This is a genomic window from Streptomyces sp. NPDC054961, from assembly GCF_053609145.1.
In genome coordinates this window covers 19,660-76,628 of sequence record NZ_JBSGWY010000034.1, presented here as the reverse complement: position 1 = coordinate 76,628, position 56,969 = coordinate 19,660, and the positions used below count along the sequence as shown (strand labels likewise).

Annotated in this window: 49 protein-coding genes (1 of these 49 running past the window's edge); 30 read left to right on the top strand and 19 right to left on the bottom strand. The window is 72.2% G+C overall.

Annotation, left to right across the window (positions count from 1 at the left end):
* From ACWF9Z_RS26805 to ACWF9Z_RS26790, 4 genes are all read right to left on the bottom strand, one after another.
* Nucleotides 1-754, bottom strand: the 5' portion of a protein-coding gene (locus ACWF9Z_RS26805; RefSeq protein WP_453605951.1) for an amidohydrolase family protein. Its footprint begins 473 nt before the window's first position; 754 of the gene's 1,227 nt are visible here — the first part of the coding sequence; its start codon is at nt 752-754; its stop codon lies off the left edge, out of view.
* Complete coding sequence (locus ACWF9Z_RS26800; RefSeq protein ID WP_453605949.1) at nt 751-1,686, bottom strand: ABC transporter permease; 936 nt, start codon at nt 1,684-1,686, stop codon at nt 751-753. Before ACWF9Z_RS26800 ends, ACWF9Z_RS26805 begins: the two co-directional genes overlap by 4 nt.
* Nucleotides 1,683-3,383 carry an ABC transporter substrate-binding protein gene (locus ACWF9Z_RS26795; protein ID WP_453605947.1) on the bottom strand — a complete coding sequence of 567 codons (1,701 nt, stop codon included), beginning with the start codon at nt 3,381-3,383 and terminating at the stop codon, nt 1,683-1,685. The genes ACWF9Z_RS26800 and ACWF9Z_RS26795 overlap by 4 nt, the downstream gene beginning before the upstream one ends.
* 257 nt (nt 3,384-3,640) lie before the next feature.
* Complete coding sequence (locus ACWF9Z_RS26790) at nt 3,641-6,526, bottom strand: ATP-binding protein (protein WP_453605945.1); 2,886 nt, start codon at nt 6,524-6,526, stop codon at nt 3,641-3,643.
* A gap of 491 nt (nt 6,527-7,017) precedes the next feature.
* On the opposite strand from ACWF9Z_RS26790, the gene ACWF9Z_RS26785 reads away from it, so the two are divergent.
* From ACWF9Z_RS26785 to ACWF9Z_RS26755, 7 genes are all read left to right on the top strand, one after another.
* The gene (locus ACWF9Z_RS26785; RefSeq protein ID WP_453605944.1) at nt 7,018-7,164 is read left to right on the top strand and encodes a DUF6059 family protein; all 147 of its coding nucleotides are present in this window, start codon (nt 7,018-7,020) and stop codon (nt 7,162-7,164) included.
* Between the two features lie 37 nt (nt 7,165-7,201).
* Nucleotides 7,202-8,344, top strand: coding sequence for an NAD(P)/FAD-dependent oxidoreductase (locus tag ACWF9Z_RS26780; protein ID WP_453605942.1), 1,143 nt, complete (start codon nt 7,202-7,204; stop codon nt 8,342-8,344).
* A 187-nt stretch (nt 8,345-8,531) separates the two neighbouring features.
* A complete protein-coding gene (locus ACWF9Z_RS26775; RefSeq protein WP_453605940.1) occupies nt 8,532-9,245 on the top strand; it encodes a 4'-phosphopantetheinyl transferase family protein in 714 nt (237 codons plus the stop codon).
* Between the two features lie 3 nt (nt 9,246-9,248).
* Nucleotides 9,249-10,832, top strand: a complete 1,584-nt coding sequence (locus ACWF9Z_RS26770) for an acyl-CoA carboxylase subunit beta (RefSeq protein WP_453605938.1) — start codon at nt 9,249-9,251, stop codon at nt 10,830-10,832.
* Between the two features lie 56 nt (nt 10,833-10,888).
* Entirely contained in the window at nt 10,889-11,089 is a 201-nt protein-coding gene (locus ACWF9Z_RS26765; protein WP_453605936.1) for an acyl-CoA carboxylase subunit epsilon, read from the top strand.
* A 403-nt stretch (nt 11,090-11,492) separates the two neighbouring features.
* A complete protein-coding gene (locus tag ACWF9Z_RS26760; RefSeq protein ID WP_453605935.1) occupies nt 11,493-12,905 on the top strand; it encodes a sulfatase family protein in 1,413 nt (470 codons plus the stop codon).
* Between the two features lie 81 nt (nt 12,906-12,986).
* Nucleotides 12,987-13,886: a formylglycine-generating enzyme family protein gene (locus tag ACWF9Z_RS26755; protein ID WP_453605933.1), complete on the top strand. Its 900-nt coding sequence runs from the start codon at nt 12,987-12,989 to the stop codon at nt 13,884-13,886.
* Between the two features lie 36 nt (nt 13,887-13,922).
* On the opposite strand, the gene ACWF9Z_RS26750 is transcribed toward ACWF9Z_RS26755, so the two are convergent.
* Nucleotides 13,923-16,163 carry a sulfatase-like hydrolase/transferase gene (locus tag ACWF9Z_RS26750; protein WP_453605932.1) on the bottom strand — a complete coding sequence of 747 codons (2,241 nt, stop codon included), beginning with the start codon at nt 16,161-16,163 and terminating at the stop codon, nt 13,923-13,925.
* Between the two features lie 387 nt (nt 16,164-16,550).
* Here ACWF9Z_RS26750 and ACWF9Z_RS26745 point away from each other — a divergent pair, with 387 nt between their 5' ends.
* The 9 genes from ACWF9Z_RS26745 (at nt 16,551) to ACWF9Z_RS26705 (ending at nt 25,616) form a co-directional block, all read left to right on the top strand.
* Entirely contained in the window at nt 16,551-17,099 is a 549-nt protein-coding gene (locus ACWF9Z_RS26745) for a rhodanese-like domain-containing protein (RefSeq protein ID WP_453605930.1), read from the top strand.
* 82 nt (nt 17,100-17,181) lie between these two features.
* Entirely contained in the window at nt 17,182-18,177 is a 996-nt protein-coding gene (locus tag ACWF9Z_RS26740) for an amino acid ABC transporter permease (RefSeq protein WP_453605929.1), read from the top strand.
* Complete coding sequence (locus ACWF9Z_RS26735) at nt 18,174-18,959, top strand: amino acid ABC transporter ATP-binding protein (RefSeq protein WP_453605927.1); 786 nt, start codon at nt 18,174-18,176, stop codon at nt 18,957-18,959. The genes ACWF9Z_RS26740 and ACWF9Z_RS26735 overlap by 4 nt, the downstream gene beginning before the upstream one ends.
* Before the next feature lie 52 nt (nt 18,960-19,011).
* Entirely contained in the window at nt 19,012-20,037 is a 1,026-nt protein-coding gene (locus ACWF9Z_RS26730; protein ID WP_453605926.1) for an ABC transporter substrate-binding protein, read from the top strand.
* Nucleotides 20,038-20,044: 7 nt separating this feature from the next.
* Entirely contained in the window at nt 20,045-20,755 is a 711-nt protein-coding gene (locus tag ACWF9Z_RS26725) for a GNAT family N-acetyltransferase (RefSeq protein WP_453605925.1), read from the top strand.
* 128 nt (nt 20,756-20,883) lie between these two features.
* Complete coding sequence (locus ACWF9Z_RS26720; protein WP_453605923.1) at nt 20,884-22,029, top strand: LLM class flavin-dependent oxidoreductase; 1,146 nt, start codon at nt 20,884-20,886, stop codon at nt 22,027-22,029.
* Between the two features lie 27 nt (nt 22,030-22,056).
* Entirely contained in the window at nt 22,057-23,442 is a 1,386-nt protein-coding gene (locus ACWF9Z_RS26715; RefSeq protein ID WP_453605922.1) for an NtaA/DmoA family FMN-dependent monooxygenase, read from the top strand.
* A complete protein-coding gene (locus ACWF9Z_RS26710; protein WP_453605920.1) occupies nt 23,439-24,485 on the top strand; it encodes an LLM class flavin-dependent oxidoreductase in 1,047 nt (348 codons plus the stop codon). Before ACWF9Z_RS26715 ends, ACWF9Z_RS26710 begins: the two co-directional genes overlap by 4 nt.
* A 12-nt stretch (nt 24,486-24,497) precedes the next feature.
* Nucleotides 24,498-25,616 (top strand): LLM class flavin-dependent oxidoreductase, encoded by a 1,119-nt coding sequence (locus ACWF9Z_RS26705; RefSeq protein ID WP_453605919.1) that lies wholly within the window; start codon nt 24,498-24,500, stop codon nt 25,614-25,616.
* A 190-nt stretch (nt 25,617-25,806) separates the two neighbouring features.
* Here the strand turns inward: ACWF9Z_RS26705 and ACWF9Z_RS26700 are convergent, their stop codons facing one another.
* From ACWF9Z_RS26700 to ACWF9Z_RS26665, 8 genes are all read right to left on the bottom strand, one after another.
* Entirely contained in the window at nt 25,807-27,261 is a 1,455-nt protein-coding gene (locus tag ACWF9Z_RS26700) for an RNB domain-containing ribonuclease (RefSeq protein ID WP_453605918.1), read from the bottom strand.
* Nucleotides 27,262-27,408: 147 nt separating this feature from the next.
* Nucleotides 27,409-28,383: a Gfo/Idh/MocA family oxidoreductase gene (locus ACWF9Z_RS26695; RefSeq protein ID WP_453605917.1), complete on the bottom strand. Its 975-nt coding sequence runs from the start codon at nt 28,381-28,383 to the stop codon at nt 27,409-27,411.
* A gap of 1 nt (nt 28,384) precedes the next feature.
* Nucleotides 28,385-29,692, bottom strand: coding sequence for a protocatechuate 4,5-dioxygenase subunit alpha (ligA, locus tag ACWF9Z_RS26690; protein WP_453605915.1), 1,308 nt, complete (start codon nt 29,690-29,692; stop codon nt 28,385-28,387).
* A 24-nt stretch (nt 29,693-29,716) separates the two neighbouring features.
* Entirely contained in the window at nt 29,717-30,637 is a 921-nt protein-coding gene (locus tag ACWF9Z_RS26685) for an amidohydrolase family protein (RefSeq protein ID WP_453605913.1), read from the bottom strand.
* A 2-nt stretch (nt 30,638-30,639) separates the two neighbouring features.
* Nucleotides 30,640-31,329, bottom strand: a complete 690-nt coding sequence (gene ligK, locus ACWF9Z_RS26680; protein WP_453605911.1) for a 4-carboxy-4-hydroxy-2-oxoadipate aldolase/oxaloacetate decarboxylase — start codon at nt 31,327-31,329, stop codon at nt 30,640-30,642.
* Entirely contained in the window at nt 31,305-32,372 is a 1,068-nt protein-coding gene (locus ACWF9Z_RS26675; RefSeq protein ID WP_453605909.1) for an amidohydrolase family protein, read from the bottom strand. The genes ligK and ACWF9Z_RS26675 overlap by 25 nt, the downstream gene beginning before the upstream one ends.
* Nucleotides 32,373-32,399: 27 nt before the next feature.
* Nucleotides 32,400-33,611, bottom strand: a complete 1,212-nt coding sequence (locus ACWF9Z_RS26670; protein ID WP_453605907.1) for a 4-hydroxybenzoate 3-monooxygenase — start codon at nt 33,609-33,611, stop codon at nt 32,400-32,402.
* 105 nt (nt 33,612-33,716) lie between these two features.
* Entirely contained in the window at nt 33,717-34,484 is a 768-nt protein-coding gene (locus ACWF9Z_RS26665; protein WP_453605905.1) for an IclR family transcriptional regulator, read from the bottom strand.
* 95 nt (nt 34,485-34,579) lie between these two features.
* Between ACWF9Z_RS26665 and ACWF9Z_RS26660 the strand changes: the two genes are divergently transcribed.
* Complete coding sequence (locus ACWF9Z_RS26660) at nt 34,580-35,281, top strand: substrate-binding domain-containing protein (protein WP_453605903.1); 702 nt, start codon at nt 34,580-34,582, stop codon at nt 35,279-35,281.
* A gap of 12 nt (nt 35,282-35,293) precedes the next feature.
* On the opposite strand, the gene ACWF9Z_RS26655 is transcribed toward ACWF9Z_RS26660, so the two are convergent.
* Both ACWF9Z_RS26655 and ACWF9Z_RS26650 read right to left on the bottom strand, forming a co-directional pair.
* Complete coding sequence (locus tag ACWF9Z_RS26655) at nt 35,294-36,682, bottom strand: NAD(P)/FAD-dependent oxidoreductase (protein WP_453605901.1); 1,389 nt, start codon at nt 36,680-36,682, stop codon at nt 35,294-35,296.
* 145 nt (nt 36,683-36,827) lie between these two features.
* Nucleotides 36,828-37,535, bottom strand: coding sequence for a helix-turn-helix domain-containing protein (locus ACWF9Z_RS26650; protein ID WP_453605900.1), 708 nt, complete (start codon nt 37,533-37,535; stop codon nt 36,828-36,830).
* Nucleotides 37,536-37,692: 157 nt separating this feature from the next.
* Here ACWF9Z_RS26650 and ACWF9Z_RS26645 point away from each other — a divergent pair, with 157 nt between their 5' ends.
* A complete protein-coding gene (locus tag ACWF9Z_RS26645; RefSeq protein ID WP_453605899.1) occupies nt 37,693-39,327 on the top strand; it encodes an amidohydrolase in 1,635 nt (544 codons plus the stop codon).
* Here ACWF9Z_RS26645 and ACWF9Z_RS26640 read toward each other — a convergent pair.
* Nucleotides 39,294-40,364 (bottom strand): LacI family DNA-binding transcriptional regulator, encoded by a 1,071-nt coding sequence (locus ACWF9Z_RS26640; protein WP_453605897.1) that lies wholly within the window; start codon nt 40,362-40,364, stop codon nt 39,294-39,296. The two genes, ACWF9Z_RS26645 and ACWF9Z_RS26640, sit on opposite strands and share 34 nt — an antisense overlap.
* Nucleotides 40,365-40,505: 141 nt before the next feature.
* On the opposite strand from ACWF9Z_RS26640, the gene ACWF9Z_RS26635 reads away from it, so the two are divergent.
* From ACWF9Z_RS26635 to ACWF9Z_RS26615, 5 genes are read left to right on the top strand one after another with little or no spacing between them, the layout of a single operon-like run.
* On the top strand, nt 40,506-42,146 hold the full coding sequence (locus ACWF9Z_RS26635) for an ABC transporter substrate-binding protein (RefSeq protein ID WP_453605895.1): 1,641 nt from the start codon (nt 40,506-40,508) through the stop codon (nt 42,144-42,146).
* Nucleotides 42,143-43,096, top strand: coding sequence for an ABC transporter permease (locus ACWF9Z_RS26630; protein WP_453605894.1), 954 nt, complete (start codon nt 42,143-42,145; stop codon nt 43,094-43,096). The genes ACWF9Z_RS26635 and ACWF9Z_RS26630 overlap by 4 nt, the downstream gene beginning before the upstream one ends.
* Nucleotides 43,093-43,962, top strand: a complete 870-nt coding sequence (locus ACWF9Z_RS26625; RefSeq protein ID WP_453605893.1) for an ABC transporter permease — start codon at nt 43,093-43,095, stop codon at nt 43,960-43,962. Before ACWF9Z_RS26630 ends, ACWF9Z_RS26625 begins: the two co-directional genes overlap by 4 nt.
* A gap of 5 nt (nt 43,963-43,967) precedes the next feature.
* Entirely contained in the window at nt 43,968-44,951 is a 984-nt protein-coding gene (locus ACWF9Z_RS26620) for an ABC transporter ATP-binding protein (RefSeq protein WP_453605892.1), read from the top strand.
* Nucleotides 44,948-45,730: an ABC transporter ATP-binding protein gene (locus ACWF9Z_RS26615; RefSeq protein WP_453605890.1), complete on the top strand. Its 783-nt coding sequence runs from the start codon at nt 44,948-44,950 to the stop codon at nt 45,728-45,730. The genes ACWF9Z_RS26620 and ACWF9Z_RS26615 overlap by 4 nt, the downstream gene beginning before the upstream one ends.
* A 45-nt stretch (nt 45,731-45,775) precedes the next feature.
* On the opposite strand, the gene ACWF9Z_RS26610 is transcribed toward ACWF9Z_RS26615, so the two are convergent.
* Nucleotides 45,776-46,189, bottom strand: a complete 414-nt coding sequence (locus ACWF9Z_RS26610; protein WP_453605889.1) for a MarR family winged helix-turn-helix transcriptional regulator — start codon at nt 46,187-46,189, stop codon at nt 45,776-45,778.
* A 172-nt stretch (nt 46,190-46,361) separates the two neighbouring features.
* Here ACWF9Z_RS26610 and ACWF9Z_RS26605 point away from each other — a divergent pair, with 172 nt between their 5' ends.
* The 5 genes from ACWF9Z_RS26605 to ACWF9Z_RS26585 all read left to right on the top strand — a co-directional run bounded on the left by ACWF9Z_RS26605 (nt 46,362) and on the right by ACWF9Z_RS26585 (nt 51,171).
* Nucleotides 46,362-47,273, top strand: coding sequence for an SDR family oxidoreductase (locus tag ACWF9Z_RS26605; protein ID WP_453605887.1), 912 nt, complete (start codon nt 46,362-46,364; stop codon nt 47,271-47,273).
* Nucleotide 47,274: 1 nt separating this feature from the next.
* Entirely contained in the window at nt 47,275-48,174 is a 900-nt protein-coding gene (locus ACWF9Z_RS26600) for an amidohydrolase family protein (protein ID WP_453605886.1), read from the top strand.
* A gap of 10 nt (nt 48,175-48,184) precedes the next feature.
* Nucleotides 48,185-49,708, top strand: a complete 1,524-nt coding sequence (locus ACWF9Z_RS26595; protein WP_453605884.1) for an acyl-CoA synthetase — start codon at nt 48,185-48,187, stop codon at nt 49,706-49,708.
* 107 nt (nt 49,709-49,815) lie between these two features.
* A complete protein-coding gene (locus tag ACWF9Z_RS26590; RefSeq protein ID WP_453605883.1) occupies nt 49,816-50,274 on the top strand; it encodes a MaoC family dehydratase in 459 nt (152 codons plus the stop codon).
* Nucleotides 50,275-50,385: 111 nt separating this feature from the next.
* Nucleotides 50,386-51,171, top strand: coding sequence for a class I SAM-dependent methyltransferase (locus tag ACWF9Z_RS26585; protein ID WP_453605881.1), 786 nt, complete (start codon nt 50,386-50,388; stop codon nt 51,169-51,171).
* A 61-nt stretch (nt 51,172-51,232) separates the two neighbouring features.
* Here ACWF9Z_RS26585 and ACWF9Z_RS26580 read toward each other — a convergent pair whose 3' ends face one another.
* Nucleotides 51,233-52,333: a sulfite oxidase gene (locus ACWF9Z_RS26580; protein ID WP_453605880.1), complete on the bottom strand. Its 1,101-nt coding sequence runs from the start codon at nt 52,331-52,333 to the stop codon at nt 51,233-51,235.
* 123 nt (nt 52,334-52,456) lie between these two features.
* Complete coding sequence (locus ACWF9Z_RS26575; protein WP_453605878.1) at nt 52,457-53,344, bottom strand: DUF4436 family protein; 888 nt, start codon at nt 53,342-53,344, stop codon at nt 52,457-52,459.
* Between the two features lie 300 nt (nt 53,345-53,644).
* On the opposite strand from ACWF9Z_RS26575, the gene ACWF9Z_RS26570 reads away from it, so the two are divergent.
* Both ACWF9Z_RS26570 and ACWF9Z_RS26565 read left to right on the top strand, forming a co-directional pair.
* Nucleotides 53,645-55,234 (top strand): alpha/beta fold hydrolase, encoded by a 1,590-nt coding sequence (locus tag ACWF9Z_RS26570; protein ID WP_453605876.1) that lies wholly within the window; start codon nt 53,645-53,647, stop codon nt 55,232-55,234.
* A 12-nt stretch (nt 55,235-55,246) separates the two neighbouring features.
* A complete protein-coding gene (locus tag ACWF9Z_RS26565; protein WP_453605874.1) occupies nt 55,247-56,821 on the top strand; it encodes an alpha/beta fold hydrolase in 1,575 nt (524 codons plus the stop codon).
* The last annotated feature ends 148 nt before the right edge of the window (nt 56,822-56,969 follow it).

Genomic DNA, 56,969 nt, shown 5'->3' with positions numbered 1-56,969 from the left:
GGTCTGCCCCCGGCGGTGGGATGAAAGTGCAGTGCTCCAGGGTGTCGACACCGGCGGCGAGGGCGATCCTGACCCCGTCGGTGCCGTGCACGTGGGCGGCGACCGTGCGCCCGAACCGGTGCGCCTCCTCGACGGCCACCCGGACCTCCTCCTCGGTGAACTGCGCCACCCACGGCGCGGGCCCGTCCGGGGTGAGGCCGCCGCCCGTCGCCATCACCTTGATGACGTCCGCACCGTTCTGCACGTTGCGCCGGACCACCGCCCGGATCTCCTCCGGCCCGTCGGCCTGCCCGCCGAGGAACCAACAGTGCCCGCCGGTGACGGTGACGGGCGAGCAGGCGGCCAGGATGCGAGGCCCGGACAGCTCGCCGCGGGCGATCGCGTCGCGCAGGGTGACCGAGTGGCCGTCGCGGTCGCCGAGGTCGCGCACCGTGGTCACCCCGGCGTCCAGCAGCTCATGGGCGCGCCCGGCCATGGCCAGCAGCAGGTTCCGGTCGTCGGCGGCGTCCAGCCGGGCCACCGCGTCGCCAGTGCCGCTGAGCGCCAGGTGGACGTGGCAGTCGATCAGCCCGGGCAGGATCGTCGCTCCGGGGAAGTCGTGCACCGGCGTCTGCGGCGATGCCTGCCGGTGCACCTCCGTGTACGTCCCGACGAGCTCGATCCTGCCGTCGGCCACCAGTACCGCGCCGTCGACTATGGCCTGGTCCTCCGGGTCGGGCAGCACCAGATCCGCGTGGAGGATGCGAGCGGTCACGGGTGCGCCTCTTTCAGTCGGGGGTCGACTACTTGGTACAGCCAGTCCACGATGACGTTGATCAGTACGAAGGCCAGGGCCGAGACGACGACCACCCCGGTCACCACGGGAAGGTCCCGGCCGGTGATGGCCGAGGCCATCACCCGGCCGAGCCCCTGCCGGGTGAACACGGTCTCGATCACCACCGCGCCGCTGAGCAGCGTGCCGACGGCCCATCCGGAGAGCGTCACCAGCGGGATCAGCGCGTGCCGCAGCGCGTGCCGGGTCAGGACCGCCGACCGGTCGGTGCCCCGGGCCAGCGCGCTGAGCGCGAACGGCTCGCGGAGCACGTTCTCCATGCCCTCGCGCAGCACCTGGGTGAACGGCCCGACCATGCCGACTGCCAGCGTGACCGCGGGCAGCACCAGGCCGTCCAGTCCCTCGCCGCCTGTCGCCGGGAACACCTGCCACCGGAAGGAGAAGATCGTCAGCAGCAGGATCCCGATCCAGAAGCTCGGGCTGGAGCTGAGCACCAGCTCGACGGTGGAGGAGAGGAACCGCAGCCGCGGGCGCCGCCCCGCCGTCGACAGGGCCAGCACCAGAGCCACGCCCAGAGCGAGCACGAAGCCGGTCAGCGCCAGCTGCACCGTCGGCCACAGCTGATCCAGGATCACGTCCGATACATCGGCGTTGAGCTGGAAGGAGTGGCCGAGATCTCCGCGCACCAGGTGGCCGAGGAAGTCGCCGTACCGGACGGCCAGCGGGTCGTCCAGGCTCAGATCGGCCCGGACCTGGGCGACGGCCTCCGGCGTGGCGGCCGTACCCCCCAGGACGATCTGGACCGGGTCGCCGGGCGCCAGCTGAAGGGCGCCGAACGAGACGGTGGCGGCGCCCAGCAGTACCAGGACGGACAGCGCCAGCCGGCGCGCCAGCCACCCGAGAGTGCCTGTCACGCGCCCTTGCCCTTCGACACGTCGTAGAAGAGCGGGTAGCCGGTGGGCTCGAAGCTCAGGCCGCGCACGTTCTTCGCCGCTCCGAGCAGGTAGGTGGGGGTGTACACCGGCATGACCAGGGCTCGCTCGACCAGGTACTTCTGGACCTGGACGTATTCGGCGTCGCGGGCTTCCCCGTTGGGGGCCGCGGCGGCGTGGCGCAGCCACTCGTCGAGCTGCGGGTCGCTCACATTGAGGACGTTCATGCCGCCCTTGGCCGGCCCCTGGCCGGACTCGAAAAGGGTGCGCAGGATGTCGGGCTCGGCCCGGACGGTGCTCGCGTCCCAGATGTCGGCGTCGGCGGCCATCACGCGCTTGGTGTAGCTGCCGGTGTCCAGGCCCTCCCGCTTGATCTCGATGCCGGCCTTCTTCGCGTCGGCGACGACGCCCTGGCCGAGGGTGTCACGCTGCTCGCGCAGCAGCTGTGCGCCGAACGGCCAGGTGAGGGTCAGCCGCTTTCCGTCCTTCACCCGGTAGCCGTCCGCGTCCTTCGCGCTCCACCCGGCCTCGTTCAGCAGCCGGTCGGCCAGCTCCGGGTCGTAGGTCCAGCTCTTCTCGAGGTTCTTGGCGTAGCCGGGGGTGGTCGGGCTGAGGGGGCTCCAGGCGCGGTCGTACTGGGTGAAGTAGACGCTGGAGACGAGCTGGTCCAGGTTCACCGAGCGCTGCAGGGCGGTGCGCACCTGCTGGTCGGCGAGTGGCCCGCGGTTGTTGTTCAGGTGCAGGGCGTACACGCCGCCGGGAGCCTCGGCCTTCAGGAACTGGAGCTTGCTGTCGGACTTCAGGCCCGCGACGCGGGAGGGCGAGAGCCCGCCGACGGCATCGATCTGATGACTGGTCAGCGAGCCGATGCGGACGGAGTCCTCCTGGATGAACTGGATGCTGATGCCGTCCAGGTAGGCCGCGCCGGTGTGCTTCGCGGACGAGGGCCCCCACGCGTAGTCGGGGTTCTTGGTGAGGTCGATCCGCTGCTTCTTCGTCCAGCCCGCGAAGCTGAACGGGCCCGAGCCGACCGGGTTGGCGCACACCTCGGTGTTGTCGCGTTTGAGCGAGGCGGGGGACTGGATGCCCAGGTAGGCGGTGCTGAGCGCCTGGAGGATCGGCGTGTACGGGCGGGAGAGGCGCACCCGCACGGTCGAGGCGTCGATGACGTCCGCCCCCACGAACGGGCCGAGCAGGCCGACCGCATACTGCGACTTGGTCTTCGGGTCCACCGCGTGGTCGAGCGTCGCCTTGACGGCGGCGGCGTCCAGTGCCGTGCCGTCGTGGAAGGTGACCCCGGACCTGAGGTGAAAGGTGTACGCCGTGCGGTCCTCGGAGGGTTCCCAACGCTCGGCCAGCCAGGGTTTGATGGTCCCGTCCGGGGCCAGCTCGACCAGGGAGTCGAAGATGTTGCGGTCGATCAGGGCGGCTACGTCCAGCGGGCTCACCTGGGGGTCGATGCAGGCCGGCTCGGTCTCGACGGCGAACTTGAGGGTGCCGCCCGCGACGGCGGGGCCGGAGTCCGCGGTCGGCTCCGAGCTGCAGGCCACCGCGGCGGGGCCGAACAGCAGCACGGTCGCGGAAAACAGTGCCGCGGACCGCAGTCCGCTGCGCGGGCGGCGGCCGGCGGCCCGCGCAGCCGCGGGGGTGGACGCGGCCGGATCGTTCGGGGTCTGCAAGGTTCCGTCTCCTCGTGCGCATGGCCGGTTCGTGAGAGCGGCGCGGCAGAGTCGTCCCGACGGTGCCGGCCGGCCGTGGTCGAACTCTGGCCGTCGTTTCTAAATCGGCCCTTAACGAACGACTTGACGAACGGGCGGGGAGGGGCCGAGGGGACCGGCCGGAGGGGGTGGGAGCGCAGACGCCGGGCTCCGGGAAGGAGAACGGACGCCGGGGCCGGGCACGACGACGTCGTCACCCGGCCCTCGACGCCGACGGGTCAGCTCCTCTCCGCCATCAGGCGGACCAGCGCACTGCGCGAGGTGATGTTGAGCTTGCGGTAGATCCGGTTCAGATGGACGTCGACCGTCCGGGGGCTCAGGTGCAGCCGCTCCGCGACCTCACGGCTGCGCAGACCGGCACCAGCGATCGTCGCGACCTCGCGCTCCCGGTCGGTCAGCACCGACAGCGGCACCCGGTCCCGGCCGGCCGGACGCGTCGGTGCGCCGCCCTCCCGGTGGGGCGGCGACGTGACCCGTAGCCGCGGCACGGTGAACGCCTCCGGGCTGACCGCGCGACCGGTGATCGCCTCGGCCCTCGCCCGCAGCCGCTCGACCCGCCCGGGCGCGTCCGACCCCACCAGGCAGGCGGCGGCGTTCGCCAGGGCCCAGCCCTGGGCCCAAAGGGCCTCGGTCGACTCCAGCAGGCGGGCAGCCTCCTCGTAGAGGGCGGCGGCCCGCCCGGACGCTCCGTTCTGCCGGGCCCGGTGGGCCTCGGCGGTGAGCGCGAACGCCCGGTGGTGCGCCGGCCCCGAGGTGGCCGAGGCGGTGGCCTGCATGGCCCAGGCGGAGGCCGACTGTCCGCGGAACGCCGAGGCGCTGGCGAGCAGTTCGTGGGCGCGGGGCCGCACCGGCGGCGGCAGCTGCGGCAGGGCCGGGTCCGTCGCCACCGGGCTGAGCAATTCCAGGCAGAGCTGGTGGTCACCGGCGAGCTGGGCCGCTTCGGCCAGCCAGAGGCGGGCCAGTGTGCTCCAGTGGCCGCTCTGGCAGACGAGCCGGGCGGCCGGGCCACCGCGCTCGTCCGTCAGAGCGGTCAGTATGCCGCTGACAGAGGCCACCGTATGGGCCAGGCCGCCCTGCAGGCCCGACTCGGCGACGGCGGCCGCGGCGGCGGCCGCGGTGTCGCGCGCATCGTCGAGCCTGGCCAGCCCGATCCGGCTGAAGGTCAGGCCGAGGAGGAAGACGGGCCGCAGGTAGCTCTGGCCGCCGGCCCTCAGCGCGGCCTCGCCGCGTGCCAGGTGCCGCTCGGCGGAGGCCGGGCGCCCGACGAGCAGTTCGCTCCAGCCGACGGCTGCCAGGTGCTCGGGGTGGCCCACGGCGCCGGCGCTCAGGCGGTCGACGGCCTCGCCGGCGAGGTCGGTCGCGGCGGCGGCCCGCGACGCGTCGCCGGTCAGCGCCGCGTGCAGGGCGTCCATGGTGTACGCGCCGGCCACGTTCGCCGGGTCGGCCGTCCGAGGGGCCAGGCGCAGCGCCTCGTCGACCTCCGCGCGGCCCGGCGGCCGGCCGGCCAGCAGGTCGATGAACCCCTGGAGCAGCAGGACGGCGACGTGCTCGCCGCCGTCGCCGGCGGACGCGTGGAGCGGGTCGGTGGTCGTTCCCGCGGCGAGAAGGGACCGGGCCTCGACGTAGTGGCCGAGGGCCGCCCTGATCCGGGCGCCCAGCCCGACGGCGGCGCTGCGGACGCCGGCCGGGGCGGCGCGCTCCACGTCGAGCAGTTGGAGGAGGATCTCGTCGCTCTCGCCCAGCGCGCCCGCCGAGGCCAGCGCGGTGGCCAGGGTCAGCAGGACCTGGCCGCGCTCGGGGCCGGTCGGCAGGCCCCGCAGGGCGAGCCGCAGCCAGTGGATGGCGGCCGCCGGCTCGGCGGCCAGTACCTGCTGCGCCGCGCGGTGGAGGAGCGCGGCTTCTTCCGGCAGCGGCTGGGTGGCGAAGCGTTCGATGTCCCTGGCCACCTTGTGGTCCGGGGCGCCCAGAGCGGCCCGCGCGGTGGCGGCCCGGCGGTGGGCTTTGCTCCGTGAGCAGGGGGCGAGGTCCTCGTACACCGCGCGTTGGAGCAGGGGGTGACGGAAGACCAAGTCAGGTGAGTCCTCCGCGGTGCGCAGCAGGTCCCTGGCGTTCAGCGCGTCGAGGGCCTCGCAGATCCGCTGGTCGTGAAGGCCCGTGACCTGCGAGACCACCCGGATGTCGACCGGGCTGCCGACGACCGCGCAGGCCTGGAGGACGAGCAGTTCGGTGGGGGTGAGGGAGCCGGTCTCGCCGAGCAGCCGGGTGGCGAGTTCTCCGGGTACGGACGTCATGGGGAAGGCACCGTCGGGCCCGGACCCCGCGGTGAGGCCCTCCTGGGCCGCGGCCCGGGCGAGCGCGTTGAGGTAGAGCGGGACCCCGTCGCTCTCCCGGTGCAGCCGGTGCAGCAGCGGGGCGTCCGGCTCCAGTCCGATCAGGGCGGCGGACTCCCGCGCGGTCAGCGGCGTGAGCTCGATCCGCTGGACGGTGCGGTGCTCCACCCCCTGGGCGAGCGTGCCGCGCAGCCGGGGAGCGGCCTGCCGGGGGCGCTGGGCGACCACGAGGTACAGCGGGATGGTGATCCGCTGGCGCAGGAGGTAGTCGATGATCTCCAGGGAGTCGAGGTCGGCCCAGTGCACGTCGTCGATGACCAGCAGCAGGCCGTCCTGGGACCAGTCCCGCAGCAGGGCGTTCATGGCCCGCAGGAACTCGCAGCGCTGGTCGGTCCTGGGGGCGGCGGCGATGTCCGGGCCGTTGAACGGCCCGTAGGCGAGGAGGCGGACCAGGGCCGCGGGGTCGACCGTCGAGGGCGGCCCGGACCGGTCGCCCAGGGGATTGGCGAGGGCGTCAGCGATGACCTGGTACGGGCTGGCGGACTGGTACTCGGCCGCGCAGCCCCTGAGTACTCTGATGCCTCTGCGCTGGGCCTCTTCGGCGAGCGCGGACAGCAGCCAGGTCTTCCCGGAGCCGGGGTCGCCTCGGAGCTCTGCGGCGGTGCCCGAGCCGGTGTCGAGCGCGTCGAGGCCGGCGAGGAGTGCCTGGAAGGCGCGGGAGTGGACTTCGGACGACCGCCGCGCGTAGGCAGCGGAGCCTAATGTTGCCGACACGGCTTCCGATCTCCTCTGTTATGGCGGACATGCCCGGAAATTGAGACGCGTGCCAGGATGGCCGAAATACGATGGCCCGTATCTTAGTTCGCCCAGCATGCCTGGAGCGGTTCTCGAGCGAGAGTTACACGAAGTTCATGGTTCCGGTCATTGCGCGGTGTCTTGACTGTCGCTGAAGTGGTCTCTGTGGCCTGCTTATTTCCTCGATGAACCGGGTGAGTGCGGCAGGTTCGCACGGATTTCATTGCTTCGCGCTGCGTACCCGGCCTCTCCACATCGCGGGACGTCGCCCGCCGGGGAGCCGGGATCCGGGCCGCTCGGTCGGTCGCCTAATACGAGCTTAAGAACGATGCGCCATCGTGTCGTGGACGGCGGAGGGAAGCACCGAAGGCGGAGGAAAAGTGCTGCGCAGGAAATTCTGGACGGGCATCGGGCGAAGAATCAAGCGAGTAATACCGGGCTGGGTCGATCTCGGAGTCTGCTGGGGGGCCATGGGCCTCGGAGTGGTGGTATTCCCCCCTTCAGAGGACTATGCGGAGTCGGCCCCCGGGGGCCCGCCACCGGGTCATCCGGAACGACTGGACCCCTCCGTCCCCCTGGACGACGAGGAGCGTGCGCTGTGGTCGCAGCTGGTCTGACGCCGGAGGCCGGGCGCACCGTGGCGGAGGTCGCGCCATGAGGCGGATCGTCGTCGTCGGCGGGTCGATCGCCGCGCTCACCGCTGCCGAGAGCTTGCGGGCCGAGGGCTTCGACGGTTCGCTCGTCCTCCTGTCGGAGGAGGCCCACCGGCCCTACTCCCGGGTGCCGCTGTCCAAGGGGCTGCGCTCGGGCGACGCGCTGCGGGACGCGGTGCTGCTGCCGGAGCCCGGCGACGGCATCGACCTGCGCACCGCGAGCCGGGCGTGCTCCCTCGACACGTCACGCCGGGTCGTGACCCTCGCCGACGGCGAGGGGGTCCCGTACGACGGCCTGGTCATCGCCACCGGCGCCCGCGCCCGCCGGCTCGGCGCCGAACGGGAACTGGTCGTTCGCACGCTGGACGACATCGAGGCGCTGACCTCGCGGCTGGCCGGGGCGCGCAGCGTCGCCGTGGTGGGCGCCGGATTTCTCGGCATGGAGCTCGCCTCGACCTGCCGCGGCCTCGGCCTCGACGTCACCGTGATCGACCGCGAGCCGCCGCTCACCCGACTGCTGGGCGACTGGCTCGCCGGCTTCATGGTCGCTGCGGCGCGCGACCAGGGGGTGGCCTTCCGGCCCGCCCCCGAGGGCGCCGTCCCGGTCGGCCCGAACGCCGTGCGCCTCGGTCGGGAGACCGTGGAGGCCGACGTGATCGTCACGGCGATCGGCGAACTCCCCAACACCGAATGGCTCGCCGGGTCCGGCCTGCCCCTGGACGGCGGTGTGGTGGCCGACGAGCGCTGCCTGGTGGCCCCCGGGATCGTGACCGCGGGCGACGTCGTGGCCCGCCGCACCCCCGACGGCCGCACCCGCAGGACCCCGCACTGGACCAACGCGGTGGAACAGGGCCGGGCCGCCGCAGCCACCCTGCTGCACGGCGGCGCGGCGCGGCCCTACCGGCCCGACCCGTACTTCTGGACGGAGCAGTTCGGCCTGGACGTCAAGATCAGCGGCAGGCTCGCCCCGGCCGGGGCACCCGAGGTGCTCGCCGGCTCGCTCGAGGAGCGCGGTGCCCTGCTGCGCTGGCGGCACGCCGACGGGGCGACGGCGGTCACCGTGAACCACCGCATGCCGATCCCCCGACTTCGGCTGCTCGGCGCCCAGGCGCCGGCGGAGGAGGCCGCCGACAGGCCGGCCTGAGACGTTCGGGCGAGGCGGGCCTGTCGGCCCGGCCGGCCGGGGCGCGGCAGGGGGTCTCGGTCGTCAGCTCGTCGCGGGAGTGGCCGTGCGGAAGGTTATTCGGCCACCGCCGCGAGTGGCGCCGCCGCCCCACCGCGCCCGGTGGCCCGGTACGCATCCTGCCCAGCACCCCCAGACCGGAGGAATCGTGATCGAGGAACTGCTCCCCGCGGCCGTCGTGGCCCGGGAGACCTTCGGCGACCTGCCCGACTCCCTGCTCTACGAGGAGGAGCGTGTCCTGGTCGCCGACTCGGTGGACCAGCGTCGACGGGAATTCGCGACCGTACGCGGGTGCGCCCGTCAGGCGCTGGAGAGTCTCGGGGTCCCGTCGGCGCCGATCTTGCCGGGGCCGCGAGGCGCACCGGGCTGGCCGGACGGGATCGTCGGCAGCATGACCCACTGCGCCGGTTACCGCGCTGCCGCGGTCGCCCGCTCCGCGGACGTCGCTTCGATCGGCATCGACGCGGAACCCAATGAGCCCATGGCCATGCCCGGCATGGTCGCCCTGGTCACCCTGCCCGAGGAACGGCGCTGGATCTCCTCACTGACTCGCCTGTGCCCCGAAGTGTCCTGGGACCGGCTGGTGTTCAGCGCCAAGGAGAGCGTTTACAAGCTCTGGTACCCCCTCACCGGCCTCTTCCTGGATTTCGATGATGCCGTGATCAGCGTCGACCCCAACGCAGGCACGTTCTCCGCGCGCTTGCTGGTGCCCGGCCTCACGGTGAACGGCGAGCCGGTGAACCGGCTCGGCGGCAGATGGGCGACAGCCCGCGGCCTGCTGATCACTGTGATCACCCTGCCGGCCGTTCGTGCGACGACCGCCGACACCAACGCTGCACACGTTCTAGCGAGGAGTACGTGACACATGGCTGTTCTTGATCGCATCCCCCACGCTCCGGCCGATGCGCGTGGCCGGGTGGCCGAGCTGCACTCCCTGCGCGAGCAGGTCCGTCGCGGACCGAGCGAGAAGGCGACCGAGGCGCAGCACGCCAAGGGCAAGCTGACGGCGCGTGAGCGGATCGAACTGCTGCTGGACGAGGGTTCGTTCCACGAGGTGGAGCCGCTGCGCAGGCACCGCGCGACTGGTTTCGGCCTGGAGGCGAAGAGGCCGCACACCGATGGTGTGATCGTCGGCTGGGGCACCGTGCACGGCCGGACCGTCTTCACCTACGCGCACGACTTCCGGATCTTCGGCGGTGCGCTGGGCGAGGCCCATGGGCAGAAGATCCACAAGATCATGGACATGGCCATCGCGGCCGGTGCCCCGCTGGTCTCCCTGAACGACGGGGCCGGTGCCCGGATCCAGGAGGGTGTCACCGCTCTCGCCGGCTACGGCGGCATCTTCCAGCGCAACACCAGGGCCTCGGGCGTGATCCCGCAGATCAGCGTGATGCTCGGCCCGTGCGCGGGCGGTGCGGCGTACTCCCCGGCGCTGACCGACTTCATCTTCATGGTCCGCGGGAGCTCGCAGATGTTCATCACCGGCCCGGACGTGGTCGGCGCGGTGACCGGCGAGAAGATCAGCCAGAACGGTCTCGGCGGTGCCGACGTCCACTCGGGCGTCTCGGGCGTGTCGCACTTCGCCTACGACGACGAGCAGTCCTGCATCGAAGAGGTCCGCTACCTGCTCTCGCTGCTCCCGCAGAACAACCGCGAGACGCCCCCGGCGCAGCCCAATGACGACCCCGTCGAGCGGCGCAACGAGTCCCTGCTCGACCTGGTGCCGGCCGACGGCAACCGCCCGTACGACATGCGCAAGGTGATCGAGGAGATCGTCGACCACCACGAGTACCTCGAGATCCACGAGCGTTGGGCCACCAACGTGCTGTGCGTGCTGGCCCGGATCGACGGCCACGTCACCGGCATCGTCGCCAACCAGCCGCAGTCGCTGGCCGGCGTGCTGGACATCAACGCGAGCGACAAGGCCGCGCGCTTCGTCCAGATGTGCGATGCGTTCAACATCCCGCTGGTGACGATGGTCGACGTCCCCGGCTTCCTGCCGGGCGTCGACCAGGAACACGACGGCATCATCCGGCACGGCGCCAAGCTGCTGTACGCGTACTGCAACGCCACCGTGCCGCGCATCCAGTTGATCCTGCGCAAGGCGTACGGCGGCGCGTACATCGTGATGGACTCCCGCTCCATCGGCGCCGACCTGTCGTTCGCCTGGCCCACCAACGAGATCGCCGTGATGGGCGCTGAGGGCGCCGCCAACGTCATCTTCCGCCGCGACATCAACGGGGCCGAGGACCCGGAGGCGATGCGGGCACAGAAGATCGAGGAGTACAAGAGCGAGCTGATGCACCCGTACTACGCGGCCGAGCGCGGCCTCGTGGACGACGTCATCGGCCCCGCCGAGACCCGCGCCGTACTGGCATCCGCGCTCGCCATGCTCCGCACCAAGCATGCCGACCTGCCCAGCCGCAAGCATGGCAACCCGCCCATGTGACACGTGCTCAGGTCGTCCGGAACCACGCAGACTTCAGCTCGGGGGGAACAAAGGCCATGAGCGATTCTCTTGTCCGTATCGTCCGCGGCTCGCTGAACGACGAGGAGCTGGCCGCCCTCACCGCCGTCCTGACCGCCCGCTCCGCCGCCCAGCAGGCCGCGGCCGCCGCCCCGGGCGTCGAACCGATCGCCCGGTGGCAGCGCCTGGAGCGCCGCCCGGCCTACTGTTCCCCTGTCAGCTGGCAGGAGGCCACGTAATACCCCAGCGGCGGTTCGCCGTGGTCGCTGTGGGCTCGGGCCCTTGACCAGCCGCCCTACGCTTCGTGAACGGTGCCGGTCGCACCGGCCCGCCGCCGGCGTGGCACGGCCCGTTTCCCATTTCATATGCCGTACATGGAAACGCGGTTCCGGTTCACCTAGTGTCATCGCCATGGCAGCAGGAATCCTCACTGCGCGCCGCCACGTCGACCACGGGCGCCTGGCGAGCGCCCTGTGTACGGTCGCCCCGGCGCGCTGAACGCGCCCTTCTCTCCCACGGGATCCCCACCTGGCGCCCCCGCCTGACTCCCGTCTCTTTCCCTTCCGCACCGCAGTGGGCGGCTTCCGGCCGCCAGCCCTGCCGTGCCTCCATGCGCCGACGCACCCAGGAGGAATGGACATCATGAGCGAGAACAGTGAGAACAGACGATCTCCGGTGAGCCGCCGCGGCTTTCTCGGCGGCGCCGCCGCCGTGGCGGCCGCCACCGCCGTACCCGCCCTCGCGCAGGTCGCCGGAGCCGGCCCCGCCGCTGCCGCCGGCCGCCCGAACATCCTGCTGATCGTCACCGACGACCAGCCCAAGCACACCGAGTGGGCCCTGCCCAAGACCGTCGCCTGGCTCGCCGACCAGGGCGTGAAGTTCACCAACGGCCACGTCACCACCCCGCTGTGCGCGCCGTCCCGGTCCAGCGTCTTCTCGGGCCGCCACGCCCACAACCACGGAGTCCGCAACAACGGCGCCTCCCACGCCCTCGACCAGAGCACCACCGTGCAGAAGTACCTCAAGCAGGCGGGCTACCGCACCGGCCTGTTCGGGAAGTACCTCAACTCCTGGACCCTGGCGGACAACCCGCCGCACTTCGAGGAGTTCGCCCTCCTCCAGCCCGGCTACGTCGACGCCCAGTGGAACGTCAACGGCACCGTCCAGACGATCAACGGCTACACCACGAACATCATCAAGAACCGCACGCTGGGCTTCCTCGACAAGGCCGCCACCGACACCCGGCCCTGGTTCGCCTACGTCACCCCGTACGCCTCGCACGGCCCGCGCACCCCCGAGGCGAAGTACGCGGGCACCCCCGTACCGGACTGGAACGGCCGTCCCTCGGTACCCGAGGCCGACCGCAGCGACAAGCCCGGCTACATCAAGAACGCCACCGGCACCCTGGCCGACGGCCAGGCCATCCGCGCCGAGCAGCTGCGCACGCTGCTCTCCGTCGATGACGCGGTGCAGGCCTTCAAGGACAAGCTCCAGGCCCTGGGCCAGCTCGACAACACCCTCGTCATCTACATCGGCGACAACGGCTTCAGCTGGGGCGACCACGGCTGGACCGCCAAGTCGGTGCCGTACCGCCCCGCGCACGAGGTGCCGTTCTACCTCTCCTGGCCGGCAGGCGGCCGAGGGGCGGGGACCACGGACAACCGGATCGTCGCGAACATCGACATCGCGCCGACCATCCTCGACGCGGCGGGCATCACGTCCGCCGCACCCCAGGACGGCCGCTCCCTGCTCTCCTCCTACAGCCGCGACCACCTGCTGGTGGAGTGGTGGAAGCAGGGCGCCGGCGCCGGCGGGGCACCGACCTGGTCCTCGTACGTGGCCAAGGACAAGCAGTACACCGAGTACTACGACCTGACCACCGACGCGAACGGCACCGTGTCCGGTACCGGCCAGGTGAAGTTCCGCGAGTACTACGACCTGGCGGGCGACCCGTACCAGCTGGCCAACAAGCTCTACCAGGCCACCCCTGCCGAGGAGCAGGCCCTCGGCATCCCCGCCTTGGCCGCCCAGCTCGCCGCCGACCGCGCGGCCTGACCCGTACACCCGCACCGCCGGCCGGGCGCCCGTACCGCGAGGCACGGGCGCCCGGCCGCCCACCGTCCCGACGGAGCCGTCATGCCCGCATGCTGCACCCCCGGCCACGCCCACGCCCCGACGCTCACCCTCGCCCCACCGCCTCCCGCACCACCGCTCTCCCGCGTGGCCCGGCAGCTGCTCAGCCTGCCCGGCGGCAGCTTCCTCATGGGCACGGACGACCCGGAGGGCTTCCCCGGGGACGCCGAGGGGCCGGTCCGCGAGGTGGCCGTGGAGTCCTTCCGCATCGCGGCCACGGCCGTGACCAATGCCCAGTTCGCCACCTTCGTCAAGGCCACCGGTCACACCACCGAGGCCGAGCGCTTCGGTTTTTCCTTCACCTTCGGGGCGTTCCTCGCCGAGGAGGTCGCGGCGGTCTCCCCGCCCGTGGAGGCCGTCCCGTGGTGGCGGGCGGTGGAAGGGGCCAGCTGGCGCCACCCCGAAGGCCCCGGCTCGCACGTCACCGACCGGCAGAACCACCCGGTCGTCCACGTGTCCTGGCGCGACGCCCAGGCCTACTGCGCCTGGTCCGGGACCCGCCTGCCCACCGAGGCCGAGTGGGAGTACGCGGCACGCGGCGGCCTGGAGCAGTGCCGTTACCCGTGGGGAGACGAGCTCATGCCCGACGGCCGCCGCATGTGCAACATCTGGCAGGGCGACTTCCCGGTGCTCAACACCGCCGCCGACGGCCATGCGGGCACCGCCCCGGTGAAGTCCTTCCGGCCCAACGGCTTCGGGCTCTACAACACCGTCGGCAATGTCTGGGAGTGGTGCGCGGACTGGTTCACACCGGGCGAGGAGACCGCACGGGCGATGCGCGGCGGTTCGTACTTGTGCCACGACTCCTACTGCAACCGATACCGGGTGGCCGCGCGCAGCTCCAACACGCCCGACAGTTCGACCGGCAACATCGGATTCCGGGTGGCCGCCCACCCCGCGTAAACCGGTCCGACGGTCCCGGCATGTGGGCTGGAAGATTCACTCCACCGCGACGTGGGCCAGCGCCCAGGAGGTGTGGTCGAAGGACGTGCGGTTGTTGGCGTCCTCGACCACGAGGCGCAGGACACGTACCCCGCGGACGTCCAGGTCGATGCGGACAGGGCCGGTGGCCGCGGTGAGCGTGGGGGTGGTCAGCAGCAGGCGGTCGTCGCCGTAGACCTTGGCGCGGGTCGCACCGGCGCTGCTCTGCTTGGCGGAGAAGTCGTCGATGCCGACCAGAGAGGTGAACCGGACGGCAGTGGCGCCGAGGTGGTAGGCGATGTCGCTGGGCGCGTGGACGCCCAGGCCCTTGGCGTACGTCGTACCGCCGAAGGAGATCAGCGGGCCGTCGCCGGCGGCGTTCTTGCCGTTGGAGGTGTCGCGTTCCACCGGCCCCCAGCCGTTGGTGGCGCTGATCCAGGTGAGGTCGGAGAGGTACGAGTCGCGGACGGGAGCCGCCGGCGGGGTCGGGACGGTCCCCGCTGCCGGGTAGCGGACCGGCCCGGACGGAGTGTCGGCGGTGCCTTCCGCGGTGAGCGCCCACGCGGTCGCCGGGGTGGCGTTCGCTGGCGGGGTCACCTGCCAGGAGGTGGTGAGGCGACCGCCCGCGGCGAGCTGGTCCGCCGTGGCCGGGGAGGCGGGGACCACGGTCCAGCCGCCGGGGGCGCGCAGGGCGAGCGCGGCGTTGGTCCAGGGCCGTGCGGAGCCGTTGTCCAGCGTGGCGGTCACGGTGAACGCCTCACCGGGGACGGCCAGCCCGGGCAAGGTCAGCTGGGCGCCGAAGGGGTTGCGGGGATAGGTGTCCTGCCAGGAGGAGCGCATCAGCGCCACGAGTTCGCCGGCCTTGGCCGACTGCTTGTCGATGACGTTACGGGTCTCGCCGGGATCGGTGGCCAGGTCGTACAGCTCCACCTGCCACTTGTCGTCGGGGAGGTTGTGGTCCCGCTCGGGGGCGAAGCGCACGGCCTTCCAGTTGTCCCGGCGGACCGCCTCGGCCAGCCACGTGGCACGCTTGTCGTCCTGCGCGTTGGCCCGGCTGGTGACGCCCCACTCGTCGCGGAACCAGTACAGGTGTCCGTGGCGGGCCGAGTCGGCGCTGCCGGCGAGCAGGGGAGCGGCGGACAGACCGTCCACGTCGGTGGGGGAGGGGGCGCCGCCGAGCTCGGCCAGGGTGGGGAGCACGTCGGTCAGCGGGGTCGGACGGTCGCTGGTGCCCGGCCTGACGCGGCCGGGGCCCCAGGCGATGAGCGGGATCCGTACGCCGCCCTCGTAGAGATTGCGCTTGTAGCCGCGCAGCGGGCCGTTCGCGTCGAACAGGTCGGGGTTGACCCCGCCCTCCTCGTGGGGGCCGTTGTCACTGGTGACGAGCACAACGGTGTCCTGCTCCAGCCCACGGGCGCGCAGCCGGTCGACCACCTTGCCGACGAGTGCGTCGAAGTAGCTGACCTGGGCCGCGTGCCCCTTGCTCGCGGCCGTCCAGCCGCGGTCGGCGTACGCGCTGGTGTCGGGTACGTCGCTGGGTGCGTGCGGGACGTTCGGGGTGAGCAGCAGGAGAAACGGCTCGTCCGCGTGGGCGTCGATGAACTCCAGGGCGTGCTGCTCCAGCAGGTCCGGGGCGTACACGGCCTTGACACCGCCGGCGTTGGCGGCGATGGGTTCCTTGGCGTCGTTGTGCCACAGGTACTCGGGGTAGTACTCGTGGGCGTGGCCGTGGGTGATGTAGCCGTAGAACTCCTCGAACCCGCGGTCGGCCGGATGGCTCTCCTGGCCGGCCGTCTCCGGTCCGAAGCCCCACTTGCCGATCACAGCGGTCCGGTAGCCGCGGGCCCGGAGCACCTGGGCGAACGTGATGTCGGCGGCGGTGAGCGAACCCTGGCCTCCGGACGAAGGGTTGGCACGCACGGTGGAGTGGCCGGTGTGCAGTCCGGTCAGCAGGGAGCAGCGGGAGGGTGCGCACACGGCGGCGGTGGAGTACGCGTCGGTGAAGCGCAGTCCCTCGGCCGCGAGCTGGTCCAGGCGGGGAGTGGTGATCAGCTTCTGTCCGTAGGTGCCGAGTTCGCCGTAGCCGAGGTCGTCCGCAAGGACGACGACGAGGTTCGGCGGCCTGCTGACCGGGCCGTCCCCCGTCTCCGGGACCGCCACCGAGGCCGCCGCCTGCTCCGACCCGGCAACGGTGGCAGCGACGGTGGTCAAACCGAGCACGGCGGACGAACCGGCCAGGAAGGTACGGCGGCTGGACATGAGTGGCTGCTCCTCGATGGCGGCTGCGGGTGGTCAGCCGATCATGGTCGGCGAACCAAACCTGTTCCATGCACAGGGCATGAAGAACATGTGTCGGCGCCCTGCGCCGCGGAGCCGCTTCCTTCGCCCGCCGCTGGCGCACCCGTCGTCGAGCCGGACACCCGCCACCGTCCCCATGCCCTGCTGGTATCCCACGGCATCGACGATGAACGCCCCATGGAGACATCCGGGCGAGCCCCGGTTGTTGCCGCTGCATGGCGACCTCATGGCAGTCGTGCGGCCTCCCGTCCGGGCGGCCCGGAAGTGCCTAACATCCCCGGCACGGCCTGGGCCCCGTGGACCTCGTAGGCCGTGCCCGTTCCGACTCAGCCAAGGACCAGTTCCGCCATGAGCGTTTCCCCCACCCTCAGCGTCGGCGAAGCGAAGGCCCGCCTGCCCCAGCTGACCGTCGTTGACGTCCGGACCCCCGGCGAATTCACCTCCGGTCATCTGCCGGACTCCGTCAACGTCCCCCTCGACCGGATCGAGCGGAGTCTGCCCGAGCTCCGGCAGGCCGCCGGGAGGGGCGCCCTGTTGCTGGTGTGCGCCTCCGGAGCCCGCTCCGGGAAGGCCGCTGCGGCCCTCGCCGCGCACGGGGTCCCCGCCGCCAGCCTCACCGGCGGCACCAGCGCCTGGACGGCCGCCGGCCACGGCCTCCTTTCCCCGGACGGCCCGGCCCGGGCCGTGTGGGGGATGGAACGCCAGGTCCGCTTCACCGCGGGCGCCGTCGTGCTGCTCGGCCTGCTCCTCGGGCTGTTCGTGCACCCGGTCTTCCAGCTGCTGTCCGCGGCCATCGCCGCGGGCTTGGTGTTCTCCGCGCTCACCGACACCTGCGGTATGGCGGTGGTCCTCGGCCGACTGCCGTTCAACCGCCGCGGCAGTGAGGCCCGCCCGTGACCATTCCGGCGAAGGCATTGTGTGTCCCGCCCGTGAATTCCCCGGTACGGCCGGCCGGATACCCGTTCCCGGAATTCCGAATATGACCGAGCCTGCGGGAGTGTCCATGACCGAATCGATTCTCCTGACCGCGCAGTCCGGCCCTTCCGGACGGTCCGGTCCGCCCGCTCCGGCAGAGCGGGTGCTGCCGCTGCGGCGGCCCGGGCGGTGGGCCGCCACCGTCGTCGTGCTGGTGCTGGCCTCCCAGGCCGCGCACGGGCTGCTGACCAACCCCTTCTACCAGTGGGACCGGTTCGCGTACTGGGTCACCCGGCCGGTGATCCTGGACGGTCTGCTCGTCACACTGCAGGTGGCCGCGTACAGCGCGGTCCTGGGGCTGCTGGGCGGCATCCTGCTGGCCCTCGGCAGGCTGTCGGCCAGCCCGGTACTGCGGACGGTGAGCTGGACGTACATCTGGCTGCTGCGCTCCGTGCCGATGATCGTCGTCCTGCTCTTCCTCTACAACCTCAGCGCCCTGTACCCCACGCTGAGCCTCGGGGTGCCCTTCGGTCCGGCCCTCGTCACCTTCGACGAGTCGAAGCTGGCGACCGACATGGCCGTGGCGGTCGTGGGACTGAGCCTTATCGAAGCGGCGTACGCCGCCGAGGTGGTCCGGGCCGGGCTGCTCTCCGTGGACCAGGGCCAGCACGAGGCCGCCGCCGCGCTCGGACTGCCCCAGCGCTACCAGTTCGCCCGGATCGTGTTCCCGCAGGCCCTGCGCTCCATCGTGCCCAGCTACGTCAACCAGCTGATCGGGCTCGTCAAGGCCACCTCGCTGGTGTTCTACGTGTCACTGCTGGACCTGTTCGGCTCGGTGCAGAGCCTGGGCGCCACCTACCCCGGGGACGTGGTGCCGCTGCTGCTGGTCGCCACCGCCTGGTACGTGGCCTTGACCAGCGTCGTGTCCGTCGTGCAGTTCTACGTCGAGCGGTACTACGCGCGCGGGGCACTGCGGACCATGCCGCCCACCCCCCTGCAGCGGGCCCGCGCGGGCCTGCGCGAGCTGCGGGCACGCTTCCGGAAGGAGACCGCGCGATGACCACCACCGCCACGACGGGCCCGCCCGCCGCCATCGAGGTGCACGACGTGCACAAGTGGTACGGCGACCGGCGGGTCCTGGACGGGGTGAGCCTGAACGTCCCGCCGGGCACGGTCACCGCGGTGATCGGCCGCTCCGGCTCCGGCAAGTCGACCCTGCTGCGGGTCGTCAACCACTTGGAGAAGCCCGAGGCCGGTCAGGTCAGCGTGGGCGGCGAGCTGGTCGGCGTACGGCGGCACGGGACACGGCTCAAGGAGCTGAGCGAACGCGCGATCCTCGCCCAGCGCGGGCGGATCGGCTTCGTCTTCCAGAACTTCAACCTCTTCCCCCACCTCACCGTGCTCGACAACGTGGCCGCGGCGCCGGTGGCGACCGGACGGCTGTCCAAGCCGGAGGCCCGGGCGCTCGCCCGTGAGCTGCTGGAACGGGTCGGTCTCGGCAGCCGGGCCGACGCCTACCCGCGGCAGCTTTCGGGAGGGCAGCAGCAGCGGGTGGCCATCGCCCGCGCGCTCGCGCTGCGGCCCGGCGTCATCCTCTTCGACGAGCCGACCTCCGCGCTCGACCCGGAACTGGTCGGCGAGGTGCTGGCCGTCATCAAGGACCTGGCGAGCGGCGGGACCACCCTCCTGATCGTCACGCACGAGATCGGCTTCGCCCGCGAAGTGGCCGACGAGATCGTCTTCCTGGACGACGGCCGGATCGTCGAGCAGGGCCCGCCCGAGCAGGTCCTGGACCACCCGGTCCACCCCCGGACCCGGGAGTACCTGAGCAGAGTGCTCTGACCGCGTACCCCCCCCGTACCCCCTGTCCCGCGAGTCGAAGGAACGTCACCCCATGCACCACCTGAAGCCATTCCGCAGAGCCCTCGCCACCGCGGCCGCCGCCGCGACCCTCGTCACCGGGCTCACCGCCTGCGGCGGCAAGAGCGCAGCCACCGGAGCCGGCGGGACCGGTGCCCCGGCGGGCACGGCGACGGTCACCGTCGGCGCCCTGTCCAACGGCGCCGCGCAGCAGACCGACCTCACCGTCCCGGTGGAGGAATCCCTCCGGGCGAAACTGCCCGAGGCCGTCCGTGAACGGGGTGAACTGGTCATCGGGGTGGGCGCGCTGCCCGCCGGGTTCCCGCCGCTGGCGTACGTCGGCACCGACCAGAAGACCCTGACCGGCGCGGAGCCGGACCTCGGACGGCTGGTGGCCGCAACGCTCGGGCTGAAGCCGGTGGTGAAGAACTCCACCTGGGAGAACCTGTTCGTCGGCATCGACAGCGGCAAGGTCGACGTGGGCTTCACCAACGTCACCGTCACCGAGGAGCGGAAGAAGAAGTACGAGTTCGCCTCGTACCGGCAGGACAACCTGGCCTTCGAGGTGCTGAAGGACAACCCCTGGAACTTCGGGGGTGACTACCGCAACCTCGCGGGCAAGACGGTCGCGGTCGCCCGGGGCACCAACCAGGAGAAGATCCTCCTGGAGTGGCAGGCGAGACTGCGGTCCGAGGGCAAGGACATCGACGTCAAGTACTTCCCGGACAGCAGCAGCACCTACCTGGCGCTCAGCGGCAAGAAGATCGACATCACCTTCGTGCCGAACCCGTCCAGCGCGTACCACATCACCCAGACGGCCAACAGCGGCACGCCGACCCGGAACGCGGGACAGTTCTCCGGCGCGGGGGAGACCCTCCAGGGGCTGATCGCGGCGACCGCCAAGAAGGACAGCGGGCTGGCCGAGCCCGTCGCGGCCACGATCAACCACCTGATCCAGAACGGCCAGTACGCGAAGCTGCTCGCGGCCTGGAACCTGTCCGAAGAGGCCGTGAAGACCTCCGAGGTCAACCCGCCCGGCCTGCCCCTGACCAACTCCTGAGCCACCGATGCCACCCCACATCCTGGACAATCCCGCCTGGGCCTCGCTCTGCGGCCCGCACGCCCCGTTCGCCGTGCCGGCCCCGGACGGCGGCGGCCGCGCCGCCCGCTACCGCGACGACGTCTCCCCCTTCGCCGCCCTCGCCGACCCCGGCGACCTCCGCTCCTGGCACGATTTGCAGGCCATGACCGGTCCCGGTGAGGTCGTCGGGCTCACCGGCCTGCTGGACCCGCCCGAGGGCTGGGAGACCGTGGGCTCGGTCCAGGGCGTACAACTGGTCGACACCGGACTGCGCGCCGAACCGGCGCCCGAGGCGGTGCGGCTCGGTCCGGCCGACGTACCGGAGATGCTCGGCCTCGTCGCCCTCACCCAGCCGGGCCCGTTCCTGCCCCGGACCGTGGAACTGGGCCGGTACCTCGGGATCCGCCACGAGGGCCGGCTGATCGCGATGGCAGGGGAGCGGCTCCGGCCACCCGGCTGGACGGAGATCAGCGCGGTGTGCACCCACCCCGGCCACCGGGGCCGGGGGCTGGCGACCCGGCTGGTGCGCGCGGTGGCCGCCGGCATACGGGAACGCGGGGAGGTGCCGTTCCTGCACACCGGGGCGTCCAACACCGCGGCGATCCGGCTGTACGAGTCGATCGGCTTCACGCCGCGGAGGCGGCCGCTGTTCCTCGCGGTCCGGACGCCGGGCAACAATGCTGCCAAATTCCCTTAATACTGCGGTCATTGTGCCGCCGTTCCGTACGACGTAGCGTTTTTTCGGGGCGGTCCGGAAGATTTCCCGGACCCCTTTCCCCACTGCCCCTTCTTTTCCTTTCTTCATCACGGCCGATCAGAAAGGCGTTGTTCAACGTGTCCGAACTGCACCTCGCCGTCGCGCTCGACGGCGCCGGCTGGCACCCGGCTGCCTGGCGGGAGCCGGGCGCCCGGCCCGCTGAACTGTTCACGGCCCGGTACTGGGCCGACGTCGTCGCCGAGGCGGAGGCCGGGCTGCTGGACTTCGTCACCTTCGAGGACGGCCTGGCCCTCCAGTCGTCCGCGGCGGCGGAACCCGACGCGCGCACGGACCGGGTGCGCGGGCGGCTGGACGCGGTGCTGACCGCCGCCCGGATCGCGCCGCTGACCCGGCACGTCGGTCTGGTCCCGAGCGTGACGGCCACGCACACCGAGCCCTTCCACATCTCGAAGGCGATCGCCACGCTCGACTACGTCAGCCGGGGCCGGGCGGGCCTGCACGTACAGACCTCCGGACTGCCGTACGAGGCACGGCACTTCGGGCGCCGCGAGTTCCCCGCGCCGGTGGGCGAGCTGGCTGAGGAGGCCGCCGACCACGTGGAGGTGGTGCGCCGGCTGTGGGACAGCTGGGAGGACGACGCGGAGATCCGGGACGTGGCCACCGGCCGGTTCGTCGACCGCGACAAGCTGCACTACATCAACTTCGAGGGACCGCACTTCAGCGTCCGGGGGCCGTCCATCACCCCGCGTCCGCCGCAGGGCCAGCCCCTGGTCACGGCCCCGGCCGGCGCGACAGCCCCCCGGACCGGTCTGGTCGACCTCGTGTACGTCACCCCGCGCGACCTGGACGAGGCACGGGCCGCGGCCGCCGTGCTGCCCCCGCCGCCCGGCCCCCGGCACGTCTTCGCCGACCTCACCGTGTTCCTGGACGAGGACGGCCCGGCGGCCGCCGCCCGCCGCGACCGGCTCGACCGGGTCGCGGGCGCCCCGGCCCCCACCGACGCCGCCACGTTCAGCGGGACCCCCGCCGAGCTCGCGGACCTGCTTCAGGAGTGGCGGGAGACGGGCCTGACCGGTTTCCGGCTGCGTCCCGGCGTCATCGCCCACGACCTGCCCGCCATCACCCGCCGACTGGTGCCCGAGCTCCAGCGGCGCGGCGTGTTCCGCAGAGAGTACGAGGCATCCTCGCTGCGCGGGCTGCTGGGTCTGGAACACCCCGCCAACCGCAACGCCGCCGCAGCCCTCACGGCCTGACCTCGGATCCGGAACCGGAAGGACACCATGAGCACCAAGCCGCTCAAGCAGATCCACCTCGCGGCCCACTTCCCCGGGGTCAACAACACCACGGTGTGGAGCGACCCCGCGTCCGGCAGCCACATCGAGTTCGACTCCTTCGTCCGCTTCGCGCAGACCGCCGAACGCGCCAAGTTCGACTTCCTCTTCCTCGCCGAAGGGCTCCGCCTGCGCGAACAAGGCGGGGAGATATATGACTTGGACGTGGTCGGCAGGCCGGACACCTTCACCGTGCTCGCCGCGCTGGCCGCCGTCACCGAGCACCTCGGCCTGACCGGCACCATCAACTCCACCTTCAACGAGCCCTACGAAGTGGCCCGCCAGTTCGCCTCCCTGGACCACCTTTCCGGGGGCCGGGCCGCCTGGAACGTGGTCACCTCCTGGGACGCCTTCACCGGGGAGAACTTCCGCCGCGGCGGATTCCTGCCCCGTGACGACCGCTACACCCGGGCCCGGGAGTTCCTGGCCACCGCGACCGAGCTGTTCGACTCCTGGGACGGCACCGAGGTCACCGCCGACCCCGTCTCCGGCACCTTCCTGCGCAACGCACGCGCCGGGGCCTTCGCCCACCAGGGCCGCCACTTCGACATCGAGGGCCGCTTCAACGTGCCGCGCAGCCCCCAGGGCCGCCCGGTGGTCTTCCAGGCCGGCGACTCCGACGAAGGCCGCGAGTTCGCCGCCGCATCCGCCGACGCCATCTTCGGCCGGTACGCAACCCTGGAGGAAGGCCGGGAGTTCTACGCCGACGTCAAGGGACGCCTGCCCCGGTACGGCCGCCGCCCGGAGGAGCTGCTGATCCTGCCGGCCGCCACCTTCGCCCTGGCCGACACCGACGCCCAGGCTCGCGAACTCGCCCACGAGGTACGGCGCTCCCAGGTCAGCGGGGCCACCGCGATCAAATACCTGGAACACGTCTGGAACCGCGACCTGTCCGGCTACGACCCGGACGGGCCGCTCCCGGACGTCGACCCCGACCCCGGCGAGAACACCATCGCCCTCGGACGCGCGAGCGTACGGCAGTTCCGCGACCCGCTGGCCACCGCGCGTCAGTGGCGCGAGCTCGCCGAGGCGAAGAACCTCTCCATCCGCGAGCTGGTGATCGCCACCACGGCCAAGCAGACCTTCGTCGGCTCTCCCGCGACCGTCGCCGAGTCCATCAACCGCCTGGTGCAGGCGGACGCCGCCGACGGCTTCATCCTGGTCCCGCACATCACCCCGGACGGACTGGAGGGCTTCGCCGACACCGTCGTCCCCCTCCTTCAGGAACGCGGTGTCTTCCGCACCGAGTACACCGGCACCACCCTGCGCGACCACCTCGGGCTCGACGTGCCGGCGGTCCGGCCGGCCGGCGCGCGGCAGGCGACGGCCTCGTGAAGTTCCTGGCCATCACGCTGATCGTGCACGCCCCGGACCCGGTCACGGGCCGGGTGAACCCCGTCCGCGAGCGGTTCCGCGAGGTCGTCGACAGTGCGCTGGTGGCGGAGGAGCTCGGCTTCGACGGTTTCGGGGTCGGCGAGCGGCACGAGCGGCCGTTCCTGTCGTCCTCGCCGCCGGTGGTGCTCTCCCACATCGCCGCGCTGACCCGCCGGATCCGGCTCTTCACCGCCGTCACCACGCTGAGCCTCCTCGACCCCGTCCGGGCGTACGAGGACTACGCGACGCTGGACCACCTGTCCGGCGGCCGGCTGGAGCTGATGATCGGCAAGGGCAACGGCACGGCCCAGCGGGAGCTGTTCCACGTCACGCCCGAGGACCAGTGGGAGCGCAACAGCGAGGGTTACGAGCTGCTGCTGCGGCTCTGGCGCGAGGACCGGGTGACGGCGCAGCCCCGGTTCCGGCCGGCGCTGGAGGAGGCCGAGGTGCTGCCCCGCCCCGGTGGGCCGCCCCCGCGGGTGTGGCACGGCAGCGCGACCAGCCGGGAGTCCGTGGACCTCGCCGCCCGCTACGGCGATCCGCTGTTCTCCGCGAACGTCACCCATCCGATCGGCCCGTACGCCGAGCTGATCCGCCACTACCGGGAGCGCTGGGAGCACTACGGGCACGACCCGGCGCTCGCCGTGGTGGGCGCGGGTACGGCCGGCTTCCACGCGGCACGCACCTCGCAGCAGGCGGTGGCTGCGTACCGGCCGGCCTTCGAGCAGTACCTCGCCTTCCACCAACAGGCCGGCGCGGAACCGGTGTTCCCGCACCTGGACGACTTCGTGGAGCGCAGCTCCGCGCTGATCGGCAGCCCCCAGCAGATCGTCGAGAAGGTGCACCGCTACCACGAGCAGTTCGGCCACACCGTCCTGCACCTGCAGGCCGAGCCGGGCGGTCTCCCGCCGGCCGCCCACCGCGCCTCGCTGGAGCTGTTCCAGTCCGAGATCGCGCCGGTGCTGCGCCGCGAGATCCCCGATCCCCCCTTCGCCGATCTGTAAGGAGACCTGGCCATGTCCGGCATCCCGCTCGGGGTCCTCGACCTCATCCCGATCCCCTCCGGCTCCACCGCCGCCGACGCCCTGCACCACAGCATCGATCTGGCCCGGCAGACGGAACGACTCGGCTACGCCCGCTACTGGTTCGCCGAGCACCACCTCAATCCCGGTGTCGCCGGGACCTCCCCGGCGGTGGTGCTGGCCCTGACCGCCTCCGCCACCTCCACGATCCGGATCGGCTCCGGGGCCGTACAGCTCGGCCATCGCACGGCGCTGTCCACGGTCGAGGAGTTCGGCCTGATCGACGCCCTGCACCCGGGCCGGCTCGACCTGGGCCTGGGCCGCTCGGCGGGCCGGCCTCCGCAGCGGGCCGGGGAGGCGGAGCCCTTCGTCGGACACACCCCGAACGGGCTGCGCATTCCGGAGCGCTTCTCCTTCGCGCACGTGGCGGGCCATCCCCGGTTCGCGCTCCAGCAGAGGCTGCTGAACCTGCCCGGTGCCCAGCCGCAGGACTACGGCGAGCAGGTCGACGACGTCCTCGCGCTGCTGCGCGGCGAATACCGGTCCGGTGAGGGCATCGAGGCGCACGCCGTCCCCGGCGAGGGGGCCGAGGTACAGGTGTGGATCCTGGGCAGCAGCGGCGGCCAGAGTGCCGAGACGGCGGGCCGCAACGGCCTGCGGTTCGCCGCGAACTACCACGTCAGCCCGGCGAGCGTGCTGGAGGCGGCCGAGGGCTACCGGGCCGCGTTCAAACCCTCCGCCGAACTGGACCGCCCGTACGTCACCGTGTCCGCCGACGTGGTCGTGGCCGAGGACGACGCCACGGCCCGCGAACTGGCCGCCGGATACGCGCCCTGGGTACGCAGCATCCGCACGGCCGAAGGCGCCATCCCCTTCCCGTCCCCGGCAGAGGCGCGGGCGCTGACAGGCCCCTGGACGGACGCAGACCGGAAGGTGGTGGCCGACCGGGTGGAGACACAGTTCGTCGGCTCACCGCGGACCGTCGCCGATCACCTCGAACGGCTCCAGGAGGCCACCCGCGCCGACGAGCTGCTGATCACCACGATCACGCACGACCACGCCGACAGGGTCCGCTCCTACCGCCTCCTGGCCGAGGAATGGCGCCGCCGCTGACGTGCCCGCCGTGCGCTGCTGGTACCGGCGCTCAAGACGGCCCGCCACGCGGCGCCGGTCAGGACGACGACCTCACCAGTTCCGGAACTCGCCGGCCCGGTCCGGTCGGTGACCACGTCGACGACGTCGACGACAGCCACCGGCGCGACCCGCGACTCCCGGCTCGGCGCATACCGCGGGTGACGGGGCGCTACACCGTTCTGAAGAGGACCTTCTGCCTGCCGGCGAAGAACGGGTCGGCGCGCTTGAGCTCGGCGCGGACGCTCGCGCCCAGCTCGAGGGGCGAGTCGGACGTGATCTTGCCCATGACGGCGGGCTGCGCCAGGTGCGCCGTGCCATCCTTCGGACTGCCGTTCTCCTTTTCGGTGTTGATGATCGTGACGTCGAAGACCTCGCCCACGCGGTTCTTCAACACCGCGGCCTCCGCCAGGTCCACCGAGTCGCGGTCGGCCACCTTGCCCTTCCCCCGCTCCATGTCGCAGGGCAGGCAGTACAGGGCCTCCAGCACCCAGTCGGGCGGCGCCTTCCCGGCGCACGCGGCCACGCACAGTTCACCGGCGTACCGGTCGACCAGGCGCCGGAGCGGAGCCGTGCAGTGCGCATACGGGGCCGCGATGGCCGCGTGCTTCTTGTCGTCCGGGATGTGGTGGTCGCGGAAGACGGTGTACTTGGCCTTGAGCAGCATCGCCGTGGCTTCGCTGAGGAAGGCCATGTGCTTGTGGTCGTTCGGATCCAGCTTGCGCACCAGTTCGGCGTACGTGAGGCCGGGCTGCCAGTCGATGCCCAGTGACGTGGCGATGTCGTGCACGCGCTGGATCACGTTCTGATCGGACGTCTCCTTCTGCGTCCGCAGGATGCCGGTACCGCTGTCCAGCATGATCTGGGCCGCCGCCATCCCGGTCATGAGGGAGATCTGCTCGTTCCAGCCCTCCACGGGCAGCGTGGCCGCGTAGCTCAGCTGGAACGTTCCGTCCTTGAGGGTGACGACCTCCTGGTCCGGCAGGTTCACCGAGATCCCGCCGCGGTCGGCCTCGACGGCCTCCCGCAGCTTGCCGATCTCGCGCAGCAGCATGATGGAATCCCGGGCCGTTCCGGCGTCGATGTCCTGCTGGACGCCCTGGTAGTTGAGCTTCGCCTGGCTGCAGACCTTCGCGCGGCTCACGGACGAGGCGGTGACCTTGCCGTAGGCGTCGAGGTCGTGCTGCCACAGCAGCGCCGGAACGACCTGGCCGGGCAGCAGGCTCGCCGGTCCCTCGGAGAGGGCCTGCGGGTACAGGGGGACCTTGAGGTCGGGGAAGTACAGCGTTTCGATCCGGTCGTGGGCCTCGGCGTCCACCGGCCTGCCGGCCTCGACGAAAGCGGCCACGTCGGCGATGGCGTAGTGCACGCGGTAACCGCCGCCGGGCCGCCGCTCCAGGTGCATGGCCTGGTCGAGGTCCTTGGACGCCGGCGGGTCGATCGTGAACAGCGGCAGGTCGGTGCGGTCCTCGGCGGGCGGCTGCGGTCTGGCCGCGGCCTCGTCGGCCGCCGCGAGCACGCGCTGGGGGAAGTGCGTGGGGATCTTCAGTTCCGTCCGGAGTTCCTGCAGCGCGGACAGCAGGGCGGCCTGGGCCTCGTCGGACATGTGCATCTGGCGGCGTCGCATGCCCCGAGCGTAGGTCTGGGGCCGCGGGCGGGCACGGTGAGCGTGTCCGGTCGGGGGAGGCCCTGCAGCCACGAGCGACGTCGGGGCAGGTCAAGGGGCCGTTCCAGAGACATCCGAAACGGCCCCTTGATCGTTTTCGGGCCTCGGCTACGAGGCGGGGGCGGCGTCGAGCTGTTCCTCGAGGGCGGCCAGCGTCCGGTAGCAGGCCATCACCTGGGCGATGGAGGAGTTCGGCTCGCGGCCCTCGCGGATGGCGGCGACGAACTCGCGGTCCTGCAGTTCGATGCCGTCCATCGAGACGTCGATTCCGCTCACGTCGATCGGCTCGTCCTTGCCGGTGGACAGGTCGTCGTAGCGCGCGATGTAGGTGCCGGTGTCGCCGATGTAGCGGAAGACCGTGCCGAGCGGCCCGTCGTTGTTGAACGACAGCGACAGAGTGCAGAGGGCGCCGTTCTCCGCGAGCAGCTGGATGGACATGTCCATGGCGATGCCGAGCTCGGGGTGGACCGGGCCCTGGATCGCGTGGGCCCGCACGATCGGTGAGCCGGTCTGGTGGGCGAAGAGGTCGACGGTGTGCGCGGCGTGGTGCCACAGCAGGTGGTCGGTCCAAGAGCGCGGCCGGCCGAGGGCGTTGAGGTTGGTGCGTCGGAAGAAGTAGGTCTGCACGTCCATCTGCTGGATGCGGTACTCCCCGGCCTGGATCTGCCGACGCACCCACTGGTGGCTCGGGTTGAAGCGCCGGGTGTGCCCCACCATCGCGACGAGGCCGGTGCGCTCCTGTGCCGCCAGGCACGCCTCGGCGTCGCCGAGCGAGGAAGCCAGCGGGATCTCGACCTGGACGTGTTTGCCCGCTTCCAGGCAGGCCAGCGTCTGCGCGGCGTGCATCTGCGTGGGCGTGGCGAGGATGACGGCGTCGATGTCGTCCATCGCCAGCACCTCCTCCAGGGTCGCGACGCCCCGGCCGACGCCCTGCTCCTGGGCGAACCTCCGGGCGCTGTCGAGGCTGCTGCTCACCACGGCGGCAACCTCGACGCCGTCGATCCGCCTGAGTGCGGCCGCGTGTTTGGCGCCGAAGGCACCGCCCCCGGCCAGGGCGATCCGGAGGGTCTGCTCGTCAGTCATGTCACTCCTTGGGGGCGGGCGACTCGGCCCGCGGGTGGTTTTCGAGGATCAGGTGGCCGACGGCGGTGTTGGACGCCGGCACGTGGTAGAAGCGGTGTTTGACCTCGACCTGCCCGGAGTCGTCGAGGTCGCTCATCGCCCCGCGGGCGATCAGCCACATGACCAGCTCGATGCCCTCCGAGCCCGCCTCCTCGACGTACTCCAGGTGCGGCACCCGCGACAGGGCGACCGGATCCTCGACCAGCCGGTCCAGGAAGGCGTTGTCCCACTCCCGGTTGATGAGGCCGGCGCGGGGGCCCTGCAACTGGTGGCTCATACCGCCGGTGCCCCACACCTGGACCTTCAACGGCTTGTCGTAGGACTCGATCGCCCTGCGCAGCGCCCGGCCGAGCTCGAAGCACCTGGCGCCCGAGGGCACGGGGTACTGCACCACGTTGACGTGGAACGGGATCACCTTGCACGGCCACTTATCGACGTCCCCGAACATCAGCGACAGCGGGACGGTCAGACCGTGGTCCACGGCCATCTCGTTGACGAGGGTGAGGTCGAAGTCGTCCCTGATGAGCGAGTGGGCGATGTGTGCGGCCAGCTCCGGGTCGCCCTGGATGCCGGGGACGGGCCGGGGCCCGTAGCCCTCGTCGGCGGTGTCGTAGGCCGCGCCGGTGCCGAGCGCGAAGGTCGGGATCACCGACAGGTCGAACGCGGTGGCGTGGTCGTTGTAGACCAGGAAGACCACGTCGGGTACGTTCTCGCGCTCCCACCGCTTGGAGAACTCGTAGCCCTCGAAGACCGGCTGCCAGTAGGGCTCGTCCGTCTTGTGGTGGTCCATCGCCGCGCCGATCGCCGGCACGTGCGACGTGAACACCGCGCCGGTGATCACGGCGTGCTCGGCCGACGTTTCCGGGGCGGCGTGCGCCGCCTCAAGGACGGCGCGGTCGATCCGGTTGCCCTCGACGGAGCGGCCCCCGCCCACCATCATGTCCCGGTACTCCTGCTCGGTCATGCCGGTCATCGAGCCCGCCATCTGCTGGAACGACAGTCCCAGCGCCGCACCCCACTTGGCGAGGAAGTAGATGTTGCCGCCCTCGCGCATCGCGGCATTGAGGTCACGGTCGAGGAGCGCCTGCTTCTGCTCCTCCCGCAACGGCCACGCGTCGAGGTAGGCGCGCTCGTCGGCGCGGTAGCTCTCACGGTTGTCCACCGTCATCAGCGACATGCAGAACTGGTTGAGGTGGTAGCCCTTGGCGGACTGCTCGGCGTCGAAGAGGGTCGTCCCCGGCACCAGCTTGTAGGTCTTGTCCAGCGACACTGCGGTGCTCCTGTCGTGCGGTGGTCATTCGGCGTCCGGCCAGTACAGGCGCATCGGGTTGGACACGAGGAGCTTGTGCCGCAGCCGCGGCGTCGGCGCGATGTGCGGGATGAAATCGACGAGCAGGCCGTCGTCGGGCATGTGGTCGACGAGATTCGGGTGCGGCCAGTCGGTGCCCCACAGCACCCGGTCGGGGAACTCCTCGACCACGCGCCGGGCGAACGGGACGACGTCGCGGTAGGCGTCGCGCTGTCCGTCGAGGGCCGGCGGGCCGGCCGCCGACAGCCGCTCCGGGCAGGTCACCTTGCACCAGATGTCCGGCCTCGCCCGCAGGAGGTCCAGGAACGCCTCGAACTCCGGACCGTACGGGTCCTTGGTGACATCGGGCCGGCCCATGTGGTCGACGACCAACGGCACCGGGACCGAGAGCAGGAAGTCGCGCAGCTCGGCGAGGTCGGCCGCCTCGAAGTAGACGACCACGTGCCAGCCATACGGTGCGATCCGCTCGACCACGTCCCACAGGTCCTGCCGCGGCGCCGCGTCGACGAGCCGCTTGACGAAGTTGAACCGCACGCCGCGGACGCCTGCCTCGTGCAGTTCCCGCACGTGCGCGTCCGAGACCCCGGACCGGAGCGTCGCCACACCGCGGGCCAGGTTCCCCGCGTGCCGCAGGGCGTCGACCAGGGCGCTGTTGTCGGCGCCGTGGCACGTCGCCTGGACCACGACGTTGCGGGCGAAGCCCAGGTGGTCGCGCAGCTCGAAGAGCCGGTCCGCGGACGCGTCGCAGGGGGTGTACTTCCGCTCGGGTGCGAACGGGAACCGCGCCCCCGGGCCGAAGACGTGACAGTGCGCGTCGACGGCGCCTTCGGGCAGCCGGAACCGCGGTCGGCTCGGACCGGCGTACCAGTCGAGCCAGTCGGGGTCCTTCTCGAACATGGTCGTCATCCTCAGTCCTCGTAGCGCAGCCCGCGCTCGGCCAGCGGGCCGCGCATGCCGTACAGGTCCAGGCCGAGCTCGCCCGCGCGGAACCGCGCACGCTTGCCCGCCTCGCCGGCCTCGCGCGCGGCCGCCGACGCGGCGACCTCGGCGGCCCGTTCACGCGGCACCACGACCACGCCGTCGCCGTCGGCCATGACGACGTCGCCGGGCCTGACCAGGGCGTTGGCGCAGACCACCGGCACGTTGACCGAGCCGAGCGTGGCCTTGACCGTGCCCTTGGCGTTGATCGCCCGTGCGAACACCGGGAAGTCCATCTCCGCCAGGTCGGCCACATCGCGCACACCGCCGTCGATGACCAGGCCCCGGCCTCCCCGGGAGCGGAACGAGGTGGCGAGCAGGTCGCCGAAGAAGCCGTCCTCGGTCTCGGTCGTGCAGGCCGCGACCACGACGTCGCCCTCCCGGATCTGCTCGGCGGCGACGTGGAGCATCCAGTTGTCGCCGGGTTGCAGCAGCACGGTCACGGCGGTGCCGCACAGGCGGGCCCCGGGGTAGACCGGGCGCAGGTAAGGGCGCATCAGCCCCACGCGGCCCATGGCCTCGTGGACGGTCGCCACGCCGAACGCCGAGAGCGCGGCGACGGCCTCGGGATCGGCGCGGTCGATCGACGTGTGGACTACGCCGATCTCGGTGTGCTCCATGGGTTCTTCTCCTCGGGTCGGTGGCCGGCTGCGGCGAGGCGGGCGGCGAGTCGGGGGTAGACGCGCAGGGCGTTGCCGCAGTAGACGGCGGCCCGCTCTTCGTCGGAGAGGTGTGGGGTGGCCTCGACGTACCGCTTCGTGTCGTCGAAGTGGTGGCCGGTGCGGGGATCCAGGTCGCGGACCGCGCCGATCATCTCGCTGGCGAACAGGAGGGACCGGCCGGGGATCACCCGGGTGAGCAGGTCGACGCCGGGCTGGTGGTAGACGCAGGTGTCGAAGAAGACGTTGTCCAGGAGCGTCTCGGGATCCGGTCGGCCCAGCGCCATCGCCAGGCCGCGGAAGCGGCCCCAGTGGTAGGGCACCGCGCCGCCGCCGTGCGGGATCACGAACCGCAGCGTCGGGAAGTCGGCGAACAGGTCGCCCTGGATCAGCTGCATGAACGCCGTGGTGTCGGCGTTGAGGTAGTGGGCGCCGGTGGTGTGGAAGGCCGGGTTGCAGGACGTGCTGACGTGGATCATGGCGGGGACGTCGTACTCGGCCATCGCCTCGTAGAGCGGGTACCAGCTGCGGTCGGTCAGCGGGGGAGCGGTCCATCTGCCGCCCGAGGGATCGGGGTTGAGGTTGACCGTCACCGCGCCGAGCTCCTCGACCGCGCGCCGCAGCTCGGGCAGGCAGGTCGCGGGATCGGCGCCCGGCGACTGCGGCAGCATCGCGCCCATCGCGAAGCGGCCGGGGTGGAGCGTGCTGACGCGGTGGACCAGGTCGTTGCAGATCCGGGCCCAGACGGAGGAGACCGCGAAGTCGCCGACGTGGTGGGCCATGAAGCTGGCCCGCGGGGAGAAGACCGTCAGGTCGGTACCGCGTTCGTCCATGAGCCGCAGCTGGTTGCCCTCGATCGCCCGGCGCAGGTCGTCGTCGGTGATGACCAGCTCGTCGGGGTCGGGTGCGTCCCGGGGGGTGCCGACCGCCGCCGTCTGCCGGTCGCGCCATTGCGCCAGCTGGGGTGGTGCGGTGGTGAAGTGGCCGTGGCAGTCGATGATCACGTGTTCTCTCCTGGTGGTCGTGGGGAGTCAGCCCCGGCCGCGGGCGGGCCAGCCGGTGTACTGCTCGGCGAGGTAGCTGCGACCGGCGCGGGTGCCGACCACGTTGTCGAGCTCGCCGAGCTGACGCCTCAGGTCGAACGGTGGGCCGCCGGGCGCGGTGTGCAGCAGCTGGGTCATCCAGTAGGAGAAGTTCTGGGCCCGCCAGACCCGTTGCAGGGCGCGCGGCTGGTACGTGTCCAGCGCGGGCTCGCCCGCGCCGCCGAGTGCCCGGAGCAGGACGTCGGCGAGCACCTTCACGTCGTGCAGCGCCAGGTTCAGCCCGCGGGCGCCGGTCGGCGGCACCGTGTGCGCGGCGTCGCCCGCGAGCAGCAGCGAGCCCCACCGCATCGGCTCCTGTACGAACGAGCGGAACCGCAGCACCGTCTTGTCCAGGATCGGGCCCTCCTTGAGACGGAAGCCGTCCTCGCCGGCCACCCGGGCCTGGAGCGTCTCCCAGACGCGCTCGTCCGGCCAGGCCTCGGGGGACTCGTCGGGGCCGCACTGGAAGTACATCCGCTGCACGGTCTCGGTGCGCTGGCTGATCAGCGCGAACCCGTGCTCGGAGTGGGCGTAGACCAGCTCGGGCGCGCTCGCCGGAGCCTCGGCCATGATGCCGAACCACGCGAAGGGGTACTCCCTGCCGTAGCGCACCCGCTGGTCCTCCGGCACCAGATCGCGGCACATGCTGCGCGAACCGTCCGCGCCGACCACGTACCGGGCCCGGATCTCGTGGCGGGACCCGTCGGGCGCGGTGTAGCGGACCCGGGGGGCGTCGGTGGCGATGTCGAGGACCTCGGTGTCACGGACGCCGAAGCGGACCGTGCCGCCGTCGCGCTCCCGGGCGTCGGCCAGGTCGATGAACACGTCGGTCTGCGGATAGAGCCACACCGACTCGCCGACCAGTTCCTTGAAGTCGAGGCGGTGTGCCCGGCCGCCGAACCGCAGCTCGATGCCCTCGTGTTCGTGGCCCTCGCGCAGGATCCGGTCGCTGACGCCGGTCTCGACCAGGTCCCGGGCCGCGTCGGCCTCCAGGATGCCGGCCCGCTGCGTGCTCTCGATCTCCTGCCGGGTGCGGGTGTCGACCACGATCGTCTCGACCCCGGCCCGCCCGAGGAGGTGGGCCAGCATCAAGCCGGCTGGACCGGCACCGATGACAGCGACCGGAACTGGGGCGACGGTGTCGATGATGGCGTCGGCCATGGCATCTCCTGAGCGACTGTGAGCGTCTCGAACACCCCGAACGCTGACATCCGCGACCGCGACCGGTCACCGCCGTTTCCGTCAGGCGGAAGCCCTGTTCGGATGTCAGATCGTCGTACGGGTCCGCCGGCCGAGCTCTTCGGAGATCCCGTACGCGGCTCTCAGGAGCGGTTCGCGCAGCCCGCGCGCGCGGCTCGCGCTGCTCGCCGCGATGACGATCCCCAGCGCGGCGCTGACCGGTCCGGCCGGGCCGATCCGTACCGGCGCGGCCACCGCGACCGTGCTCTCGGAGAGCTGCCGGTCACTGACGAAGACCTGCTCGCGGCGGATGAGGTCCAACTGCGCGCGCAGCGTGCGCTGGTCGGTGACGGTGTGCGGGGTCCAGGCGCGCAGCGGCGAGTCGAGCACCTCCTCCTGGATGTCCAGCGGTGCGTGGGCCAGCAGCACCCGGCCCATCCCGGTGGAGCCGACGGGGAACCGGGACCCGACCATCGTCAGCAGCTCCACCGAGCGGTGCCCGGCGATCCGTTCGACGAAGACGAGATCGGTGCCCTCGCGCACCGCGAGCTGGATGTTCTCGTGGGTCGCCTCGTAGAGGTCCTGCATGAACGGCAGGGCCGCGTCGCGCAGGATCTGCGTGCGGGGGCATCCCGAGACGATCTCCCAGAGCCTCAGCCCGACATGCCAGGACCCGTCCTCGGTGCGCTCCAGCGCGCCCCATTCCGCCAGCTCCGCGACCACCCGGTGCGCGGTGCTCAGGGCCAGTCCCGTGCACTGGGCGATCTCCGACAGGGTTCGCGAGGGGTGGTCGCGGTCGAAGGCCGAGAGGACTTCGAGGACCTTCCCAGCCGCCGTGCTCCGGGTTCTGCTCACCCGGTCAGTCTCGCAGACCGGCGTTGAAGCCCCCGGTCGTGCGCCGTACCATCTGCCGGACACTCCGTACCACCTGCCGGACACAAGGAGGCGACATGGACCGAGACGCCTCCGGGCTGTCCTCGATGGCGACGCGGCTGATTCTGGCCGAGCTTTCCGAACAGATCCGCCTCGCGCACGGGATCGCGGTGCGGTTCGAATCCGCCGGCGGCGTCGAGATCGCCCAGCGGGTGCGCCGGGGCGCCGAGGCCGACGTCCTCGTGCTGGCCGAAGGAGCCATCGCGGAACTGGCGGCCGAGGGGCACCTCCTCGGGGACACGGTGCGCCCGCTGTGGGTCTCCCGGGTCGTCGCGGCCGTGCCGGAGGGAACACCGGTGCCGGCACTGCGCTCGGAGCCCGACCTGCGGGCCGCCCTCCTGTCCGCGAAGAGGATCGCCTACTCGACGGGCCCCAGCGGCACGGCCCTCCTCGATCTCATCACCCGGCTGGACCTCGCCGCATCGCTCCGGGACCGGCTCGTCCAAGCGCCACCGGGGGTGCCGGCCGGCAGCATGCTGGCGTCCGGCCGGGCCGACCTGGCCTTCCAGCAGCACAGTGAACTGATGGACCTGCCGGGCGTCGTCATCGTCGGCCCCCTGCCCGGCGACACCGAGATCACCTCGACGTTCAGCGGAGGCGTACTGGCCGCCTCCACCCGACCGGGCCGGGCCCGCGAAGTCCTCGCTCTCCTCGGCTCCGAGGCGGCGGCGGAGACGGCCCGTTCCCGGGGCATGCGGGCCGCCGGGGACCGGGGCTGAGGGCGCGCTCGCTCAGCTGCCGAAGCCGAGGCCGAGGCGGTCCAGGGTCCGCAGCCACAGGTCGCGGCGGCCCTCGTTGCGGTCGGCGCGGGCGAGGGAGCGCTGGGTGATGCCGATGCCGAGGGAGCGGGCGGGTTCGGGCGGGAAGGGCAGCGGCTTGCGGCGTACGAGGTCGAGGGCGGTCCGCTCGGTGCGCTCGCCCGCCAGGAGGTCCAGCATGACCTCGGCGCCGAACCGGCTGGCGCCGACGCCGAGCCCGGTGAAGCCGGCGGCGTAGGCGACCTTGCCGCGATGGCTCGTGTCGAAGAAGACGCAGAAGCGGGTGCTGGTGTCGATGGCGCCGCCCCAGGCGTGGCTGAAGCGGATGCCCTCGAGCTGCGGGAAGGTGCGGAAGAACTGGCGCGCGAGCGTCGCGTACGTCTCGGGGCGCCGGTCGTGCTCGGCGCGGACCCGGCGCTGGTGCACGACGTCGTAGCCGCCCCACAGGATCCGGTTGTCCGTGGAGAGCCGCACGTAGTGGAAGGCGTTGGCGGGGTCCGCCCAGCCCTGCCGGTGGTGCCAGCCGACGGAGGCGAGCTGTTGACCGTCGAGCGGTTCGGTCATGAGGGCGTAGTCGTACACGGGGACGGTGTAGAGGCGGTGCCGGCGGACCAGGGAGGGGTACGCGTTGGTGGCGAGCGCCACGCGCCCGGCGGTGATCCGGCCGTAGGGGGTGCGGACGTGGACGACGGCGCCGTGCTCTTCGAGGGAGAGGGCCGGGGTGTGCTCGTGGATGCGGACGCCGAGGTCGAGGCAGGCGCGCTTGAGGCCCCAGGCGAGCCGCGCCGGGTTGACCATGGCGGTGTCGCTCTTGTTCCAGACGGCGCCCAGGAAGGTGGGGGAGTCGATCTCCGCGCGGACGGCGTCGGCGTCGAGGACGGTGGTGGTGGCGCCGTAGCGGGCGGCCGCCTCGGCCTCCTCGGCGAGCCAGCCGACCTGATGGGGCTCGGTGGCGACGACCAGGGACCCGGTGCGCTCCCAGTCGCAGTCGATGGAGTGGCGGGCGAGGGTGTCCTCCATGGCCTGGAGGTTCGCGCGGCCGAGCCGTTCGAGGACACCGATCTCGTCGGGCCAGCGGGCGAGGCCGTTGGCGAGACCGTGGGTGAGGCTCGACTCGCAGAAGCCGCCGTTGCGGCCGGAGGCGGCGCCGCCGGCCTCGTCGCCCTCGACCAGGACGACGTCGGCGGACGGGTCGCGCTCCTTGGCGGCGAGGGCGGTCCACAGCCCGGTATAGCCGCCGCCGACGACCAGCAGGTCGCAGGTGGTGCCGCCGACGAGGGCGGGGGTGGCGCGGGGGCGGCGCGGATCGTCGAGCCAGAACGGGGTCGGATCGGCGTCCCGGAGCGAGAGCAGGGGGTCCATGGTGGCTTCCTTCGGGTGGCGGAGGAGCCCGCGCGCGGGGGCTTTCCTCCGAGGTGCCGCCCATGAGACCCGGTCGGACGCGACAAGGTCAATGATGTTGACATAAGCGCCTTCGGGTGGATTGCGCAGGCCCGGTCCGTGGGCGCTACCGCCCCGCGTCCGGGTGCAGTGCGGCGGCGGCGACGAGCATCAGCTCCAGAGCGAAGGGGTAGCCGCTGTCGCGCATGTCGACGGCCAGGAGGGGGTACGTCGCCGCGATGTGCGGGTGGGTGTCGGCGGGGACGCGGCTGTACGCGGCATGCCAGACGTCGGCGTCGGCCGTCGCCGCCGAGGGCGGCAGGGCCGCCGCCGCGGCGTCCTGGGCGGCGAAGGCGAGCGACTGGTCGACGAAGGCGTGATAGATCCGCACCGCCAGGGCGTCGGGGAAGCCGCCGTCTCGGAGGATGCCGAGGATGGTCTCGACGGCCCGGGTCTCGTGGGGGCGGCCGGTGGTGCGGTGGGCGGCGAGCAGCGCGGCCTGGGGCTGGGCGAGGTACGAGGCGTGGATGCGCCGGCCCATCGAGCGCAGGTCCTCCCGCCAGTTGCCGGTGGCCGTCCAGCCCTCCTGGGCGCGGCCGATGAGCTCGTCGGCGAGGGCGAGGAGCAGGGCGTCGGTGTTGCGGAAATAGCGGTAGAGAGCGGTGGGGTCGGCGCCCAGCGCGGCCCCGAGCCTGCGGACCGAGAGCGCCTTCGCGCCGTGCTGTTCGACGAGGCGCAGTGCCGTGTCGACGATGAGGCGCTCGGAGAGGACGGCGCCGTGTTTGGTCGGGCGGCTGCGCTGCCGACTGCCCTCGGGTACCACGCGTTCGGACATGGCCAGGACGTTACGTCAACACCATTGACGTGTAAACGGCTCGCGGGCTTCCATGGCGCCCGTCACCGTTCCGCGCATTCGTGCCCACGCCGTCCGGGCCGTCCGGGCCGTCCGTACGCATTCCGTCCAGCGCATCCGCACGCAAGGGAGCCGCCGCATGCCTCACGCCGATCTGGTCTTCACCGGAGGTCCTGTCCTCACCATGGATCCGGCCCGTACCCGGGCGAGTTCGCTCGCGGTCACGGGGGAGCGGATCACCGCGGTCGGCCACGATGAGGTGCGGGAGCTGATCGGGCCCCGTACGGAGGTGGTCGACCTCGCGGGCAGGCTCCTGCTGCCCGGCTTCCAGGACGCGCACGTCCACGCGGTGGGCGGGGGCAGTGAGCTGGCGCAGTGCGATCTGACCGAGATCGTCGACGTCGCCGCGTACCTGGAGCGGATCCGGGCCTACGCGGACGCGAACCCCGAGCAGGAGTGGATCACCGGCGGCGGCTGGTCGATGGAGAGCTTCGCCGGCGGACTGCCGACCCGGCAGCTGCTCGACTCGGTGGTGCCGGACCGGCCGGTGCTGCTCTCGAACCGCGACCACCACGGGGCCTGGGCCAACACCCGGGCCCTCGAACGGGCGGGGTTGAGCGCCGCCACCCCGGATCCGGCCGACGGACGCATCGAGCGCGAGCCGGACGGCACGCCCAGCGGAATGCTCCAGGAGGGCGCGACGGCTCTGGTGGCGCGGCTGGTGCCGCCCAGTACGCCGGAGGACCGGCTCGCCGGCCTGCTGCGGGCGCAGGAACTGCTGCACTCGCTCGGCATCACCGGCTGGCAGGACGCGCTGCTCGGCGCCTTCAACGGGATGGGCGACCCCTCGGAGGCCTATATGACCGCCGCACGGGACGGGTCGCTGACCGCCCGCGTGTCCGGCGCGCTGTGGTGGGACCGCGAACGCGGTGCCGAGCAGATACCCGAACTGGTCGAGCGCCGAAAGGAGTTGGCGTACGGGCGGTTCCGGGCCGGGTCGGTCAAGATCATGCAGGACGGCATCGCGGAGAACTTCACGGCCGCGCTGACCTCCCCGTACCTGGACGGCTGCGGCTGCGCCACGGCCAACAGCGGGCTGAGCTTCGTCGATCCGCAGGCCCTGCGCGCTCACGTGACCGCGCTGGACGCGCTGGACTTCCAGGTCCACTTCCACGCGCTCGGCGACCGTGCGGTACGCGAGGCGCTCGACGCGGTCGAGGCCGCCGTGGCGGCCAACGGGCGGCGCGGCAACCGGCACCACCTGGCCCATCTGCAGGTCGTCCACCCCGACGACCTGCCCCGGTTCGCCGCGCTCGGCGCCCTCGCGAACATCCAGCCGCTGTGGGCGGCGCACGAGCCGCAGATGGACGCGCTGACCATCCCGTTCCTGGGACCGGAGCGCGCCGCCTGGCAGTACCCGTTCGGAGGTCTGCTGCGGTCGGGGGCCACCCTGGCGGCGGGCAGCGACTGGCCGGTCTCCAGCCCGGACCCGCTCGCGGGCATCCACGTCGCCGTGAACCGCCGGGAGCCGGGGACCGACGACGAGCGGGTGTTCCTGCCCGAGCAGCGCATCGACCTCCTCTCGGCGATCGCCGCCTACACCGCCGGTTCCGCGCACGTGAGCCGGCTCGACGACGCGGGCAGCCTCCTCCCCGGCCATCTGGCCGACCTCGTGGTGCTCGACCGGGACATCCTGGCCGCACCCCCGGAGGAGATCGCCGAGGCGCGCGTGGAGCGGACCTATGTGGGCGGCGAGCTCGTGTTCGCGGGCTGAGGATGCCGTACAGAGGAGGCACGGACTTCGAGGCGGACCGGTACGAGAACCCCGCGGGTCTCCCTGCGCCCGTGCTCCAGAACGGCCACCAGCAGTTCGATCCCGGCCTCGGCGACGGCGTCGGGGCGCAGGCTGAGCGTAGTGACCGGTGGTTCGGTGTGCGCGGCCGCGTCGTCCTCGCTGACACAGGCGAGGAGCAGGTCGTCCGGAACGCGGTAGCCGTGCCGTCGGGCCGCGTCCAGGACGAGGGGCGGGCTGGCCTCGGCGACCACGAAGAGGGCGTCGGGGCGCCGCGGTCCGGCCGTCAGCGCGGTCTCGACGGCCCGGACCACCGGCCCGTTGCCGGGCTCCGCGGCCCGTACGGCCAGCTCCGGCAGTCCGTGCGCCGTACACCAGTCGTGGTGCGCGGCGAACACCTCGCGGTGGAAGCGGGTGGTGCTGTCCGGGACGACCAGCGCGGGCCGCCGGGCGCCCTGGGCCAGGAAGTGGTCCAGGGTCCGGTGGACGGCGTCGACGGCGTCGACGTCCACCCAGTGGGCCTCCTGCCGGCCTTCCACGGAACGGTCGCTGAAGACCGGGATGCGGGCGGCGAGCAGGTCCTCGACGATCCGGTCGTCGGCGACGGGGTCGACGACGATCGCGGCGTCGAGGGGCAGCGCGGACCACTCGCTCTGCAGGGAGCCGGCGGGCAGCAGCACCATCGCGTAGCCGCGTGCGAGCGCGGTGGCGGCGGTGGCCCCGGTGAGCCGGGCGAAGTACGGCGACTCCAGGAAGGTCCAGGGGGCGTCGGCCAGCTCGCCGACCACGTATCCGATCAGCCGGGCCCGTCCCGCGCGCAGCTGGCGCGCGGTGGCGTTGGGCCGGTAGCCCATCCTGCGCGCGGTCTCGCGGGCCCGCTCCCGCACGTCGGGGGAGAGCCGGCCGGTGCCGTTGAGCGCCGCGGAGACGGTCGTCTTGGACAGGCCCGCCTCCCGGGCGACGTCCACCAGCCGTACGCGCGGGGCGGGCTGCTCGCCGCGCCCTGAATCTTCGGTCATGAGACCGATGCTGCCATCCTCCCCACCTGCGCAGAACCGTTCCCGCAATCCTCGCCGAAGTCTTGTGCGGGAACGTTCCCGCATCAATACTCGCTCCATCCCCCCGTGCCCGTCACAACACCCGTAAAGGGGTGGATCTGCATGCGTACCCCCAGATTCATCGCATTCGCCTGTACCGCCGTGCTCGCGGCCTCCTCCCTCACCGCCTGCTCCGGCGCCACCCGGCCCCCGGCCGGCGCCGCCGGCGGCGCCGCCTTCGAGGTCACCCCGACCTCACCGCCCGCCCAGGGCCCCCTGGACTCCTTCACGTGGTCGCTGTACTCCGAGCCGTACACCCTCGACTACGCCCTCGCGTACGACTACCCGCCGAACACCGTGCTCGCCAACGTCTGCGAGCAGCTGCTCCGCGTCACCCCCGACCTGAAGGTCGAGCCCGGTCTCGCGGTCAAGTGGGCGCAGCCCGACCCGCTCACCCTCGTCTACACCCTGCGGCCGGGCGTGAAGTTCCACGACGGCACGGCGCTGACCGCGGACGACGCCGTCGCCTCCCTCCAGCGCCAGATGGACCCGGCCACCGGCTCCCCGTGGGCCTCGTCCTTCAAGAACGTCAAGTCCGTCGAGGCGACCGGCCCGCTGGAAATGACGATCCGCCTCGTCAAGGCCGACGTCCTCTTCCACGAACTCATGGCGGCCTCTCCCGGCACCGTCGTGAGCGCGGCCTCCCTCGCCAAGGAAGGGAAGGACTACGGCACCCCGAAGAGCGCCCTGAACTGCACCGGCCCCTTCGCCCTGGACAAGTGGGCGCAGGGCGACAGCATCACCCTCCGCGAGAACCCGGCGTACTGGGACAAGGTGCTCGCCCCGAAGTCCCGGTCCGTGAAGTTCACCTTCATCGAGGACCCGGCCGCCCGCTCCAACGCCTTCCTGTCCGCAACCGCCGACGGCGGCTACATGGTGCCGTCCTCCTCCCTCGCCCAGCTGCGGGCGAGCGGCAACGGAACGGTCCTCTTCGGACCCAACACCGCGGCCGCGAACCTCGCCGTCCTCGACTTCCAGGGCCCGCTCGGCAACCTCAAGGTCCGCCAGGCCCTGTCCATGGCGCTCGACCGGAAGAACATGGTCAACGCGGCGGCCGGCGGCGTCGGCGTCCCCGCCAAGGCTCCCGCGGCACGCGGTGCCTGGGCGCTCGTCCCGGAGAAGGCCGCCGAGCACTACGACACGCTGCCCGACCTGCCCCATGACGTCGCGGCCGCCAAGAAGCTGGTCCAGGAGGCCGGCGCCGCCGGCCGCTCGATCACCCTCGTGACGAGCTCGCTCGCCCCCGAGATCAGCGTCGTCGCCAACGCGGTGCAGGCGGCCGGACGCCAGATCGGCCTCGACATCAAGCTGAAGGCCGTCTCCCCGGACGCGTACAGCAGCCTCTTCGTCGACCCGAAGGCCCGTGAGGGGCTCGACCTCGTCATCACCAACGGCTACGACAACACGCCGGACCCGCTGGAGTTCTACCAGTACCTGCGCAGCGGCGACTTCGGGAACTACGGCTACTGGTCCAACGCCGAATTCGACATCGCCTTCGACCGGGCCAACTCCGAGCCGGACCCGGCCAAGCGCGCCGACCTCACCGCGAAGCTCCAGGAGATCGCCCTGCGCGAGATGCCCGTCATCCCCCTGTACGAGGCTCCGTACTCGGTCTTCCTCGGCAAGCGGATCACCGGCGCCCCCACCGGCATATCCCAGCTCTACTACCCGTGGGCCGCGAAGATCGGGGCCGCACAGAAATGACCCGCTTCCTCATCGGACGGCTCCTGGGCCTGGTGGCCGTGCTGTTCGTGACCTCGGTCGTGGTCTTCGGCACGATCCACCTGGCCCCCGGTGACCCGGTGACCTTCCTCCTGCACGGCCGCCCGGCCACCCCCGAGGCCGTGGCCGCCCTGCGCGCGGAGCACCACCTCGACGACCCCGTCGTCGTGCAGTACGGCAAGTGGCTCGGCGGCGTCCTGAGCGGCGACCTCGGCCGCTCGGCCCAGTACCACCAGGACGTCACCGCGCTCATCGGCTCCAGGCTGCCCGGCACCGCCCTCCTCGTCGGCTACGCGGCCCTGCTCGTCGTCGTCCTGGGGGTGGGCGTCGGCATCCTCGCCGCGCTGCGCCCCGGACTCCTCGACCGGATGGTGCTGATCGGCACGGGAGTCGCCACCGCCACTCCCTCCTTCGTCACCGCGATCGTGCTCGTCTCGGTCTTCTCGGTCCAGCTCGGCTGGTTCCCCGGCCCGGGCGGCGGCGTCGCGGAGGGCTTCGGCGCCCGGCTCCACCAGCTCACCCTGCCGTCCGTCGCGCTCGCCCTGACGTTCGCGGGCCTGCTGGCCCGGGTCACGCGCTCCGCGATGCTCGACGAACTCGGCCGCGAGCACGTCGAGGTGGCGCGTGCCCGGGGCGTCGCGGGACGGAACGTGGTGCGCCGGCACGTGCTGCGCAACGCGCTGGGTCCCGTCGTCACCGTCGGCGGCACCATGCTCGCCGGCCTGCTCATCAGCACGTCGATCGTGGAGACCGCGTTCGACGTGCCGGGGCTCGGCTCGTTGCTCGTGCAGTCGGTCACCGCGCAGGACTTCGCCGTGGTCCAGGCCGTCACCCTGATCAGCGTGGCGGCCTTCGTCCTCGTCAACCTCGCGGTCGACCTGCTCGCCCCGCTCATCGACCCCCGTCTCTCCCCCGGGGAAGGCTCTCCATGACCTCCACCCTCACCACGGTGCCGTACCGCAGGCCGGGCCTGCGCGGACTGCGCGTCTTCGGCCAGGGTCCCCTCTTCGCGGTCTCGGTCGCGGTGCTCGCCGCGCTCGTCCTCGTCGCCGTCCTCGCCCCCGTCCTGGCCCCCTACGACCCCGAGGCGGTCGACCTCGCCGCGAGCCTCGCCGGCTCCAGCGGTGACCACCTGCTCGGCACCGACCAGTCGGGGCGGGACATCCTGTCCCGGCTGCTCCACGGAGCCCGCACCGGGCTCCTGGGACCGCTGCTCGTCGTCGCCGTCTCCACCCTGCTCGGCCTGCTGCTGGGTGTGGTGGCGGCCTGGCGGGGCGGCTGGGCGGACACCCTCCTGTCCCGCTCGATGGACCTCGTCTTCGCGATCCCGGGACTGCTGCTGGCGATCCTGCTCGTCTCCGTCCTCGGTTCCGGCATGACCGCACCCGTCATCGCCATGTCCGTCGCCTACACCCCGTACGTGGGCCGGCTCGTGCGCGGCATCGCCCGGCAGGAGAAGCAACGGCCGTACATCGAGGCGTACGTGGTGCAGGGCTGGTCCGGCTGGACGGTCTGCGTCCGTCACCTCCTGCCGAACATCGCGCCGACCGTTCTCGCCCAGTCCGCGATGAACTTCGGGTACGCGCTGATGGACCTGGCGGCCCTGTCCTTCCTCGGCTTCGGCGTCCAGCCGCCGGCCGCCGACTGGGGCGCCATGATCAACGAGGGCCAGGGGGCCGTCCTGCAAGGGGCGATGCTCCCGGCGCTCGCGCCGGCCGCGTGCGTCGTGCTCGCGGTCGTGGCGTTCGGAATCGTCGGCGAGGGGCTCGCCGACCGGATCGCGAGGCGGGAGAGGTGAACGCCATGACCACGCCATCGACCACGCCCGTCCTGGAGATCGACGGGCTCGGAGTACGACTCCCGGACGACCGGGCCGCCCGGCCCATCCTGGACGGCGTGAGCCTGACCGTGCGGCCCGGGGAGACCGTCGGCCTGGTCGGCGAGTCCGGGTCGGGCAAGTCGGTCGCCTGCCGCAGCGTCCTCGGACTGCTGCCCCCGGGAGCCCGCGCCAGCGGTCAGGTCCGGGTCTCCGGGCGGGACGTGCTGAGCATGCGCCCGCGGGAGCTGGCCGGACTGCGGGCCCGCGAGGTCGCCATGGTCTTCCAGGACCCGCGCGCGACCGTCAACCCGCTGCGCCGGGTGGGCGACTTCCTCACCGAAGGGCTGCGCGCCTGCGGCACCCCCGCCGACCGCGCCTCCGCCCGGGCGGAGGAACTCCTCGACGCCGTCGGCATCCGCGATCCGCGCGGCGCCCTGCGCCGCTTCCCGCACCAGTTCTCCGGCGGCATGCTCCAGCGGGTCGTCATCGCCGCGGCCCTCGCCGCCGAGCCGGCCCTGCTCCTCGCCGACGAACCGACCACCGCGCTGGACGTCACGACCCAGGCCGAGGTGATCGGGATCCTGGCCCGGCTGCGCGCCGAGCGCGGCACCGGGATGCTCTTCGTCACGCACGACCTGGAGCTGGCCTCGGCCATCTGCGACCGGGTGTACGTGATGTACGCCGGCCGGATCGTCGAGACCCGCTCCACCGACGAGCTCTTCGACCGGCCCCGCCACCCGTACACGGCGGGGCTCCTCGCCTCCACTCCGCGCATCGAGGCGGGCGCGCCCCCGCCCCGGCCCATCCGCGGCCGGCCGGTCTCCCTGTCCGAGGCCCCGCCCGGCTGCGCGTTCGCCGCCCGCTGCCCGCACGCGGTGCCGCGCTGCGCGCAGGAGACGCCCGTACTCGCACCGCACGGCGAGGGGCTGGCCGCGTGCCTGCGCGCCGAGGAAGGAATCACGCTGTGACGAAGGGACTGGTGGTCGAGGGGCTGCACAAGCGGTACGGGGAGCACAAGGCGGTCGACGGGGTGTCGTTCTCGCTGCCGCCCGGTGGTTCGCTCGCGATCGTCGGAGAGTCCGGCAGCGGCAAGACGACGACGGTCCGGATGCTCGTGGGCCTGGAGCACTCGGACGGCGGTACGGTCCGGCTCGACGGCCGGGACCGTTCGGCCCGGGCCCGCGGCCGCGCCGAACGGATCTCCCGGGCGCGGGAGATCCAGATGGTCTTCCAGGATCCCTACCAGTCGCTCGATCCGCGGGTGACGGTGAGCGGCTGTCTGGACGAGGTACTGCGGCTGCACACCGGCCTGGACGCCGCCGCGCGCCGGGTCCGCGTCGCCGGGCACCTGGATCAGGTCGGCCTCGGGACCCGCGAGGCGGCGGCCCTGCCGCGCGATCTGTCCGGCGGGCAGCGCCAGCGCGTGGCGATCGCGCGCGCCCTCGCGGTGGAGCCCCGGGTACTGGTCCTGGACGAGGCGGTCGCCGCGCTGGACGTGTCCATCCAGGCCCAGATCCTCGAACTGCTGCGGGAGATCCGCCGCGAAGCGGGGATCGGCTTCCTGTTCGTGACGCACGACCTCGCCGTCGTACGTCACATCGCGGACGAAGTGCTCGTCCTGAAGTCGGGCAGGGTGATGGAGTCGGGCCCCGTGGACCGGGTGCTCGACGCGCCGGAGCACCCGTACACGCGGCTCCTGCTCAGCTCGGTGCCGCGGCGCGGCACCGCGCTGGGCGCGGGCGGCTGAGGGCCGGACGGCGGGCGCGAACCCGGCGGGCGGCGCCCCGTGCGGTCAGGTCAGGGAGCGCCACGTGAGCTGCAGGGCCCGCCGGAACCCGTCGGCTTCCTCCGGGGTCAGCTCGGCGACCATGCGTTCCTCCAGCGCGCGGGCCGGCCGGGCGTACTCGTCCAGGAGCCCCTTGCCCGCCTCGGTCAGCAGGACGAGGCGTTCGCGGCGGTTGCCGGGGTTCGGCTCGCGGCGGATCAGGCCGCGGCTCTCCAGGGCGCGGACCATGTCGGCCATGGTCTGGGCGGTGACGAACGAGTCGCGGGCGAGCTGGGCGGCGGAGATGCCGTCGTGCCGGTCCAGGACGGTGAGGGCGGTGTACTGCAGGGCGGTGATGCCCGCGGGCCTGACCAGCTCTTCGAGACGGGCGCGCACCGCGAGTTCCGTCCGCTTGACCAGGTAGAGCAGCGAGGTGCTCACGTTCGTCCTCCTGTGGTGGTGCCCGGGTGAATGGCAGGTACAGCCTAAAGCATTGACAGGAATCCTGTTGATTGATGAAACTGTCATTCAACAGGATTCCTGTCGATCGAGCCCGGCCGTCCGCCGGAGCTCCGGCATCCCGCCCACCTCACCGCTCACGAGAGGCACCCTCATGGATCTGCACGGAAAGGTCGCCGTCGTCACCGGCAGCGGACGCGGCCTCGGCCTCGGATACGCCCGGGCCCTCGCCGGCGCCGGCGCCGCGGTCATCGTCAACGACGTGGACCAGGACACGGTCGACGCCGCCGTCGCCACGATCCGGTCCGAGGGCGGCACGGCCGCCGGAGCCGTCGCGGCCGTCGGAGACGGCGCGGCGGCCCAGGAGCTCGTGGACGCCGCGGTACGGGAGTTCGGCCGGCTGGACGTGCTCGTCACCAACGCCGGCATCCTGCGCGACCGCGTGCTGTGGAAGATGACCGACGAGGACTTCGACGACGTCGTACGCGTCCACCTGCGCGGCACCTTCACCTGTGCCCGGGCGGCCGCCGTCCGGATGCGCGAGCAGGGCACCGGCGGCAGTCTCGTCCTGATCTCCTCGCCCGCCGGACAGCGCGGCAACTTCGGCCAGACCAACTACGCCGCCGCCAAGGCCGGCATCGTGGCCATGGCCCGTACCTGGGCCATGGAACTGGGCCGCTCCGGCATCACCGTCAACGCGGTCGTCCCGGTCGCCGCCACCGAGATGACCAGGACCATCCCGGCCTTCGCCCCCGTCATCGAGGAGTCCGAGCGCACCGGGAGCCCGCTGCCGGACTGGCTGCGCAAGGGCGAGGGCCTCGGCACCGTCGAGGACGTGGCCGGGCTCATCACCTTCCTCGCCTCCGACGCCGCGAAGGACGTGACCGGACAGGCCATCGGCATAGGCGGCGACCGCCTCGCACTGTGGGCGCACCCCAAGGAGAAGGCGACCGCCTTCGCCGACGGGGGCTGGAGCGCCGAGGCGATCGCGGCGCAGTGGTCCGGTGGCGTCGGAGCCGAACCCGAGACCTACGGCATCCCCGCGCCCCAGGCCCCGGAGGCGTGACATGGGCGACCGCGCCTACGAACCCGCGCTCGACCTCGACCGGCTGACCGCGATCGACATGCACACGCACGCCGAGGTCGCCAAGGACGGCCGCACGGCGCTCGGCCCCGAACTGCTCGGCGCCTCCGAGAAGTACTTCAAGGCCCACGGACACCGGCAGCCCACCATCGAGGAGATGGCCGGCCACTACCGCGAACGGCGCATGGCGGCGGTCGTGTTCACCGTCGACGCCGAACACGCCACCGGGCATCCGCGGATCTCCAACGAGGAGGTCGCGGAGAACTGCGCCGCCCACGCCGACGTGCTGATCCCGTTCGCGAGCATCGACCCGCACAAGGGCCGCGCCGGAGTGCTGGAGGCGCGGCGCCTGGTGCAGGAGTACGGCGTGCGGGGGTTCAAGTTCCACCCCAGCCTCCAGGCCTTCGCCCCGGACGACCGCCTCGCCTACCCGCTGTACGAGGCCATCGAGGAGCTCGGCGTCCCCGCCCTGTTCCACACCGGCCAGACCGGCATCGGCGCCGGAGTCCCGGGCGGCGGCGGCATCCGGCTGAAGTACTCCAACCCGATGCTGGTCGACGACGTGGCCGTCGACTTCCCGCACCTGCGGATCATCCTCGCCCACCCCTCCTTCCCCTGGCAGGACGAGGCCCTGGCGGTGGCCACCCACAAGCCGCACGTCCACATCGACCTGTCCGGCTGGTCCCCGAAGTACTTCCCGCCCCAGCTCGTGCGGTACGCCAACACCCTCCTCAAGGACAAGGTCCTCTTCGGCTCCGACTACCCGGTCATCACCCCCGACCGCTGGCTCGCCGACTTCGAGACGCTCGACATCAAGCCCGAGGTCCGGCCGAAGATCCTCAAGGAGAACGCCGCCCGCCTGCTCGGCCTGCTCACCGACTGAAGGAATCGCCGTGTTGAACCAAGGCATCGGCTCCTGGCCGGCACGCCGGGCCCGCAGGAGCCCCGACCGCATCGCGCTCGTCCACCGGGACCGCACCCGGACCTACCGGGAACTGCACCAGCGCGTCCTCCGTCTCGCCAACGCCCTGCGCGCCCTCGGCGTTGCGCGCGGCGACCGGATCGCCTACCTGGGCCCCAACCATCCGGCGTTCCTGGAGACACTGTTCGCCGCCGGTGTGCTCGGGGCGGTCTTCGTCCCGCTCAACACCCGGCTCGCGGCGCCGGAACTGGCGTACAACCTGGCCGATTCCGGCAGTACGGTGCTCGTCCACGCACCGGAGCACGCGGAAGCCGCCCGGGCCGCGGCCGACGAGGCCGGCGTGGTGCGGCACCGGATCACGCTCGCCGCGCCCGGGCACGCGGGCCTCGTCTACGAGGACTTGCTCGCCGCGAACGCGCCCGGGCCCCTGAACGAGGCCGTCGCCCCCGGCGACCCGTGCATGATCATGTACACCTCCGGGACCACGGGCCGGCCCAAGGGCGCCGTACTCACCCACGGCAACATCATCTGGAACAGCGTCAACGTGATCGTCGACACCGACCTCGCAGGCGACGAGGTCACCCTGGTCGTGGCACCCCTGTTCCACACGGCCGGCCTCAACATGACCTGCCTGCCCACCCTCCTGAAGGGCGGCCGGGTGGTGCTGCTCGACGCCTTCGACCCCGAGCGGGTCCTGGAAACCGTCGAAAGCCGCCGTGTCACCTACATGTTCGGCGTCCCCACGATGTACGACGCGATGGCCGCCCGGCCCCGCTGGGCCACGGCCGACCTGTCCAGCCTGCGCACCCTCAACTGCGGCGGCGCGCCGGTCCCGGCCCGTACCATCGCCGCGTACCTCGACCGCGGCCTGGCCTTCAGCCAGGGGTACGGGATGACCGAGGCGTCCCCGGGCGTCCTCTTCCTGGACCGGGAGCAGGCCGCGGCCAAGCCCGGTTCCGCCGGCGTACCCCACTTCTTCACCGACACGCGCGTCGTCCTGCCCGACGGGAAGGACGCCGCTCCCGGGGAGCGGGGCGAGGTACTCGTCCAGGGCCCGAACGTGATGAGCGGCTACTGGAACCGGCCCGAGGACACCGCGGCCGCCTTCACCGACGGCGGCTGGCTGTCTACGGGCGATGTCGCCCGGCTCGACTCCGACGGCTATGCCTACGTCGTCGACCGGGTGAAGGACATGTTCGTCTCCGGAGGCGAGAACGTCTACCCGGCCGAGGTCGAAGACGTCCTCCTGACCCATCCCGACGTCGAGGAGTGTGCCGTCGTCGGCGTGCCGGACCCGGTCTGGGGCGAGGTCGGCCGCGCGGTCGTCGTCCTCGTTTCCGGCCGCCGCGCGGATGAGCCCGACCTGCTCGGCCACCTCCAGGGCCGACTCGCCAAGTACAAGATTCCCAAGTCGGTGGTCTTCACGGACGCCCTGCCCCGCACGGCCTCCGGAAAGATCGTCAAACCCGACGTACGCGACCGCTACACGGGGTGACCCGCCCCCGCGGGCGAGCTGCCCGTGCGTCACCCGTGCCCCGCCGGGAGCCGTTTCTCCGCCCGGCCGCTCAACCCCTCACTCCCTACCGAACGGACCGATGCGCCATGCCCGTCACCGCCCACGGCCTCGACGCCCTCATCTCCCTCAGCGGAGCCGACCTCGGCCACACCGCCTGGCAGGAGATCACCCAGGAACGGGTGAACACCTTCGCCGACGCCACCGACGACCACCAGTGGATCCACACCGACCCGGAGAAGGCCGAGACCGGCCCGTTCGGCGGCCCGATCGCCCACGGGTACCTCACCCTCTCCCTCATCATCCCGATGTTCGGCGAGCTCCTGGACATCACCGGCATCTCCATGAGCGTCAATTACGGCCTGGACAAGGTCCGTTTCCCCAGCCCCGTCCCCGTCGGCGCGAGGATCAGGCTGCACGGCGCCGTCGGCACCGTGGAGGGCATCAAGGGCGACGGCGTACAGATGCCCCTCACCTTCACCATCGAGGTCGAGGGCAGCACCAAGCCGGCCTGCGTGGCCCAGGCGGTCTACCGCCACTACGCCTGAGAGGACACCCACCACGGGACCGGGCCGGGGCCGGCGCGGTGGTGCCGCCTCGCGGCCCGTCGGCGGGGCAGGCTGGTCCGGGGGCGGTGACTTCCGGAGAGGTGTGGGCCGATGTGGGTGGCCGGCGAGGCGTACGAGCCGTACGTGGGGCGGTGGAGCCGCCTGGTGGCCCACCGGTTCGTCCGCTGGATGGGCGCGGCCCCTGCGGGGAGCTGGCGCGACGTCGGGTGCGGCACGGGTGCGGTGACGCAGGCCGTGCTGGACGTGGCCGAACCGGCGATGGTGGTCGGCGTCGACCCGTCGGAGGGCTACGTCGAGTACGCCCGGAGGACCATCGGCGACCGACGGGCCCGGTTCGTCCTGGCCGACGCCGTCCACCTGCCCTTCGCCGAGGCCACGGCCTCGGTCGCGGTGAGCGGGCTCGTCCTCAACTTCGTGCCGGACGCGCCCCGGGCGGCGGCCGAGATGGCGCGTGTGGTCCGGCCCGGGGGGTCGGTGGGGGCGTACGTCTGGGACTACGGGGACGGAGGCATGGAGGCGATCCGTGCCTTCTGGGACGCCGCGCGCGCCCTGGACCCGGACGCCCGTGCCCTGGACGAGGCCGTCAGGTTTCCACTGTGCGGGCGGGCGCCGCTGGGCGCGCTGCTGGTCGGGGCGGGGCTCGAGGACGTCGAGGTCGAGGAGATCGGCGTCCTCACCCGGTTCTCGGGGTTCGACGACTACTGGAAGCCGTTCCTGGGAGGGCAGGGACCGGCGCCCGCCTACGTGGCCGCGCTCCCCGAGGAGCGCCGCGCCGCGCTGCGCGAGCGGCTGCGGTCGGCCCTCCCCCGGGAAGCGGACGGCTCCATCCCGCTGCGTGCGCGCGCATGGGCCGCGCGGGGCCGGCGCCGGGCATGAGCGGGTCGGTCAGCCCGGTGCCGTGATGCGGCCGCCGCCCCGTCCGACCCCGTGCCGGGAGTCAGCGGCACACGACGGGGACTCGCTGGGCGGCGTTGTTGCCGAAGCCGCCACGGTTCCACGGTTGTTCGAGGGGCTGGGTGCGGCCCGAGGCGTCCGAGGCCCGGACCGTCAGGGTGTGACGGCCCGGGGTGGCCGTCCACTCCGTGTGCCAGGCCTGCCAGGCCGCCGGATGCGGCTCGGGCGGCTCGACCTCTGCGTCGGCCCACGTCAGCCCTCCGTCGGAACTGAACCCGACCCGTACCACCGGCCCGTGCCCCGACCAGGCACGGCCCTCCAGCCGTACGGGCCCCGGGTGCACGACGCGGGTGCGGGACATGAAGTCCGGGAACCCGGGCGGTACGAGCAGGGCGCGCGGCGCGATCCGGGTGACCGGTTCGCCGGGCTCCTCCGGGGTCTGCCTGTAACGGTAGGCGACCGTCTGCTGGAAGCCGGTGAACGGGCGGTCGACGAGGGTGATGTCGCGCAGCCATTTCACGTGGGCCATGCCGTACCAGCCGGGGACGACCAGACGGATCGGGTACCCGTGCTGCGGGGGCAGGGGCGTGCCGTTCATGGCGTAGGCGATCAGTACGTCCGCGCCGACGGGCAGCGGAAGGCTGCGCTGGTAGTCCTGCTCGACGCCCCGCTCCACGCCGTGGTCGGCGCCGGTGAACACGGCTTCGACGGCATCGGGCCGTACCCCGGCCGCGTCGAGCACCGCCTGAAGCGGTACGCCCGTCCAGTCGGCGCTGCCCACGGCCTCGACCAGCCAGGGCTGGCTGACGGGCCGGGGCGAGAGCCGGGCCCGGCCGTTGCCCGCGCACTCCATGGTGACCCGGGTCGTGACGGCCGGGAGCGCGCGGAGGGCGGCCAGGTCCAGGCTGAGCGGCGTGCGGACCGTCCCGCCGACGGTCAGCCGCCACTCGTCGTCGTTCGCCACGGGGATGTCGTAGTGGACCAGCACGTAGTGCAGCCCCGCCGGTGTGACCTCGTAGCGCAGCGCCTCCAGCGGCATCCCGTGGTTGCGCGCAGCGAGTGCCAGCTCGTCCGCGCCGATGCCTTCACCGGCATCTGCCACGCGGCCGGGGCTGCTGACATCGCCCAGGGACGGCGGTTCCATGTCCCCATGGTCGCGCGCGGCGCTCCGCCCGGCACGTCGCGGGGCCCTGCGGGAGAGTGGGCGCATGACGTACGACGAAGGGCTGGCCCAGCGGATCAGGGAGCAGCCCGGCACCGGACACGCCTATGCGGGCTGCGTGTCGTCCGCCCGGAGAGCGGTGTGGACGCCGGTGACGACGACGGCGATCACGCAGAGGGCGATGACGGTTTCGGCCCAGAGGAAGGCGAACCAGTCCAGCACGCAGCCGATCGGAGGCGTGCCGGGAGCGTTGTTGCGGAACGCCGACAGGGCGAAGAGGGTGGCGGCCATCCACGCGAGGGCGGGCCAGACCAGGCCCTGCCGGCGCGTCGTCACGTACCAGGCCCCGAGGAGCACGGACGCGGCCAGCGCCCACATCACGATCATCATGAAGGCCGCGAAGACGAGCAGGCTGCCCGACCGGGACAACTTCACCTCCGTGAGGGCCTCCTGCCGGGAGGCGGCGGGTGTCGAGGAGACCGAGAAGAGCGTGTCGCTGTTGGAGAACAGCAGCCGTACCGGCACCTCCTTGCCGCCCAGCAGTGCCCAGAACCCCACCTGGGTCTCATAGGAGTCGAACGGGTAGTCGCTGATCGATCCATCGGTGAGCGCGACCTGAAGGTCCTTGGTCGTGATCCGCTCGTGTGCCGTGAACGCCAGGTCACCGAGGGTCGCCTTGGAGGTCTGGAGGATGAGATCGGCCACCGGGGCGGTCCCGTCCATCTCGCCCAGGTTCCCGCGCGGGGTGACCCGGATCCGCAGGACCAGCTCTCTGGCCGCGGCGTCCACGCGTTGCACGTCGGCCTCCACGTCCACCCGGTCGGGGGCCGTGGATCCGACGGTGTGGACCGTGTCGATCACCTGCCGCTCGGTGAACTGCAGCCACGACCCCACGGCCACCGCCGCCACGATCAGGACCACGAGGGGAACCAGGACCGGCAGCATCGACGTCCCGGAGCGGCGTGGGCCGGGCGGGTCCGAGGGTGGGGCCATGGTGACTCCGGCTCGATGGGGGAAGGGACGCGTCCGGCCGGGGCGGCGGCCGCGGTGCGATCCTCGTCGACCGGGCCGGAGATCCGCCGCATCCGGCGCGCGTGTCGCCGTCGGCCCGACCGCCCTGCCCGATGTACCGGTGGCCGCCTCCGGCCCTGGTGGCCGCCTCCCGCCCTGGTGGGCGTCTGCCGGAGTGCGCGTCTTAGGGCCCCTGAGTACCGTGGATGAGGTGCGTTCCGCCCAGACCGCCGTGGCATCGCCCAGCGGTGCGGCCGTCGATCGGCAGAGGAACGGGATCACATGGGTGAGCACGGCTTCCACATCGGTGTGCCGGTCGCAGGGGCCGCTCTGGCCCTCCTGGCGGCCCTCGGCCAGACACCGGCGGGTGCGGCACCACCGCACGGCCCCGCCCCTGACGGCGCCGGGCCCGGCACCGGCCCCGGCACCGGCCCCGGCGCGGCCGCCGCGTCGCGGTTCGTGCCCGGACCCTGCCCCGAGCCACCTGAACCGATCGAAGCGCTGGCCACCGCCAAGTGCGGCGTCCTGGAGGTCCCCGAGAACCGTGCCCGTCCCGGCGGCCGGACCATCAAGCTGGCCGTGGCGGTCATCCCGCCCGTCTCGGCGAAGCCCTCCCCGGATCCTGTGGTGTTCATGGCGGGCGGCCCCGGCGGCGAGACCTTCGACGACATCCCGTTCCTGGTCTCCTCCGGACTGAACAAGGACCGCGAACTGATCGTCATGGCCCAGCGCGGCAACCTCTACGACACGCCCAACCTCGCCTGCCCGGAGCTGGACCACTTCTCCGCCCAGTCCGTTGGGCTCCCCTCCTACGCGCCGCAGACGCAGCGGCGCATGCTCGAGGCGGTGAAGCAGTGCCGGGAGCGCCTGGCGGCCGACGGGACCGACCTGAGCGCCTACAACAGTACGGAGAACGCGGCCGACTTCGCCGACCTGCGCACGGCCTTGGGCATCAAGGAATGGAACGTCTACGGCCACTCCTACGGCAGCAATCTGGCCCTGACCTACCTGCGCCTGCACCCCCGGGGGATCCGCGCGGTGGCGCTCGACTCGGCCGCCCCCGCACCGTACGTCTCCCTGCCGTTCGCCTGGGCCAGCGCCCGGGAGGGGCTCGACAACCTCTACAAGGCCTGCGCCGCCGAACCCCGCTGCAAGAGCCGCTACCCGGACCTCGAGCGCACCCTGAACGAGCAGGTGCGCAAGCTCGAAGCCCAGCCGCTGACGCTGAACGTCCGGCCGCCGCAGGGCGGGGACCCGGTGAAGGTCGTCCTCGACGGCGGGGCGCTGGTCAACCTGCTGGTCGCCAAGGCGATCCCGTTCGCCGACGTCCCGGCGGCGATCGACGAACTCAGCCGCGGACGTCCTGAGCGCTTCGCCCGGGCCCGCGCCGCCGGTTCGGCCGAGGTGGACGGTCAGACCGCCCACGGCCTGACGCAGTCGGTGGTGTGCGGCGAATGGGCGCCGGACCACTCGCCGGCCGACGTGCTGAAGGCGGGCCGCGAAGCATTCCCCGCATGGCCCCGACCGGTCCAGGCCCAGGCGCCCCAACTGCCCTTCCAGGAAGCGATATGCCGTCTCTGGAACGTCCCCGACCGCACCGCTGTCCAACGGGTGGCCACCACCAGCTCGGTGCCGACGCTCTTCGTCAACGGGACGTTCGACATGAAGACCGGGGCCAGCTGGGCGCAGAAGACCGCCCGGACGCTCTCGCGCTCGACCACCGTGCAGGTACCCGGGATCGGGCACTGGGTGGTCCCGCAGTCACCCTGCGCCCAGAAGGTGCTGGAGTCCTTCTTCGCCCGACCGACCGCACCCGATGCTGCCTGCGTGGCAGGGCTCCGGTGGGAACCGTTCACGATCACCCCGAAGTGACGTGGAGGAACGATGGCACGGTCACACGTACGACGGTTGCGTACCGGTTCGGCGGCAGCGGCGACCGGGGTGCTCCTCACCGGTCTGTTCGCCGTGCCGGCGGGCGCTCAGGAGGAGACGCCCGCGGGAGCGACCGGCACGGTCGCCCGCACGGTGGGCGATGCCCGCTTCGAACCGGGCCCCTGCCCGAAGACGGCGGACCCGGTCGCCGAGCTCGAAGGAGCCCGCTGCGGCACGCTCACCGTGCCCGAGAACCGCGGCAAGCCGGACGGCCGGAAGATCAGACTCGGTGTCGCGATCGTGCCGGCGGCGACCGACAAGCCGAAGCCCGACCCGATCGTGTGGCTCGCCGGCGGACCCGGCGACGACGCGGTCGGGGAGGCGAAGATGGCGATCGACGGCGGCCTGAACCGCGACCGGGACGTCATCTTCATGTCCCAGCGCGGAACGTACTCGGCCGACCCGGCCCTCACCTGCCGCAACGTCGACGAGTTCAACGCGCGCGCGACCGGCCTCGTCTCCGACGCGCCGTCCACCGAGCGCGAGCACGTCGCGGCCACGAAGGCCTGCCGCGAGAAACTGGCGGCGAGCGGGGCCGACCTCAGCGCGTACAACGACATCGAGAGCGCCGCCGACCTCGCGGACCTGCGCACCGCACTGGGCCTCGAGCAGTGGAACCTGTTCGGCATCTCCTACGGCACCCAGCTGGCGCTCGTCTCCATGCGCCTGCACCCCGAGGGAATCCGGTCGGTCGGCATCGACGGCATCCTGCCGCCGTCCACCGGAGGGTCGGCCGTGACCTGGAAGGCCGCCCGGCAGGGCTTCGGCGGCCTGTTCAAGGCCTGCGCCGAGCAGCCCGCCTGCAACCGCCGCTATCCGAACCTTCAGGCGACCTTCGAGCGGCTCGTCCGCGACCTCGAAGCCAAGCCCGTCACGACCACCATCACCCTTCCCGACAGCAAGAAGCAGGTGAAGGTCGTCCTGGACGGCGGAGCCCTGGTGAACTGGATGACCGCCGCCACCCACGTGGCACCCCAGGTACCCGCCGCCCTCGACGAGCTGGCGCACGGCAAGCCGCAGCGGATCGCCGAGCAGTGGGCGGCCGGCAAGTACAGCCCCCAGGCCACCGGCCGGCTGTCCCACGGGCTCGCCTACGGCGTCTTCTGCAGCGAGTGGACCCCGTACGAGACCCAGGCCCAAGCACTGCGCGGAGGCCAGGAGGCCTTCCCGTCGTTCCCCCGGTCGGTACAGGCCCAGGCCCCGCTGCTCACCTTCCTCCGCCCGGACTGCGACGCCTGGAACGTCCCCGCGGCGCCCCCCTCCATCCGTGACGTCACGAAGAGCGACATCCCCACCCTCGCGCTCTCCGGCGGGTTCGACGCCCAGACCGCGGCGGGCAACGGGCCGTACGTCGCCCGCACCCTGCCCCGGGCTACCGTCGTCACGGTCCCGTACGAGCCCCACGTCGTGTTCGCCACGTCGAAGTGCGCCCAGGCCATCACCAGCTCCTTCTTCGACACCCCCACGGCCCCGGACACCAGCTGCCTCAAGGACCTCAAGGCCCCGAAGTTCGACATCGCCCCCTGAGTCGACCCGGCGCGCACCGCTTCGTCCCCGAGGGGCCGTTTCGGAAGATCCGAAAAGGCCCCCCGGCCGGGTGCGTGGGCCGGGACCGGGGCTCGTGGGCCGGTGGGTTAGGTGTCCCGCCCCGGGCCTCCGGGTTAACGGTGGGTCA

Coding starts and splice junctions, on each gene's coding strand:
- ACWF9Z_RS26570 (WP_453605876.1), top strand. CDS start 53,645: ATGGGTGAGCACGGCTTCCACATCGGTGTGCCGGTCGCAGGGGCCGCT.
- ACWF9Z_RS26630 (WP_453605894.1), top strand. CDS start 42,143: ATGACCCGCTTCCTCATCGGACGGCTCCTGGGCCTGGTGGCCGTGCTG.
- ACWF9Z_RS26650 (WP_453605900.1), bottom strand. CDS start 37,535: ATGTCCGAACGCGTGGTACCCGAGGGCAGTCGGCAGCGCAGCCGCCCG.
- ACWF9Z_RS26785 (WP_453605944.1), top strand. CDS start 7,018: ATGGGCCTCGGAGTGGTGGTATTCCCCCCTTCAGAGGACTATGCGGAG.
- ACWF9Z_RS26620 (WP_453605892.1), top strand. CDS start 43,968: ATGACCACGCCATCGACCACGCCCGTCCTGGAGATCGACGGGCTCGGA.
- ACWF9Z_RS26640 (WP_453605897.1), bottom strand. CDS start 40,364: ATGACCGAAGATTCAGGGCGCGGCGAGCAGCCCGCCCCGCGCGTACGG.
- ACWF9Z_RS26765 (WP_453605936.1), top strand. CDS start 10,889: ATGAGCGATTCTCTTGTCCGTATCGTCCGCGGCTCGCTGAACGACGAG.
- ACWF9Z_RS26725 (WP_453605925.1), top strand. CDS start 20,045: ATGCCACCCCACATCCTGGACAATCCCGCCTGGGCCTCGCTCTGCGGC.
- ligK (WP_453605911.1), bottom strand. CDS start 31,329: ATGGAGCACACCGAGATCGGCGTAGTCCACACGTCGATCGACCGCGCC.
- ACWF9Z_RS26745 (WP_453605930.1), top strand. CDS start 16,551: ATGAGCGTTTCCCCCACCCTCAGCGTCGGCGAAGCGAAGGCCCGCCTG.
- ACWF9Z_RS26780 (WP_453605942.1), top strand. CDS start 7,202: ATGAGGCGGATCGTCGTCGTCGGCGGGTCGATCGCCGCGCTCACCGCT.
- ACWF9Z_RS26565 (WP_453605874.1), top strand. CDS start 55,247: ATGGCACGGTCACACGTACGACGGTTGCGTACCGGTTCGGCGGCAGCG.
- ACWF9Z_RS26760 (WP_453605935.1), top strand. CDS start 11,493: ATGAGCGAGAACAGTGAGAACAGACGATCTCCGGTGAGCCGCCGCGGC.
- ACWF9Z_RS26670 (WP_453605907.1), bottom strand. CDS start 33,611: ATGGCCGACGCCATCATCGACACCGTCGCCCCAGTTCCGGTCGCTGTC.
- ACWF9Z_RS26590 (WP_453605883.1), top strand. CDS start 49,816: ATGCCCGTCACCGCCCACGGCCTCGACGCCCTCATCTCCCTCAGCGGA.
- ACWF9Z_RS26685 (WP_453605913.1), bottom strand. CDS start 30,637: ATGACGACCATGTTCGAGAAGGACCCCGACTGGCTCGACTGGTACGCC.
- ACWF9Z_RS26705 (WP_453605919.1), top strand. CDS start 24,498: ATGTCCGGCATCCCGCTCGGGGTCCTCGACCTCATCCCGATCCCCTCC.
- ACWF9Z_RS26625 (WP_453605893.1), top strand. CDS start 43,093: ATGACCTCCACCCTCACCACGGTGCCGTACCGCAGGCCGGGCCTGCGC.
- ACWF9Z_RS26695 (WP_453605917.1), bottom strand. CDS start 28,383: ATGACTGACGAGCAGACCCTCCGGATCGCCCTGGCCGGGGGCGGTGCC.
- ACWF9Z_RS26580 (WP_453605880.1), bottom strand. CDS start 52,333: ATGGAACCGCCGTCCCTGGGCGATGTCAGCAGCCCCGGCCGCGTGGCA.
- ACWF9Z_RS26655 (WP_453605901.1), bottom strand. CDS start 36,682: ATGGACCCCCTGCTCTCGCTCCGGGACGCCGATCCGACCCCGTTCTGG.
- ACWF9Z_RS26770 (WP_453605938.1), top strand. CDS start 9,249: ATGGCTGTTCTTGATCGCATCCCCCACGCTCCGGCCGATGCGCGTGGC.
- ACWF9Z_RS26605 (WP_453605887.1), top strand. CDS start 46,362: ATGGATCTGCACGGAAAGGTCGCCGTCGTCACCGGCAGCGGACGCGGC.
- ACWF9Z_RS26730 (WP_453605926.1), top strand. CDS start 19,012: ATGCACCACCTGAAGCCATTCCGCAGAGCCCTCGCCACCGCGGCCGCC.
- ACWF9Z_RS26635 (WP_453605895.1), top strand. CDS start 40,506: ATGCGTACCCCCAGATTCATCGCATTCGCCTGTACCGCCGTGCTCGCG.
- ACWF9Z_RS26755 (WP_453605933.1), top strand. CDS start 12,987: ATGCCCGCATGCTGCACCCCCGGCCACGCCCACGCCCCGACGCTCACC.
- ACWF9Z_RS26600 (WP_453605886.1), top strand. CDS start 47,275: ATGGGCGACCGCGCCTACGAACCCGCGCTCGACCTCGACCGGCTGACC.
- ACWF9Z_RS26660 (WP_453605903.1), top strand. CDS start 34,580: ATGGACCGAGACGCCTCCGGGCTGTCCTCGATGGCGACGCGGCTGATT.
- ACWF9Z_RS26715 (WP_453605922.1), top strand. CDS start 22,057: ATGAGCACCAAGCCGCTCAAGCAGATCCACCTCGCGGCCCACTTCCCC.
- ACWF9Z_RS26645 (WP_453605899.1), top strand. CDS start 37,693: ATGCCTCACGCCGATCTGGTCTTCACCGGAGGTCCTGTCCTCACCATG.
- ACWF9Z_RS26700 (WP_453605918.1), bottom strand. CDS start 27,261: ATGCGACGCCGCCAGATGCACATGTCCGACGAGGCCCAGGCCGCCCTG.
- ACWF9Z_RS26750 (WP_453605932.1), bottom strand. CDS start 16,163: ATGTCCAGCCGCCGTACCTTCCTGGCCGGTTCGTCCGCCGTGCTCGGT.
- ACWF9Z_RS26735 (WP_453605927.1), top strand. CDS start 18,174: ATGACCACCACCGCCACGACGGGCCCGCCCGCCGCCATCGAGGTGCAC.
- ACWF9Z_RS26575 (WP_453605878.1), bottom strand. CDS start 53,344: ATGGCCCCACCCTCGGACCCGCCCGGCCCACGCCGCTCCGGGACGTCG.
- ACWF9Z_RS26585 (WP_453605881.1), top strand. CDS start 50,386: ATGTGGGTGGCCGGCGAGGCGTACGAGCCGTACGTGGGGCGGTGGAGC.
- ACWF9Z_RS26740 (WP_453605929.1), top strand. CDS start 17,182: ATGACCGAGCCTGCGGGAGTGTCCATGACCGAATCGATTCTCCTGACC.